This window comes from Lysinibacillus sp. G4S2, from assembly GCF_030348505.1.
Classification (GTDB): Bacteria; Bacillota; Bacilli; order Bacillales_A; family Planococcaceae; genus Lysinibacillus.
On the sequence record NZ_JAUCFJ010000002.1, the window covers coordinates 2,767,991 to 2,825,661 of the forward strand.

Below are 57,671 nucleotides of genomic sequence, written 5' to 3' on the forward strand. Positions count from 1 at the left end.
TTTGAAAATTGCCCAAGAAAAACTTGAAATGTTTGATACCGTAATTCTGGACGGTGATATTTTTCAATAACTAAATTGTAATTGGTATTATGATTTTTACTTTTATAATCATTTTTAAGTCACCTAAAATGTTTCAAACAGGTATACTCTTTATTATTTTTATGATAAACAAAAGGTTTAAACATGTAGTACATTTAATTACCATATGTTATACATTAAAGTGTAATAATGGTATTGTATAAAAAGATAGACTTTTCGCTCAATTTAAAAAAGGAGGGAGTTTTCATTATGATATCTTTTTCTAAACCAGATGTAGAACAGTTTTTACGAACATTTTCGATTGGGGATTTCGCGGTTAGTCCAGATGAAAAACAACTAGTTTTCAGTACCAATATAAGTGGTAAGTATAATTTATGGGCCATGAATTTACCAAATACGTTCCCGACGCCGCTTACTTTTATTGACCAGAGCTGTCAAGGACTCCTCTATGATAAACAAGGACGGTTCATCATTGCCGGTTTTGATCAGAATGGAGACGAAAATACGCAATTTTATGGACTTCCGCTTCAAGGTGGGACAATGAAGAAAATTATTTATGAAGAAGGAACTCGTAATTCCGGGCCAATTTTATCAGAAGATGGGAACAAGCTTTATTATACATCTTCGAAAGGAAATCCAACGTATTTAAATGTATATGTCTATGACTTGGTGACTGGTGAGGAAGAAACAGTTCTTGAGGGAAAAGATGCGCCGACTTTTTTAATCGATTTTAGCCCGAATGAAGAGGTAGCCATCTACTATAAACATTTTGCTAATACGTATACACTCATCTACGCCAAACGAGGAGAGGAACATATTCTCTTAACACCGCCAACAGATCAGCAACATACGGTCAGTGACGCAGTTTTTGTATCCGATGAGCTCATCTATTTATTAACGGATTACGATGCTGATTTTACGTATTTGGCTTCGTATAATTTAGAGACAAATGAGTTTGTAAAAGTGAAAGATTTGGAGAATGAAAGCTTTACTACGTTGAAATATAACAAAGAAAACCAGTGCCTGTATGTAATCAGTGAAAAAGGTGTAGAAGATCATTTATACATGTATGATTTGCTATCGAATAATTGGGAAGAACTAGATTCACCATGTAGTGTCATCGGAAAGCTTATAGTCACAAAATCCGGTAGTTTGTATTTATTAGGAAGAAGTGCTACGAAGCCGCATAATATTTATCAATTTAAGGAAAATGGATGGACATCTTTAACGGAATACACAGTTCCAGGTGTAGATCAAAGCGAATTAGTTGAGCCGGATGTGATTACTTATTCTTCCTTTGACGGACTTGAAATAGAGTCCTTATTTTTCAAAGCTAAAAAGGAAAATGACAATGGTGAAATCATCTTTTGGCCGCATGGTGGTCCGCAAGCTGCAGAGCGTAAATTTTTTAGAGCTTCCTTCCAATTCTTTTTAAATAACGGGTATAGCATCTTTGCTCCGAATTTCCGTGGTTCGACTGGCTATGGATTGGCCTTCACGAAAATGGTAGAAGGTGATTGGGGACACGGTCCACGCCTTGATAATGTAGCTGGACTCGATTGGCTCATTGATAATAACTACGCAGAAAAAGGCAATATTTTATTGATGGGCGGAAGTTACGGAGGATATATGGCCTTATTGCTTCACGGTAGACATGCTGATTATTTCAAAGCTGTAGTGGATATATTTGGTCCATCTGATTTGTTCTCATTTATCAACTCGGTTCCTGAAGACTGGAAGCCAATTATGGATCAATGGGTAGGAAATCCTGAAAGAGACAAGCAAAAACTCATTGATTTCTCACCAATTACGTATTTAGAAACTATGGTGAAACCAATGCTAGTGATCCAAGGAGCGAATGATCCACGTGTTGTGAAAGAGGAATCTGATCAAATCGTCCAAGCTTTAAAAGATAAAGGTCGTGATGTCGAGTACATGCTTCTTGAAGATGAAGGACATGGGTTCTCTAAAAAAGAAAATGAAATTGCTGTTTATCAAAAAATTCTCTCATTTATGAATCAATTCGTTGGATCAAAAGTGAAAGCATAACGATACGTATCAAGAGAAATATTAAAAATTCTTTCTTTACGTAATGGGTGCGTAAGTTGATGGAAATACTGTGATAAGTTAAATGAAAAAGACTAGGTTCTACTTTGGTAGGACCTAGTTAATTACAAACCGACCAACATCCCTTGTGTTGCCACATACACTTCGTTGTAGTGGTGGATCGAAACAGACATTTATCCCACTTGAAGATATTTCAGCAAATCAAATCAAAATGAACCTGATAAATTTCAAATGTTTTATCGGATATTCGGGATGGATTGAGCAGCGTAATAAAATCTGAAACCCCTTTTTCCTTACTCGTATTTTTAATGTAAAATTGCTAAGGAGCGGATTTTAAAAAAATAACGAAAAATGACGCCAATCTGTACAATTTATCCACAACGGAAATAGAAAATTTACAGGTAGTTACATGTAAAAGAAGCTGGGACAAAACTTCATTTTTCTGCAGCGACAAAAAACTATAATGAGCTGCAGTTTTGAAATTTGTCGAGAACTTTTGATTGTTTATCGACCAACTTTATCGATTTATCACCCAACTTTTTTAGTTTATCAACGAACTATTTTAATTTATCACCCAACTTTTGAAAAATATCGACATCCACCTTCATGCAACACTAATTTACTTCGCTTATGACATGAGCATATTTTTTTGCGCAAAATTTAATAACTTAACATCAAAAAACGCGATAAATCAACGTTTCTAAATTGATTTATCGTGCTTTTTAAGGTTTTGACCAGTTTTGTCCCTGCCACTTATTGTAAAGCTGCTTTATACATACGATTATTCTTTCTTTGCTTTAAAATTGTGCTGCTTTCCTCGGCTGAATCCTCATCATTTGGTATAATAACGAATAGATTTTTTTAGAACGGAGCAATTGATATGAATGGAGCACAAAAAGCATTTTTTGAGGACAAGGAGCGTTCACTTGGCGTTCGTCTAAATAATGTGCAGACGCAGGCGGTGTTGCAAACGAATGGCCCGCTGTTACTATTGGCATCTCCCGGTTCAGGAAAAACGACGACGATTATTATGCGTATTGGCTATATGATTGAGGCGCTTGGTGTGAATCCTTCTCGCATAAAGGCTGTCACGTTTAGTAAGGCATCGGCAAATGATATGAAGGCACGTTTTGCAAAGTTTTTTCCGCATTTGCCACCGGTTGATTTTTCGACGATTCATAGTTTAGCATTTCAAGTTGTCCGGCAGACACTTGAACGTCAGGGCATTTCGTACGGTATCATTGAAGAATCGGACAAGCCTGGTGTTGTTTCAAAAAAACGAGTGCTTCGCGAGATTTTTGAACAATTAAATGGCTCAAAAATTACCGAAGATCAGTTAGACGAGCTACTGACGTATATAACGTTTATCAAAAATAAAATGCTGCCAGAACAGGAATGGGCAATTGCAGAAGTAAAGGTGCCAAAAAAAGTTGAGATTTTACAGCGTTATGAGGAATATAAACGCACAGGTAGTGACCGTTTGTTAATTGATTTTGACGATATGCTATTAATGGCGAATGATATTTTCACGAAAAATCGAGAGGTGCTGGCGCAATACCAACGCCGCTACGATTATTATTTAACGGATGAAAGTCAGGATACATCGCCAGTTCAACATGCAATCATCGCGAAGCTCGTCGCAGTCCATCAAAATTTATGCGTCGTTGCAGATGAAGATCAGGCCATTTATAGCTGGCGCGGTGCAGAGCCAGATTATTTGTTGAATTTTCGAAAGATATATCCGGAGGCGCATGTTTTACTTATGACGCAAAATTATCGTTCATCTACAACGATTGTAGAGCCAGCCAATATATTCATTCAGCGAAATAAAAAGCGTTATAACAAACAAATGTTTACGGAAAATCCTGCAGCAGAGCCAATCTCGTTTAAAATCCTAGAAAATTACAATTTACAGGCCAAATATTTAGTGGATCAATTGAAAAAACTGTCTAAGCGCGGCTCAACGGCTATTTTATATCGAAATAATACGTCAGCCATTCCGCTTATGGACGCGTTTGAAAGAGCAGGGTTGCCTTTCTATATGAAAGATTCCACGATTCGCTTTTTCACGCATTGGATCGTGGAGGATATTATGAACTTCATGCGTCTAGCGTACAATACAAAAAATGTCACGGTATTTGAAAAGGTTTACAGAAAAATGAATGCTTATATTACGCCAGCGCAATTGAAGGCGCTACAAAAAGTGCCGGAGGATGGCTGTATATTCACCCGGTTGTTAGAGCATGTTGAATTAAAGGATTATCAGCCTGACTATATTAAGCGGATTCGCAAAACGTATGATAGCATTCAATTTGATAAAACAACGCCAACAGCTATGCTAGAGCATATTCGTTATGACTTTGGTTATGAGCGTAACTTAAAGAAAATGAGTGAGAACCTCGGTTTTAATTATGAAAATTTACTAGATATAGTGGATGTACTTGGTTTAATTGCTCGCCATACGACGACAATGACCGAATTTGCGGGTCGTTTGAAGCGGCTTGAAAATTTAGCACGTTCGTCTCATATGAAAAATGAATTGAATGCAATTACATTGACGACATTGCACAGTTCAAAAGGCTTGGAATTTGACCATGTGTATTTGATTGACTTGATTGAGGGGATTTTACCTAGTGAGGCGGAAGAAGAAATCGAGGAAGAAACGCGACTCTTTTATGTCGGTATCACACGTGCGATTCGCCATTTGGAATTAATTTCGTATAGTAAACGCTTTAAAACCAGTGTGGAGCCATCGATATTCATGAAGGAGTTAAAACAAATCGTTTCACCGCAAGAATTGCCAAAGAAAGCGCCGAAAAGTCCGAAGAAAGCACCGAAGCAATATCGTAATGAGTGGACGATTACAACCGAGTCAGCGTTAATCGTTGGCTCAATTGTAAAGCATGTGATTTTAGGAGAAGGGGAAATATTAGCCGTTACAAGTAGCACAATTGAATTGTCATTTGCTTCGGGGATTAAGAAGTTTTTGACGGATACATGTTTACAGCAAGGCTATTTAGAAACGATGGAAGATTAAATGAAGCGTATTCGGGATTTTTTCGAATACGCTTGAGAATACAGCCTTTATTATTTTCTTCTTGATAACTTCCAAAAATAATGTTCGTGTTTTATTCGATTGATGAAGTATCCAGTCGATGGCTGAATAGCATTTTTAGCACCGAAACACGAACATTTATATATTTTCTGCCTAAAAGAGTTCGATTTTTACCCTCTGTTAGGATTTTTGCAAACTATGATCTTAACTTTATATAACTTCAAAAAGAATTAATTGCGTTCTTTTTCTGTTCAAACTTGAGTATAAACTTGAGTTGATGTAATACTTTCATAACCAAGGAGTTCTTGAAGTGTTCGTAAATCAACGTTTTCTTTATTTTTTTGTAACATCCGTGTTGCAAAAGTATGCCGTAAGGGATGTAACGTGAAGCGGGTAGGTGGGAGGCCTGCCTTTTTCAACACATCTTTAAAGATGACATGCAAACCACTCGGAACTAATGCTTTACGATTTTTATTTAGGAAAACAGGTTCTGATGGATAAATTTGATATGATCTTAAAGAAGCTTTATAGGATGCCAGGAGCGGAATTAAGTGTGGATGAAGGGGCAATATCCATTCTTTTTTCCCGCTCCCATGTAATGAAACAAGTTCAGAACGTCTTAGATCTGTTGTTGCTGAACAATTTAAACATGATCTCATTTCGCATCGAAAAACGTGATTGGTAGGGTTCTATAAAGGCAACTAGCTGCTGCAGATCAGTAAATGTTATAAAAGCAGGGAGATTATCATCGGTCTTGGGTTATTCATAAAATCATATGTCTGGTAGCGTTATTTTAATCACTAATTGGTGAATAATTTTAAAGAAGAAATTTTTCGGTTCACCGAGCGAGGTTTTTGTTTTAATGATCCTAATAGATATTGGTTAAAGCAACGTACTTGGGTCTTGGTAATCTCATTTAAACAGGTTGAACGAGCCTTGATCCGTTAAAAGGGTTAAGAAGAGTTGTAAATCGTATTCATAATTAGTGCCTGTATTAACCAAGTATTTTTTTCAATCTCAATATACAATACAAATTCATCAATAGCTGCATGTAGTTGCAAGTATAAAACCTCCAGATATCGTATTAAATCATCCCATTATCTTTAAAAAGAAGCTTTATCTTTCACATGAAAATTTTAAGGAAATTCACAAGTGCTGTATAAGGACAAGAAAGTCCAGAAAAACTTGTTAAATTTTTTATATAAACCAAAAAGAAATAGTTGTTGATGGATAAGACCAATCTCAGTTGGATAAAATATTTGTGAACTTAAAAAGTTCAAATTTCAAGGATTGGGAGGACTAAATATGTCATCTGAAATGGGAGAAATACATCGTACTGGTCGAGACATTAACAACGTAATAGTACATGTTGGTGGGCAAGCTGAGAGTGTTTTTAGTTCATTGGCTGAACCAGCTCGACTTTCAATACAAAAGAAAGCAGACGAATTAGCTACACAGTATCTTGATAGTAATCCTAATCCAGACTATTATGATTGTGTTAATATTGTAACAGAGGGAGTTTTGACAGCAGGGAAAGAAATAAAGGCTAGCTGTGGTTCTTGGGGAGAATCAGTAGATGCAGCACTTGGTGCAGGTGTTGGAACTCCAGCAGCGAAAATAGCTTGTAAAAGAATAACGATGCATTAATTTTTGAAAAAGCGTAGGCGTATAAAGCTTATGCTTTTTAATATTTATTGATTTCTTTTATTCTTTCCTCAATAGAAATTTTAGTTGTCTTTAGATTCTTGTCCATATACAAAAAATACAGATTACCCACCTTTTTTATAGTCATTTTCCCAAAACGGTTGCATAAATATAACCTCTTTTCTTTATTAACTGTAAATTCTATTAGCAAAGAAATTATAACATGGTAAAATACGGATTGGTATATATATGGTAAATGACTTGATGAATTATATTCAAAAATTTAATGTAAGGAGCGAAATACATATGGCGAGGAAGAGAAAAACGTTACCGAAAAATTTTAATGAACTAATTGAAGCAGGTGATATTGCGGCATTACAAGAGGTATTTACAAAGTGCGAGCTAGATGCATATGGTGGTTATAGTAAAACAACAGCCTTAAGCTTTTTCAATGTACCGGATGAATTGGTTCGCTGGCTCGTGGAACAAGGGGCAAATATAAATGCGAGAGACAATTACAAAAGATCGGCTTTACATAATCAGGCAATAAGTTGGCGGGGGAATATTGAATTGCTTCTTGAGTTAGGTGCAGATATAGAAGCCTTGGATTATCAAAACGAAACACCTTTATTTGCTGCGGCTGCTTTTTTTAAACCAAATGCAGTGCGCACATTGGTTTCTAAAGGCGCAAATATTAACGCGGTAAATATGATGAATGAGACGCCTTTGGACAAAGCTTTAGCGGTATGTAGAAATATAAATATTGTTGATCTAGTGGAAGTTTCTGAGATTTTTCTGAGCGCAAGTATAGCTGTAACGCCAGAAATGAAAAACTCTATCAAGCGAATTGGAAAAGACTTTGAATTTCACAGAGAAGGTTTTAATAAAGAATATTTAAACGAAACGGATGAGGCACTTTCCCGTCTTTATGAGCTATTTGATGTTCCACCAGTAGAGAAGCGAAAAACGCATGATGGTACGTCTCCAATAACAGTATGTACAAAGGGCTGGCAGGCTCAACATAAGGAACTTTGGGATTTACTAATTCCTTCGCAAGGACATGCGCAAACTGTACAAGGAGAGGTTATTCGTATTACTGGTAAAGTCTCATACGAAATTTTAGATAACGGCGGCATCAACTGGGATAATGATTTTCGTAAAATGCTCAAAAGTTTGAACCATTACATTAGCTTAGGTACGCCATTACATCCCGCTGCACTTCAGGAGTCTATCACTTTAGCGAAAGAACTTCACAAAGGTGATGGAGATGAGGAACCTGCGAGACTATGCGAGTTGGCAGTACAATGGGTACTTAACAATCCGAATCCGATTATTTTAGAACAGCCCGAATATAAGCGCTAACATATTTAACGAATCCAATAAGCATTTTTATATACAGTACCATCCCCTTTTCTACGCACTTAACAGCTAAGAAAAGGGGATAGTATGCCGTAAGTGACGCAACGTGAAGTGGGTAGGTGGGAGACCTGCCTTTTTTGATACTATATTTTAACAAAAGATAAAAGTTGATATGGAGTATTTCTCCTTATCAATTTTTTTATTATCATGAAATGATTTTGTGGATGGTTTGGTCAAATTAGTTGGTAGCAATAATTTAAAAACTAAAGGGGTTTCTTTATTTCACAAATAAATGGTAAAATTATTTAAATGTGGAACTTATGATCGTTTCGGGCGTATTAAAAGTAATAGGTTCATTGAAGTTTATTTTAAAGGAGACGATTTGCTTGATAATCTTCGCAGAAGTTTTACGTGCAATTTCTATATGTGCGCTAATTATTAGTTCCTCTTTTTATTTTCGACATCTGGCAAAAACGAAAAAACAAAGAAAACTTTCAACTATTGAATTAACAATGTACACAATAATTTATATTGCGTATGCATTTTTGACAATCAGTATATGGATTTTTATACTCGTTGAGTGAGTGTTACAAAGTGAAACAAGGATTTATAAAGTATACAGAACAAATCTAAAAATCTTTCCCAAACGAGGGTTTGGGAACAATTTAATTACAATTTATGTCTATATGGAAAAAGGGAGGTGTCATTATGTGGTTAATATTAGGTCTTATTGCTATAGTAGCAACTTTTATAAATCTTTATATGTATGCAACAGGCAAAGATTATAAATTGGCAATGGCAATGGGGTTATCATTTACAGCATTGACACTTTGTGCAGAACATAGCCTTGTATCCAATTGGGTAAAAGCAGGAGATTGGGCAGCTTTAGGGGATGTAGTACCTACTATGGAAAAGGTGTTATGGTTGTTGACAATTGTTTCTATCTTACTAAATATAGCACCTATACTTTTAGAACTTAAAAATAAAAAATAATTACTTATTGGAGTCTATACGGCTTTACAACGTTAAGAACAAAATGTCCCCAAATCTCGCTTTGGGAATGTTAAACTTTAATTACACGAGGTGATAAAAAATGGATTATACTAAAATCTATAATGAGGAACTGATTGCCTTAGTAAAAGAGAAAATAAAGTCGGTCGGTGAAATTAAAGCGGTGAAGTTTTTGAGAGAACAAACAGGTATGTCCTTAATACAGGCAAAAAAATTTGTAGATTTTTGTAAAGAATAGACATAAAACTTAGAGTCAATAAACTAACCTGTGTTTTATTGCAACAACGATTTATAAAGCATACACAAATTAACTTAATAACGTTCCCAAATGACACTTTGGTGACTCTACGAGGAAAGCTTTCTACGCTTTGGGTGCATTTTACGGCGCAGGTTTAAAACTATAATAAAGGAGTAATGTAGCATGGGAGTTTCTGTTTATTACACTTGTATGAGAAACCATAACCTTACCAACAGTGAGGAGCAACAGATAACGGCTATCATTGATGAATACAATGCAGGTTTTGAAAGGAAGGATATTGGAGAAACATTTTGTGTTTATGACTATGATCAGGATGAACCAACAGTGATCTTTGCAGGTTCAACAAAGCTGCCACTTTCAGATGATTTTGAAGATACATTGCATGCACTGTTTTATTGGTTGACCTGTTTGACAGATATTAGAAGAAGTATTTCTAATGGGGATTGGCATGTGCATCTAGATGATACGGATGTCATTTGGGATGAGGAAACAGGTTGGCGAATTACGGAATATTAGTACTCATATTCCCAATAAAGTGCTGGAAGGGTGCTTTAGTGAAACAAGGATTTATAAAGTATACAAAACAAACCTAATAAACGTTCCCAAACGAAAGTTTGGAAATAACACCAAGAAGCCACGCATGTTGTTAAATCAACGTTTCGTGGCTTTTCTTATTAATATTGTTTATGCGTTTTTTATGCACTTTTGTTAAAAGTCAGTCATAGCAAAGGTTTTGAAGCATTTGAAGTAATGTTGCAACATCGTCTTTAATGAATAAAATCGTGTATAAAAATTGAAGTCTTATCGTTGTAAATCCGAATAAATCTGACGAGACCCATTATTGTACTAACGGCGTGCTTAACTTCAAGATGGGATTCCCCAGAGATCCCATCTGATCTTCTACAATCGGGCGCAATTCGTGAATTGGAATTGTGCCTTTTTCAGTTCTAGAACCAATATTACTAAATAACATCTTTTTTAAAACTGAATAATGATATAAAAGTATAGGTAAGATTGTGAAAGCAGTTATTCGCCATAAGCAAGTATAGCTAAATTTTATATTTGAAAAATATAATGCAATGGACTCTACTAATCTTTATTGGAATTTAACTCTACATACTTAGAACTAAGTATCTACTGTAATAAAATTAAAATTGTAATATACTATTTTAAATAGGTTAACAATGTTAATTTATGTTTTATTCAAAGATCTCTAGATAGTCCAGTAAAAAAATATTATACGAGGAGTCCTATAATGAAAAAGAAAATAAACTATTTAATCTTACTTTTAACTGCCATCTTTATAGTTGGTTGTACGAACGTAGAAGATGTATCGAATACTGATGGGAAAGCTGATTCACAAGAAGTAACTACAAAAAATAGTGAAAAAGAAAAAACTACGACTGAAAAACAAGTAGTAAAGGAAACATCAACTCAATCAAAAGATCAACTGTTCAAAGGTTACAAACTAATTGAAGTTGATGGTGGTGATTTGTCTGGACATCGCGAACCTAACGTCGTCGTTGACATTGGTTTTGGGGACCGAGAGTATTGGTCCTTTACGAATGAACACGGGCAAATAGTCCGTGTCATTGCTGACGAAATCGTTCTACAAGATGATCGTACCGAACCTGTAACATCGTCTGGCAGATACTACGCTGATGAAGCAAAAGTTCCTGGTGTCGAAAGAGCAGATTTAGATGAAGGACATATTATTGCAGATTCTCTTGGTGGGGTATCAAATGCTTATAATATTACGCCACAAGATAGTACGCTTAACCGACATGGTGATCAAGCATATATGGAAGACGCTATTCGTAAAGCTAGTGGAGCTACTAATTTTGAAGCAATAATCACATATCCTAATACGGAAACGCAGATTCCTTCTCATTACAAGTACACTTACACTTTAAAAGGGAATAAAATTGTAGATGAGTTTGATAACGGCAACCCTGATGAAATAAATAAATCTCTAGGATTAACTGAAAGTAAATCAACTAACTCAAATAAGTCAACAAATTCTAATAAGTCCCATGCTTTGAATGGCACTGAAGATATTTCTAACGTTGATACAGATGGAAATGGTCAAGTAACGATTAAAGAAGCAAAAGCAGCAGGTTATAGCATGCCAATAACGAGGGATCACTGGTTATACCCATATATGCAAGATAATGATAACGACGGTATGGTAGGGGAATAGGCACCTAGTATATTTTGACTGAAGATTTTTATTGTGATGAAGTATTAAGTGTAAAAACACAAGTAAATCAAGCGCACCTTTCTGGTAAGCACGACGAATAGCCATCTATCTGAAATTTTTTCGAATAGATGGCTATTTTGCACATGTAGCTTGGATATTTTTCGACCAAGGCATGTAGTTATTTAAAATCTGGGGTTGCTGAAGGATCGGTAAATTCAGCAGATCCTTCATTAGTTTAACTATATTGATAGAAATCGATGCCATTCGCTTTTGCCGTTTCAGTCTGACTTAAGCAGATTGCATTCGCTCTAGCACCAATCAGCATAATTTAGCCCTCATCTATTTAAGGTGGGGGCTATTTGACGCTTACGAATTAATTGGCGACGGTGTTGCTATTCCGGATCGTTATGCAAAAGAAGATAATAATTGGTTGAATCTATCGCGCTCCTCTAAAAAAGCGCAATGGCCGCTGTATTGGAACGGAACTAGCTTCGAATTTTTGATCAGCTTATTTGTTTCCTCAGCTTGGGTAAACGGAACGACTTTATCATGAATTCCATGAATAATTAATGTGGGTACATCGATCTGACCGAGATCGATGTAAACATTTTCATCTCTAAGCGTGACCATAATGGCGGAAGTCGCCCAATTCGCCGCTTTTAATCCCATTAAAACAAACCAATCGGATTTCGGTTCGGATATATTCTGAAAGAAAAAAATTCTCGTTTGGTCTTGCAGCATTTGCGGTCGGTCATGATTTGTATCTTCGATGATTTTATTTGTAAATTCTTTTGGAACGCTAGAAGGAGAGGCAGCGTCGATCAGGACGAGTTTAGATACCCCATACCCTTTGTAACGAGCCATATAACGAATCGAGATCGCGCCTCCTGTAGAGTGTCCTGCCAGTGTTATGTTTCTTAACTGTAACGTCTCGATGACCATGCGGACATCATCTGCTAATCTATCGAAACTGTACCCGCTAAAAGGTTTATCTGAATTACCATATCCCCTCCAGTCCATTCCGATACAACGATATCCAAGCGTTGGAAGGAAGTTGAACTGATATTCGAACTGGTTATGGTTTAGTGGCCATCCATGAATAAAAAGTATCGTTTTATTTCCCTTCGGATTGATATCCTCTATAAATACGTTGACGCCTGGTTCGACAGTTACAAAGTATCCCAAGTGTATCACCCCAATTATAAAAAGTAATTTCCCGTTAAGTAAGATATTCATCCAAGGCAGAGTGTATGCCTAATTTCGGCGTTAAACTTTGTTGAGATAGTGCGAAGAGGTTTCTGATGAATATATGCTTAAGAAATGCTAACGAAGGTAAGGGGATTTTTCGATTTTTGATGCACGGGCGGAGAGCCTTTCCTCATTGAAATATTCTCATAAGGATGAGACGATGCTGCAAGTGCTACGAGAGCGGAGCAAGCTGGCGGAGACGCCCCTCGTACTTGTGGCTATATCGAATCGGCCGCATGGGATCGCCCATCGTGATATTCGACTACCGACCAATCCAAGGTGGCGATTGTTCAATTAGAGCAGTCGCTTCTTGTGTAACGGGTGCTTAGCAGTACAAGGCTACCTTTAGGGTAGCTTTTTCTTCTCGCACTAACTGGGCAGGATAGTGGAATAACAAAAATTCTTCGTTATAAAAACAAGAAAACCAATATTAGTGTGGAAAGAATGGAAATCCATGATGTGGGAAATAATGTAGTTCTCTTATACAAATAACAATTCAAAATAAAACCAAATCAATACGGAGGTAAAAAAATGAATATCCTTGATTGTATCATTATAGGTGGAGGTCCTTCTGGGTTAAGTGCTAGCTTAACTTTAGGAAGAGCTAGGAGAAACATTGCATTATTTGACGATAGAACGAATAGGAATAGAGTGACACAAGCGTCACATGGATTTATTACTCGTGATGGGATAAAACCACAAGCGTTTAAAGAAATAGCGTTAAAAGAATTGGAGAATTACCCGTCCGTATCATATTATACTGCAACAGTTACTGAAATTATTAAGGATATAGGTAATGAGCTATTTACTGTCAAAACATCTACTAGTCAGGAATTTGTTTCAGAAAAAATAATACTCGCCACCGGTATTCAAGAAATATTTTCTATACCAAGTATAAGAAAGTTTTATGGGAAAAGTCTATTTAGTTGTCCGTATTGTGATGGCTGGGAGCAAAAAGATAAGCCATTAGTGGTTATTGCAGAAAAAGAAGAGCATGTACTGCATTTGACTAAGTTAATTTATAATTGGTCGCAGGATTTGGTTGTCTTAACGAACGGAGTTCAATTATCTAAAGAAGGTAAAATGGAGTTACAAAAACACAATATCAAAATTATATCGGAAAAGATAAAAGACTTAATAGGTAATGACGGTTGCTTACAAAAAATAGAGTTTGAAACAGGAGCAACAATAATAAGATCGGGTGGATTTGTTGCCCCATCTTATGATCGCCCAAATCAATTTACTGAGAAGCTTGGCTGTGAAATTCATGAAAATGGAAAAGTTATAACAGATGGTGTTGGTAGAACAACCCAAAAAAACGTATATATTGCAGGGGAAACCGAAAGATCTAAACCATCCTCTTTAATGATCTCAGCTGCTAAAGGTAATAAAGCTGCGGTTTCAGTAAATACTGATCTAACGATGGAACGCTTTTGATTAGTCATAACACCTTCTGCTTCAACTAAATAGAAACTCAGTTAATATAATTAAACACATCAACGCCAATGTGTTGTCACATATACTTCAAACATTGTATTAGCGTTAGTATAAGAAATTACGAAGAACGGATTTTGATTTTAGAATTCGTTTTTTTCTTGTTGCTTAAAAAGGATTGAAGGTTTTTTTGTTGAAGTTATTGATCTAACGGCACAGCTTTCCTAAAACATAAAAAAATTTAATTTAAAATTAAAAGACGATTTAGATATTGAATATTTGAAATTGTATAATCATACTAAAAAAAGACAGTTACTATTACTAATAACCTAGGTTGTAGGTTGTAAATTATAGTAACAAGGTGGGGCAACAACCAATAAAATAAGCACGGAAACAATTGGGGACTCTATACATTTTCTGTGGAAAAATGGGAGCAGGAAAATCAACTAAATCAAAACAATTGGCTATAGAAAAACATGTGGTACTGTTATCTGAGGATGAATGGCTTTCATCTCTTTATCCCAATCAGATCACATCATTTGTTATGAATAAACATAAATGATTTAAAAACGTTTTTCAATTTTATTGTGCGCTATGAGAGCGATCGAGGTGGGCAACGGTACGTGTTACTGAATTTCGATGCGTTTCACAGCGTTTTCATTATTGTATAATTTAGTAAAAGGAAATTAATAAAGTGAGAAATAAATACTATATTGCAGATTTGCTGAGGATTGCTTATCAATACAAGTTTAGATTAAATAAAGCCAGAATCCCAAATAATATAAGGTAAAGGTGTCAGTCTAAAAAAATGTATAAAGGTTCTTGTCCATATACAAGTCGATAAGTCGAATAGTGTAAAAGGACACCAAAGTTTAAACTATTTATAATATTAAAAATATAATAGATTGCGAAGGAGTGGTTCATATGTATAATCCTATAGTAACGAATATTTCCAATAAATACGGAAATATTCGTTGGAAAACAAAAAACACAAGTGAAAAATTGCAAGCCATCCAAAACAGTTTTGGGGTTCAGTTCAACTTTGTTCAAAATGAGATTAATTAATTAAAGTATAGCTTTTTTGATCAATTTTTTTATTAAACTAATAAAAATACTTGCAACACCTATTATAGTACTGTACAGTACTAATTATAACAAGGAGAAAATTAATGAATCAAAAACGTGTGATTGAAGTAGCTGCAACATTATTTTTAGAAAAAGGGTTTGCTTATACAAGCATGGATGAATTAGTTCGTGTAAGCAAAGTTTCAAAGTCTAATGTGTATTATCACTTCTCTAATAAGGAAGAATTGTTGGAAGGGGTCGTTGATTATTGGATTGAAATGTATCAATCTGCAATTGATGGCTTACTATCTCAAAACCAATTATTAGTTGAAGATCGTATCCAACTGTTTTTAAAGCAATTATCACAAGGAGTTCAGACAAGAGAATATAAGGGGAGCTGTCCATTTATTACGCTTTATATTCAAAGCCCTACAAATGCCACAAAAGTAAAAGAAAAAATAGGTCTTTTTTTTATAGGATTACAAACGAAAGTTTCTCTATTACTTAAACAAGGGGTAGAGAATGGTGAATTTAGAAAGACAATTAATATTGACGAGGTTGCATCTCTTTTTATTACAAATCTTGAAGGAGCGCTATTTATTTCAGAAACACTGAAGGATGCAACTGTAATCATGAAAACAGCAGATCATTTTTTAAACTTGCTTCGATAAAAGAAGCATTTTTTTTACATCAAATTAGTACTGAATAGTACTAAAAGGAGGATTTATATGAGAACAGTATTTTTAACTGGTGGAACAGGTTTTATTGGAAAGCAATTAGTGAAGGAATTAGCCAAAGAGCATGTTACAATTCTTCTATTAGTGAGATCGAAAAGTAAAGCAACACGCATTTATCAAGAAAAAGGCATCTTAAAAGAGGCAGTTATGCACTTTATTGAAGGTGATTTGACGAAAATAGACTTAGGTCTAAGTGCTGAAGATAAGGAGTTGGTATTGAAAACGGATGTGATTATTCACGCAGGTGGCCCCATGGATATTCAAGCGACAAGCAAAGAGGCAGCTTCCGTATTTTTGAATGGTGCCCAACATATTAGTGAATTCGCTAAAAATATTCATCGATTGAAGGGATTGCAACAATTTATTCATGTTGTAGGCTATATGAGTCCCTTTGATGATAAAAATAGCAAGATTGCGATAGATGTGTTTAAAGAAGGAAACAATTTTTTGAAAATAAAAAATCCATATGAGAGAACAAAGTTTTTAGCAGATCTTTATATCCGTCAGCAGGCATCAACAGTAGGTTATCCGCTTTCAGTAATTAATCCACCAACTGTAGTTGGTAGTAGTAAAACAGGGAGTACGGAGCAAACAGGAGGCTTAGGCTTGCTTGTGAAGAGTATGCGAAAGGGGCTCATGCCAGTGATCCCTGGAGGTAAGGAATATAGATTACCACTTATTGCAAACGATGAACTAGCAAAGTTTATTGTGCAGGTTTTCAGATTGGAGCAACCAACTATACAAACATATACACTTGTTGAAGATAAACAACATGATCAGAATATTTCAGAATTATTACATGCTATGTCAGAAAGTATGAATATGACTGCACCTAAAATTTCTGCCCCATTGCCATTTATGAAAGCACTTATGAAAAGTGGCGTAAGCAAAATAACCAAAATTCCTGCTGATGGACTAAACTTTATTACAAATCGAACATTTTCAAATGGTTCAGCGAAAAAGATTATGGGAGAAGATTGGTTTAAGGAGACAAATGTAATGAAATTTTTCCCAGCCGTAATAGCTGATCTGGATTATCGCATGATGTATCAAAATGGCCAGCACAGTCATTTATTTAAACGAACATTATGTAATAATACTACCATTTACCAATCACAAGGAGAGGGTAAACCGTTTATTTTATTACATGGTTTATTAAGTGATGGAGAAGATTTATTTCCTTTAGGGGAAGAGCTTCATGAAAAAACGGGTCGACCTGTATGGATCATGGACCTTCCAGGTTTGGGACGTTCTCCTTTTAAACGAGAGAAAAATCTTTTAAATATCTATTTGAATGTATTGAAAAAGTTATTGGAGAAAGCTACTAATGGTGCCCATCTAATTGGCCATTCATTTGGTGCGTATATTCTTTTGGAAGCATTAGTACAAAAGTACATAGATAAGAAGTATACAATTACTTTACTTCAGCCACCTGTTGCTAAAAAAAATGCTAAATCGATAAATGTTCCTCAATTTATGAACAAATGGACATTGAAATTGGCAACTACTAATTTGATAGAGCGTTATTTATTAAGTAATGGTTTATTTGAAAGTACGGAGAGCATCCCTGAACATTATATTGAAAAAATAAGTAACAGTTTTACTTCTCCTAGAATTTTAAATACTACGGTTCAGCTTAACAGTTTACTATTGAAAAACGTTCAAGGTGATTTCAATGAAGTAACAAAGTATAATCTTCGCATTATTTGGGGGGATTATGACAGAGGCTATTCTGCTCCTTCCCATCTTGGTAAGGTTGATGTTGTTCCATATGGTCATCATTTTCCTCTTAACCATCCGAGTGAAACGGCTAATTTGGTAATAAAAAATAGTAGTACTAGCAGATGAGAGTGTAGGATAAATAAAAAATGGGTAGTAAGATCGTTGTGTCTTTGAAATAAAGTCGTACTGTTTGAAAAAAAAGATTGTCTACATGAACGCTGGATATATTTACTTAAGAATCTAACAGCTAATCAATTACAGCGTACATATCAGTATCCTGAGGTAGTAAAATGCGAATTGAACAAAGTATTGCTATTTACGCATGGCATGTAATCACCTTGTGAAGAAATATACTTAAACTCCCATGAAAGAACGTAATAATCTTTCATAAAACAAACAGATTATTTTATGTTGCATGTAGTCGAGCCATTAAATCCTTAGTACTGATTATTTATACAGCCGACCAGCAAAAAGTAAAAAATTATTTATAAAAAATGAATTTGCAAAAGAAGATGAGATCTTGCTTCTGTAAAAACTAATGTTTAGTATCCTTTCTACAGGTAGAAGTGAAAATTGCTGATATATTACAGTCGAAAAAGTATACACCTAACCAGTTGTCGAAATTTATTTGACGACTGGTTATTTAGTATTGTTCTTCAGAATAAATTATAATGAACTTCCATGTTGTTTATTATAAGTAGTTAATCATACATATGCCACTAGTATAAAAATTAATCAAATTGAAGCTGAAAGTTATAGGTAAACTCAAATGTAATCAAAATTATGCTGTTAATTAAATTTGATATTTAAATCAAGTAAGTTGAAAGAGTTGGTGTTACTGCGTTGGAAATTATATCACTAAGTATTTGGCAAAGATATGCTTAAAATCACATATTCATCATAAAGAGATGTAGGTGAATAATTTATTGAATCAACTTAATTAAAAAACTTGGCTATAGTATTTTATTTGTATAATATTAAAAGTCTGGACATTCTTGTCCTTTTTATTTTTTTGAAATGAGGGTTGTCATGACATTCTTGTCCATATACAAAAAAGTACAGATATTATGGGTAGTTAACTTATTCAAACCCTCCTCCACGCCAAATAATTTTAGTTTACATAATATAAATACCTTGGTCACAACTTTCTTATTATCGAAAGCTTCCTATAATTTATCGTTCAAAAGGGGATTATTCGTTTAAATAATACTAATTATCGTTTAATGTAGATTTGTCCAATATTCTTAAAAATTATTCATAATAGTGATGAACTTAGCTGGTGTTACAGAATCACGATACATGTTCATTGAAGAATAAATATATAATTTAAAACGGGAATACCTCGCTTTTTGTGAAAGCCGAATTACTTTCAAATAAATTTAGCACTAGATTTATTTAACCCGAACAATGGCAAAACACCGTATGAGTGTCTTGCAAATTTGTTCGGGTTTTACTTTTGCTAAAATACTTTTGTCCCAGCCTCTCTTTATAGTGTCGAGAATTTCCATATGTATTCTTCTTAAGTTGTAGCAACCTAATAATTGTCATAAATTATTCACAATAGAAAATATTACATTTATACCTACAAATGTTATTGTATTACTGTATTTATATTTATCAGAAAATTTAAAAAGGAGGTAATTTAAATGGCTATTTTAATTCTAGATAAGGCTCCTTATTATATGTATCCTTCTTAAGTTGTGTAACCTGAAATTGTCATAAATTATTCACAATAGAAATAATTCCCTTTAGAAACTACAAATGTTATTATATTACAGTATTTATATTTATCTAAAAATTCAAAAAGGAGGTAGTTGAAATGGCTGTTTTAATTCTAAATAAAGCTCCTTATTATATGTATCCTTATGAAAAATGGTTAAGGGAAGGGGAGCAGTTACTTTTACTAAATGACGAGGGAACTGTACAAGGATATAAAGACGGTAACTATGCTGAAATATACTCATTTAGTAATTATGAGAAGAACGGTTGTATTGAATTAACTGCTTTAGAATTGTATGAAAAGTATCAGTTTCACTCAATTGTTGCTGCTGGTGAGTATGATTTACTACGTGCTGGTAAGTTACGGGACTTACTTGGTATTCAAGGCCAAACGTGGGAAAGTGCTCTAGCTTATCGTGATAAGGTTACTATGAAAAATATAGCATCAGAACATGGTATCCCAGTTCCAGAATATAAAAGAATACATACTTCTTTTGAATTGATTCGAACAGGGGGAAAAGCTGGCGATAACTTCAAAAGCTTACCTATCTGTATGCATAATGAATAATTTAAAATTTGGTTTAATGTAAATATTAGTTTAAATAAGTTTTTAAATAAACAGGGAGGTTTAAAATGGAAATTCGTTCAGTTAAAGGTTCAGACTACTATGTAATTTCACCTCTAATCAATGAGTGGTGGGGTGGAAGGAATATGTCCGATATGTTACCAAAATTATTCTTCGACCATTTTACACAAACAAGTTTCATTGCAGAAAAGGATGGTAAACATGTGGCTTTTCTAATAGGATTCCTATCTCAAACTCATTCAAACGAGGCGTATATTCATTTCGTTGGAGTCCATCCTGAGTACAGAAAACATAATATTGGAAAACATTTATACAATAAATTTTTTAATGTAGTAAAGCTAAATAATCGAAGTATTGTTCGTTGTGTAACGTCACCTGTCAATAAAGTTTCTATTGCCTATCATACCAAGATGGGTTTTGAAATTGAAGATGGAGATAAAACTATTGATGGTCTATCAATAAATTCAAACTATGACGGTCCAAATCAAGACAGAGTTTTATTTTTCAAAAAATTAAATTAAATTTTATTCTAGCTTACTATCTCTATCGAACTCAGTGTAAGAGTTAAACAAGGTGTTGCAGTGGCAGCATCTTGTTTCTTGTTATGCAAACGAAGCAGCATTCGGACATTCTTACCCAAAACGTCTGTAGATTCTTGTCCATATACAACATATATTATGGGTAGTTGACGTATCCAAGCCCTCCTCCACGCCAAATAATTTTAGTTTACATAATATAAATTATAGGAAGTTATGTTTCATTGAAAAGTATACTAATAATATTGAGACGAAACAGCTGTAAAAAGTGTAAAATCGTATTTCTCTAAGAACTCGCCAAAAGCTTCACTTGTATATTAAAAATCTAAATCCGTTTGTACAATAAGTTCTGGTGTGTATTTTGCGCTGCAACTGCGTTATCAAGTACTTCTAAAATTAGGTCAAACGTTATTTCAAGCCCAAATTTATATTCATCAAATTTTTGTATGATAATCTTATACCGACGCCAAAATATCACCAATCATCCTGTACTGTGTGAAAATACGTACTTTTTTAACGCTCTTTCACTGATCTCTATATTTTGGCGTCGGACTGTATTTTTTGTAATATTTGAACGAATGCCAGCTTTTCTCATAATGCGTAGCCTTAGCATGTATATCTCTTTAAAAGAATTTTTCGATGCACCATAACGGCCATTACTTTCCTTATGAATAACACTAAGTCGATCGGCTTTTATAAATGCCTGATAATACGTACTTTCAGGCACATTTAAAATGCGACACAGCAATTGAATGCGCGATGATCGCTTTCTTTCATAATATGATCAATCAGCTCTTCATCTAACTATTTTTACGCGAATATGGTCATAGCCTTTTTTGAATCTCTACCTCTTATTTTAAACGTAGATTTCCCTCCTGGTTGCCGCTTCAACTACTGTTACCTCCCCATTTCCTTAAATTAACTTATTATAGTAATAATCTTTTGTTGAGCATCTTGGGCTTCAGGGATTGGCATAACAACAAACACATGATTCATTTTAGGATAAACAAAAGTATTGATTTCAATTCCCTGTTCTGTTAGTTCTTCATCAAGTCTTATTGCATCTGGATATAAACATTCGTGCGTTCCAATAAAATGAGTAATCTTCCCAAGTCCTTTAAAGTCACCGTATATTGGACTAATCGATGAGTCTTTTAAATGTTTATCAGCTGCCCAAATCTTTGTAATGACTTCCATTCCTTCACTAGCTAACATCGGATCCTTTTCTTCATATTCAGATATAAGAGGATTTTCTAAACTCAAATCAACACATGCTGATAATAAAATAATATCTTTCGGTTGAGGTAAATTGTTCATTTTTAAAAGCTGAGCCAAAACAAGTGATATATTTCCGCCTGCCGAATCTCCCATGATCGTTAATTGATTGGAACTTTCAACAGTTATAAGAATTTCTTTATATAAGTTTAGGATTTTTGGGTAAGTATCTTTATAGTTAAAATGAGGTACTTTAGGATAAATGGGAGCAATTATTTTTGCATTCAATGATTGCGCTATTTTATCCATGAACCACCAGTGAAAATTTAAAGGTTGATTTGTCCAAGCACCACCATGTAAATATAGAATAATTTTTTGCTTCGAGGATTTTTGATCATTTAATGTGAAAACTTGCATTCCCTCGAATGTCCGCTCCTCAACATCACTTAAAAATTCAACATCATCCCCAATAACATACGGCTTGCTATTTTCAGTTCCCATTTGTTTAACAAACCGTTTTGTGTTTTCAATACTAGAAAAATTCTCTTTATTACTTTCGGAAATTAACAATTTTTCGAATAGAATACTTTCTTCAGAACGTTCTCCGTTATAAATTTCTACACTCATTTTTAATTTTCTCTCCTTTAAACATTTTTATTGTTCATCTTGTTGCTTCATTACATGGTATGATTTGAAATAACTTTGTATCGCTTTATCAAAATTCTTTTACAAGTTGGATAGAATGTCTTAATTGAACGAAGGCGTTTAATATTGCATCGACTTACTTTATTTACAGAAAAAAGGTTGAACTATGCTTCAAGATCAAAATAAAAACCCTTTTTCATCTCATAAAAAAGTCAACATGGGCCTCTATTGCAACTATTATAACAAATATATTCCCCGAATTTTTCCATTCAACACCTGATACCTGTTTCTTTATTGTAGTTACTCCCTCTCTTTACGTTCTTGTATCTACTTGCTATCGGCAAACCAATACGCCTGTCTTCCCGCTTCTAAACCTTCCACCCTATAGTTCCTACGTATACCGAGCATACAATAAAAAAGAGACGAATTTCTTCGCCTCTAACCATCTTCCCAATAGTGATTATCCTTTTATATAAAGGTAGTCATCGATTTGTTGTTTCAATTATGCCCTAACGTCTTTTCTTTCGCTATAAACAAGCAGGAAGATCTTTTTATTTAAAAGTATATGACTGAAATCCTTGTATCATCATTCGGCAAACGGATGCGGTTAGTTCTTCTAAAGTGCATTCAATTTCATGCGAACCAGTCTTAGTATAAAGACAAGATATTGACCAGTTATTAGCCGCTTCGTTATACAGCTAGCAAGAGCTTTTGTAAGCATTAAATTTTCCTTTCGTTTGTGAATTATTTCAAACAAAAAGGAGCATTAAATAAACAATTTATAAATGTTGAAAAAGATGAAGCAATCATGTTAAACGGAATGTATAAATATATGGGAGTAAGTAAAGTTAAATAATGATTGTGAGGTTTAGTCTATAGTAGCATATGGAAAAGTTAATAGGCATAGTTGCTTTCCAAATACAATGTTCGTGTTTTATTCAATCTTCGAAGTATCCAGCTGATGGACAAATAGCACTTTCAATAATAAAACACGAACATTTTGAATTACTCTACGCAAAATAGTTCGTTAAAAAGCTTTCCGGGATTTATTACGAACACTCGCCTCTAACAATATATAGCTTCAATTCCCTTTTTTTAATTGCTATTTCCCATTTTTTCACTTTACTCCCATTTACAAAAATAAAAAACACATATTTGTCTCCCTAAAGGACGAGCATGCGTTGATGATCCGTAGCTCCCAACGTAAGAGACCTTGAAAACTATCAAACTTACCTAAAACATGGTAATCTTAAATGTGAAGACAATACGTTTTCATCGATGCCAAATGGCCGCCATTGGAGAACAAATTCTTATGCCCGTTTCCCTTTCCTCTGATGTTGAAATAGTATGATCGACTAAGGAAACCGCGAAATTTGGGGGTTACATCCGTCAATATAGGCATGGAGCGAACCAACCGCCTACAACATGGAAGAAGTTTTCTATTTCGGTTTATGAATAAAATGATAAAAAATAAAGGAGAAGATACACGATGGGAATCATGGCATGTTACTTATCATTAGAAGATGCTTTAGCGGATGAAATTGCCCAGTTAGACAACTCCCATATCGTCGGGAAGATTGAGGAGCTTATGGAAAAACAATGCTGTCCTATATATGACATGGATAAATTATGGGACGGATTGCATTGTTTGCTAACAGGGATCTCTGCCTCGCAGCCGATTGAGGATCACACATTAAGCGAAGCGATTGTCGGAGTCCACGTGCTGGATACTGAAGAATTCGTCAGCGTCATTGGCTGTGAAGAGCTTCCCTGCATTTTAGAAGCTCTTCATTCTATGGATAGGACCGTCTTACAGCAACAATTCAAGCCAGCCGATTTTAGAGAGAAACAGATTTATCCGGATATTTGGGCGGACAATGAAGCTGAAGAACTTTTCGCAGAACTTATTGCGGAACTCGATCAGTTAATCCATTTTTATGAACAAAGCCTTGCCCAGGGTCATGACATATTAATCAGCATTTATTAAAACCGCATCAACATTAAACTGCACCCTATCAAGAGACTTTTTAAGTGTCTACTCGATAGGCGGTAGGTTCATTTTTTACAAACTTTAATAATCCACTGTTTTTATAGTCTTGAATATAGGCTTCCCATTCTTTTTTAATAGGTGTTTTTCCAATGTAGTATGTAAGAAGATTATCTCATGGAATATTTGACGCTTACTTCCCAGCTCATACATCAGTAACTCATTAAATGCAGATAACGCCTGTACACGTTGCTTATTTCCAACTGTAGTGAATCATTACGCTCAATTAGGAAACTTTCAGCCAGCGATTTCTCTCCTATCAAATTTTCTCTGAAATAATTCGTGTTCATTTCTTTGCTTTAAAATTTCTAAAAATACATTAATTTTGGCATCAAAAAAGCATCGGTTTTCACACCGATGCTTTATCCATTTAACTAATGTTAATCGTTTTTGTTGCAACTGTTTGTTGAAACGCCTGATCATGCTCCACAATAACCATTGTAGGATTAAATTTTTGAATAAGCTCTTCAATCTGCATGCGAGAATAAATATCAATAAAATTTAATGGTTCATCCCAAATATATAAATGCGCTTTTTCACATAAACTTTTGGCGATAAGCAGCTTTTTCTTTTGTCCACCAGAATAATGAGATATATCTTTCTCAAATTGAATTCGGTCAAAATCCATCTTACGTAGGATGGATTTAAATAACGTTTCATCAATCTCATGCTCTTCAATAAAGTCCGATAACTGTCCCTTCAGATGAGAAGTATCTTGTTGGACATAGGAAATAATGAGTCCTGAACTTAAATTTATTGAGCCTGTATGCTGTATCGGATTTCCTAGAATTAGTTTTAGAATACTACTTTTTCCGCTTCCATTCTTTCCGTCCAATACAATTCGGTCACCTTGTTCCACTTTAAAGCTAATTGGTGTATTCACTATTTGATCATCATACTTAATAGAGACATCAGTCAAAGCAATCAATTCATTTGAATGTAATTCCAACGGTTCTAATTTTAATGACTCCGTTTTTTCAACATTTTTTAGCAGTTTTGACTTTTCCTCAATAGCTTTTTGTTGCCTTGATTGAATGTTCTTTGCTCTTTTCATCATCTTGGCCGCTTTATGTCCTACAAAACCCTTATCTAACTTAGAACCTGAATTCGTCGTTCCATTTTTGGAAGCTTCCACTTGATTAGACCAACCAGCTGACCGTTTTGAAGACTGAGTTAATCTTCCAATGTCTTTTTGTAGACGCTCATTAGTTGCCTCTTCGTGTTCCTGTTGTCTATCAAAATTTAATTTCCAAGAAGAATAGTTACCACTTTGAACTTCGATATTTGCCCTATTGATTGATAAAATATGGTCAACGCATCCATCTAAAAAGTTTCTGTCATGTGAAATTAAAATAAACCCTTTTTTCTTCCTTAAATATTCAGAGACAATTTTTCGCGCTTCCGTATCTAGATGGTTGGTTGGTTCATCAATTAATAAAAATTGACCCTCTGTTAAAAAAAGTGCAGCAAGCAAAACCTTTGTTTGTTCTCCATTTGATAATGTTTTAAATGGGCGATACATAACCTCGGCATCAACATTTAAATAGGATATTTCACGAAGATATTCCCAATCTTCGGCTTGAGGACAAATTTCTTCAAAGATTTCATAAGTATACTTATTTTTATCCGAAACGGGATAAGGGAAATAATTAAATTCTACAGAAGAAATGATTTTCCCACTATACTCATAATTCCCTAATAATAAATTAAAGAATGTTGTTTTACCTCGTCCATTTCTACCAATAAATCCGAGTTTCCAATCCGTATCTAGTTGAAAGTTTACACCTTCAAAAATATTATCAAAGCTACCTGGATAAGAAAATGTTAAATCTTGTACTTTTATCATTGACATGATAATTCCTCCTCTGTATATCAACACTTTTTACTTTTTATACAAAGTCGGTACATCCATCTATTCTAAATTTCTCCGTATATGTTTGATGGATATTAACGACTTATACGGAGTATTACATGCGTAACAATAGTGTCTGATTCGCTCATTTCTCTCTCTCCTTTATTTATTAGTTTAAGGTTACTATGAGAGAATAAAAAATCCCCCCAATTTGTAATTGGAAGGATTAGTCTTTCACTTATATGAAATAAGTTCTATTTTGCCATTGGAATCATGACAAAAAAGTATAAACTGATTTATAAAAATGGACAGACTAATCCTATATTTTGTAGTTTGAAGTTATTCATTTCAAATAAAATATAGATTAGTTAATCATTGTCCATCCATCAGTCCTCTCATCGTCGTATTATTATATTAACAAATTTTTCAATAGAATACAATGACAACAAGCAGCATCAATATCAATTCCAAATTTTTAGCGGGACATAAAATCCAAATTACACACGGTAATGGTCCGCAAGCGAGAAAAATATTATGGTTAGCGACGCATTTTGACGTTTTAGCGGCGGTATTCGCTTTGTTAGCGGCGGAACTTGATGTTTTAGCGGCGATATTCGCTTGCTTAGCGGCGCATTTTGACGTTTTAGTGGCGGTATTCGCTTTGTTAGCGGCGGAACTTGACTCTTTAGCGGCGATATTCACTTGCTTAGCGGCGAAACTTGACTCTTTAGCGGCGGTATTCGCTTAGTATGATGATGATGAGTTACCTGTTCTTTCTTTAAATCATCCATAAAAATAAGGAAGCCGCTCCAATAGTGATTAGTCACATCACACGAAGCGGTTGCCTTTGCTTCAATTTGTATAACCATCATAGATGATTTAATCCGTCGAATTTTCACGAAATGTACTCTATCTCCAATGTTTAAATTTTTTGGGTCGTCTTGATAGTTGCAAAAATGCTCATAACCATGCTGATGTATTTATTTATTACTGCCTTCATAAAGAAAAAAGGAAGCACTTAGGCTCCTTAAATAAATTTTCATTTGATTAAAAATCGGTCTAGCTAAACCCAAAACGGCAGTAACCTATTCTAAGCTGTAGCGTGTGACGACGCTATGACTTTTTTAAAGTATAGGAAACCTTAATTTGTACAAATTAATATCGAGTGTATCGCACGCTCTTATTAGGTTATGGTGTTAGTTGGCCGGCATGACTTCCCCATTTGTTACAAGGTCATTCCATCCTAGTGATCCTTTAATAGTTATTTTGTTATTCTTTAACAATTTAATTTACTTATGCTACATATAGAGGTGCTTTAATTGACCACATTCGGAAAATGCTTATTTATCACTTTCTTTGTAACACTGTTTTTATTTGCAACGATTTGGGATTATTTCAAAAATGGTAATTTGGCTTTACTTGAAAACTTTTTCTTTTCCTTTTGGGTAGCAAGTTTTTTATTCATCGCATTGCTACATAGAAGTAAAAAAGATGAAACTGGGAAGAACTAAAAATAAAAGCTTATTTCTAAAAAGCTTTTTTACTGCACATTTCCCTTATATTGTTCAATTTATCTCCATGCTGTAGCGTCTGATTACGCTGCGGCTTTTCTTATGTTAAAATTTACATAACTTACATATTGAGGTGATATTATGGAAAACAATAAATTAATCTGCAAGTCCTGCGGCGGAAATTCATTTGGCGAAGGTAAACTTGATGGTTATGCTGCCTTAAGACCAGTTGATAATTTTTTCTCTACAGGATCTCCACTTATTTATACTGTGTGTCAAAATTGCGGAGAAGTAGCTTCTATTAAAGTTACTAAACCTGAAAAATTCAAATAGTTTCGTACTGAAGCTGTAGCGTCTGCAAACGTTACAGCTTTTTCTTTTCTTCATATTGTTCAGTTACTTAAAAAATAAAACTACAAAATAGAAACCTGAACTAGTAAAAACCCAATACCCATTAACCAACCAATAAAATTACTAAGATTTAAGAAACCTAAAATTTCAATTGTATATACAAAAATTCTTTTATATAATGGCTTATTACTATAATCCGCTAATTCATCTTTTAGTTGGGCAAAGCCAATTGGAATTATAAAAAATCCTATTATTATCAGGAATATTCCTATAAATAAACCTAACATTTCTATAAAAACACCCCTTAATTAATATGTGTGCTTGAACAATTTCCTCAAATAGTGCAGTAACCTGTTTTTTTATATAAATTAATTTTCTATTTCAACCAGACTATCCATGTATGAAAAATGGCGAACAACTAGAAAAGGATGTGTAGTATGAGAATACTCAGTGGAAATCCAAAAGACGAACCATTACACTATGGAGACGTGTTTAGTATCTGAACACATCTCACTGTTAAATATGGTCAGTTCCATACAGCAAAAGCTCAACTAGGCGTCCCCGGTTTAAACTGGGGTTTTTATTTTGTCTTATTCAGAACGAAATTTAATTTTTTTCAAACTCCTTTACATGATTTATTTTAGGATAACAAATTTTCTTTTACATCGTCCCAAGTTTTCCAAGCTAAGATCCCATGATACTCTCAATTGAATAAAATTTGGTTAAAAAATTTACGGATACTAAAGCACCTTCTGTATAAACTAATTTCAGGAGGTGATTTTCAATGGCGAACAACAATCAAAACTTCAGCTCAAAAATTCCCAATGCAACTCAAAATGCAATGAACGTAGAATTTGGAAATGAGACTGATGTTAATCAAATTAGACAACAAATCCAACAAGCAGAAGCTAACAAAAAACAAGCTTCTGGTTCAAAGAACTCGATGAACGTAGAATTCGGAAATGAGACTGATGTTAATCAAATTAGACAACAAATCCAACAGGCAGAAGCTAACAAAAAATTCGCTTCTGGTCGATTTTCAAACGAAAACAATACAAAATAAGTTTAAATTAGTCATCACCCACAACCGGCAACCTTTGCCGGTTTTTTGTTTCCGAATATGAATTCCTTTTAACAAAGGTTTACTCTCAATTAAAAAAGCATAAACCAATTCGAATTGTGTAATTATACTCAAATAAGCTTTTTAATGCACATTTTCCTCAAAATGTTCAGCATTAAAATATGTTCATAGTTTTAAATCACACCTAGCTATGTTATCCTTTCATTAAATAATGCTCCAAATATTGGATGTTTAAAAATCTCTAATAACTCACTTAACAAGTACTGAAAATAACTTAGATGGTGGTGATAATTTTGAAAGGAAAATTTTTCACAGGTTTATCTTTCTTTTGTTTTATGTTGAACTTTCTTATATTTGGATTTGACTTTTTTGATTTTCTTTACGATAAAGTCATATTTACACCATTAATTATTGGAGTATTGGGTATAATAAGTGCTTTACTTGGAATTAAAGGTAATATCCGAATGATTCTTATACTGTTTAATTCGTTCTTTTCTATAGTTTTTCTATTAGCACTATTAATAGGTATATTTGGATTTCAACAACCTTAATGAGTTATTGAAGATGGGAAATCTCATCTTTTTTACTGCACATTTTCCTCATATTGTTCAGTTAATCTCTATGCTGTAGCGTCTAATCACACCGCATTTTTTATGTTATAATTTACATAAATTACATATTGAGGTGATTATTATTTTACTTATTAGAAAGCACAAATATATTTTTTACTTCGTAACAATGTTTTTATTTTCATCTATTTGGGATTATTTCAGAAAAGGTAATTGGGATTTGCTTAATAACCTCTTCTTTTCTTTATGGCTAGCGATTGTTTACGCTTTCGTAAATTGGGCGTGGGATAGTAAAAAATATGAAAAGAAATAGCAAAGTGCTCAGTAAGTCATTTTAAGTTTTCAGCGTTAACTATCTCTTCTTTAACAGATTTCGCTACCTCTGATACCCATAAAAATTATCGACATGAAACTTTTAAAACTCTCATTCGTAAAACTTCTATGGAGGTGCTGTATGAAAGATATTTTTAAAGGGATTCTAGCAGTAATCTTAGCCTTAGCTATATGGGATGGAATTAAATACATATGGAATTTTTTTATTTAAACACCAAGAAAACAGCCAATTTTTTGTTGTTTTTTCTGTTTGAACAAATGTTTTCAATCTTCTGCTGATCATTTTCTTTCCAACACGAACTAATTCAAAACCATCAGTCAATATCCAATCCGTATCAACATTTTCAATCAGCGGCATCTTTCCTAAGCGTTCTATTGCAATTTTTCGCACGCTTTGATCAAAGTCGCCACGCTTCACGATTTTAGCTAAGAATTTTGTAGCAATATCTGGATAGAAGTATGTTCGGCATTTCCAACATTCATCCAAAAAAATAACTCAGAGGTCATTCAAACCTCTGAGTTATTGCTTTTTATTTAGATAACGCCTTCATATCTGCCACAATCGTCTCAACTGGTACTTCTGTGTTACCGGAATAATCCTTCACAACAATCCCATCAGCATTGACTAAGTAAAAACTTCCCATATGTATAACTTGGTCAGAATTAGGGTCATTTCTTACGTGTGAATTAAACGATTTCATTGCAAACTGTTCAATGAATTTTTGATCATAGCCAGTTAAGAGCTGCCATTTACTTGCATCAGGCACTGAATATGATTTTAAGTAATTGGTTAAAACATCTGGTTTATCAACCTCAGGATCAACACTAAAAGCTACGATTTGATAGTCTTCCACGCCTTCATCCTGAAGTGCCTTTTGCACCTCTGTCATGTTAGACGTCATTGGTGGACAAATGGTATTACAGTTAGTGAAGATAAACATTGCTAACCATGGCTTACCTTTAAAAGTATCAAGGCTTACCTTTTCATTTTTTTGATTTGTAACCGAAAAATCTTGTACTTCTATATTCAGTTCTGGTTCAAATTTGTAACTACCACAAGCAGCTAATAGGCTACTTAAAACTAGTATCAAAACGAGCATGACACTTTTCTTTTTCATATCTTTTCCACTTCCCTTCAATTTACCATCGTTTTTAATTGTATAAATTATAGAAACTAAATACAAGATTATGAGCATATACTTCTATTTTTATATGTCGAACCTTTGTATTTTGTATGATTTTGACATATTTATATCCTGTATATTCCAAATAAATCACTCTTTTTTTAAAATTTTTTAAAGCTGTTTTTTACTATTTTGATTATTTCCCAAGACGCTATTCCAGTTGTTGTATAACAACATTTTTTTACACTTTAATATTTTCTGCCATTCAATGCCAGAATAACAATTTCCACAAAATTCTCTTTCATGTTAAAATTTTCTCCTACATTCGATATTATTATCATTAAACTATTTTAATAATATTATTCTTATCGATAAACCCATTCTCTTTTATACGATTTTTTTCTATTAAATCCTTATTATTTCTATGTTATTTCCACAAACTTAAAGAGATTAAAAATTATAAAAACTCAAAATTTAGTATTGCATTATAAGAATCTACCCCATAAAATAAGTGAATATAACGACGACTCAAAAAGAAATATGTCGTTTAAAACAGAAATATAACACTTTAGGGGGAATAATAATGGCTAACATTTCTGGGGACAAAAATATAGAATCAGTTGACTATAATGCAATTGAAGCTATGGAATCGTTCAACAAGTTCGTAAAAAAGAAGAATACCTTCCTTTTCTCGATTACAGCAGCGTTTTTATTACTTTATATTTTGCTACCAATCCTTGCTTTTCAACCTGTACTACAACAAAAAGTCTTCGGAAATATTACGGGTGTTTGGGTTTATTCAGCAGGATTATTCATTATGACGATCGTTCTTTGTACAGTATATGTAAAAAAAGCTGCTTCATTCGATAAAGCTGCAGCGGCAGTGCTTGCAGAGTATCACGCGAAAGGTGGAAAATAAATGAACTTAGTATCCGTTGGTTTCTTTTTAGCAATCGTTAGTTTAACACTTGTTGTAACATTTATCGCAGCAAAGCGTACGTCTTCTGCCGCTGATTTCTATACTGCTGGTGGTGGTCTTAAAGGTTGGCAAAACGGCTTTGCTATCGCTGGTGACTATTTATCCGCGGCCGCATTTCTTGGGGTGTCCGGTGCGATTGCTTTAACTGGTTTTGATGGTTTCTTCTTCTCTGTAGGCTATGTAGTGGCTAACTTAGTTCTTCTTTATATTATTGCAGAGCCTATGCGTAACTTAGGTCGTTATACTTTAGCTGATATGCTTACTTCACGTTTCAACGAAAAACGTATTCGCGGGGTTGCTGCGACAGGAACAATTATCATCGTAATCCTTTATATGATTGCACAATTAGTAGGTGCAGGTGCCCTTATTAAACTATTATTTGGTATTGAGTACTGGATTGCGGTTTTAATCGTAGGTGTTATGATGACTACTTATGTATTATTCGGTGGAATGACAGCTACTTCTTGGGTGCAAATTATTAAAGCTAGTCTTCTATTATTCGGGACAGGCTTATTAGCTACATTAGTATTAATTAAATTTGATTTCTCTCTTATGAAAATGTTTGATACGATCGCTGTGGATCACGGTGAAAAATTCCTTGTACCAGGGATGAAATATACAAGTACAATTGACTCTGTTTCGATGATGATGGCGCTTGTTTTAGGGACATCTGGGTTACCACATATTTTAATGCGTTTCTTTACAGTGAAAGATGCCAAAACTGCTCGTTCTTCTATTTCATGGACAACTTGGATTACAGCTATTTTCTTCTCATTAACTATTTTCTTAGGTTTTGGAGCATTAAACTTTGTAGGTATCGATAAAATCCTTGCTGAAAGTAAAGCTGGTAACACCGCTGCCCCACTTCTTGCTAATTTCTTGGGTGGTGATGTGTTAATGGCATTTATCGGTGCAGTAGCATTCGCAACCATTTTAGCCGTTGTTTCAGGTTTAGTTTTAACAGGTGCTTCTGCTATTTCACATGATATTTATGGTGAAATTATTAAAGGTGGTAAATTAACAGAAAAGCAACAAGTTGTAGCGGCTCGTACTGGCTCTATTTCTATTGCCATTGTTTCTATTATCCTAGCGTTATTTGCACAAAACTTGAATGTATCGTTTTTAGTATCCTTTGCATTTTGTATTGGTGCTTCAGCAAATTTACCTGTTATTCTTTACACAATTTACTGGAAAAAATTCAATTCAACAGGTGCTATAGCAGCAATGGTAACTGGTTTAGTATCATGCTTAGTTTTAGGTGCTATGGGTCCTAATGTATGGAGCCCGGTTGAAGGTGCGGCCATCTTTGTTGGAAATCCTATCGTACCTTTAGCAGTACCAGCAGTTATTACAATTCCACTTGGTTTTATCGCCGGTTACTTAGGCTCTGTTCTATCTTCTAGCAAAGTACCACAGGAAGAAGCAGATCGCATTTATAAAGAAATTCGCGTTAAAGCAAATACAGGGGTATCTGTTTCTGACGTTTCTCATTAATTTCGCGCTTTTCACAATCCATATTATTACAACAATGTCTATCAATATTCCTATCACATTAATAAAAATATCAGGTTAAAAAACTCGATTTCCGATCGAGTTTTTTAATTTTTTATTACAAAAAATTTACCAATTAACTTATTGAACAATACTATTCACTTCTCAAAAAAACGAAAAAAAACAATTTCCACAAAGTAAATAGTGTTTATTTTTTTAGAAAAAAACGACCATTTTTTCAAATTGCAACCCCTTTTTTTGCTCCAAAATCCAGAGTTGACCTAACTCCATTTATATATCCGAATTTTCTATCCCCCTTTTATTTCTATGCTTTGTCACGTATTTTCTCTTTCAAGATCTTTTTTCTGAAAATTATTTTTTTATAATTTTTCTGAAATGTATTGCAATTTTGTGAACTCTTTCATAAAATGAAGATGTGAATTCACTAAACTAGCAAAATTTAGTCTTTAAGCAGGAAAAATAAACACAAAATGGGGAATGTTAATGGCGAACAATCAAGCAAACAAGGGCGTCGTGATTGACTATGATGCAATTGCAAATCAAGAATCATTTAAAGTGCTTGTACGAAAAAAGAATTCATTTCTTTGGTCAATGACTGTAATCTTTTTAGCAGCTTACATGTTGTTACCAATTCTTACTTCGTACACGACAATACTACACCAAAAGGCATTTGGGGAAATTACTTGGGTGTGGGTATATTCAGCAGGATTATTCATCATGACATGGGGGCTATGTCACATATATGTAGCAAAAGCGAATAGCTTTGATAAAGAGGCAAAGGCGATTATCGCTGAATACGAGAATGGAGGTGGCCGCTGATGACTAACGGAATGAGCTTTACAGCGATTTTCTTCTTCGTAGCCATTGTTGGTTTAACATTAGTTATTACATGGTGGGCATCTAAACGAACTTCTTCTGCAAGTGATTTCTACACTGCGGGCGGTGGATTAACAGGCTGGCAAAATGGACTAGCCATCGCTGGTGACTACTTATCTGCAGCTTCTTTCTTAGGGATTGCCGGAGCAGTAGCATTATTTGGATTTGATGGATTCTTCTTCTCTATTGGTTATTTAGTAGCTTACTTAGTGGTATTATACATCGTTGCTGAGCCATTACGTAACCTAGGTAAATTCACATTAGCTGACATGATCACTGCGCGTTTCGACAGCTCTAAAGTTCGTGGTACAGCAGCTTTAAGCACTATTACAATTGTTTTATTCTACATGATTGCACAACTAGTTGGTGCAGGAGCACTTATTCAATTACTTTTAGGAATCGACTATTGGGTTGCAGTGTTAATCGTAGGTGTTATGATGACAACTTACGTATTATTCGGCGGTATGACTGCAACATCTTGGGTACAAATTATCAAAGCTTGTCTTTTAATGTTGGGTACTGTCATTATTTCATTCTTAGTATTAAAAGAGTTTGGCTTTAGCATCACAACGATGTTTAAAGAAATGGAAACTGCTACTGATAGCGGTGCAGCTTATTTGAATCCAGGTCTTAAATATCAAAATGGTATTGATACAATTTCAATGTTAATCGCTTTAGTATTAGGTACAGCTGGTCTTCCACATATCCTAATGCGCTTCTTTACAGTAAAAGATGCGAAAACTGCTCGTTCCTCAGTAATTTGGGCTACTTGGATTGTAGGTATCTTCTACATTCTAACAATCTTCTTAGGCTTCGGTGCAGCTAAATTCGTTGGTAAAGAAGAGATTATTGCTGCAAACGCTGCAGGTAACATGGCTGCTCCTCTTCTTGCAGAAGCGCTTGGCGGAGACATCCTATTCTCATTCGTATGTGCGGTAGCTTTCGCAACAATCTTAGCGGTAGTAGCTGGTCTTGTACTTTCTGGAGCATCTGCCCTTTCACATGATATTTACGGTCAAATCATTAAAAAAGGGAACGTTACAGAGAAAGAGCAAGTACTTGCAGCTCGAATCGGTTCAATCACAATCGCTATTATTTCAATTCTTTTAGCACTTGGTGCACAAACATTAAACGTAGCGTTCTTAGTATCACTTGCGTTCTGTATTGCAGGTTCAGCTAACCTACCTGTAATCATCTATACAATCTATTGGAGACGCTTTAATACAGCTGGTGCTGTAACGGCAATGTTAACTGGTTTAATCTCTGCATTAGTACTTGTTGCAGTTTCACCAAACATCTGGAATCCAGTTGAAGGAAAAGCAATTTTCGTTGGGAATCCGTTAATTAATTTAACGAATCCAGCTATTATCTCTGTACCACTTGGCTTCCTAGGAGGTTTCATCGGAACATTACTTTCTAAAGAATCAGATGCCAAAAAATATCGTGAAGTGGAAGTTAAAGCAAACACAGGTATTTCTGTACAGGATGTATCTCACTAATAATATGACAACGGCCTCGTAAGTTACATACTTACGAGGTTTTACTTTTTCTTGGCTCATCACCAAGTTTGAGATGGGAGTGGAGGCTGAACGACTCCTTAGGGATCAGCGTACAGACTAGCTCAAACGAAGCAGCTTATCAGACGCCCAAGGAAAGCCGCCCAGTCGGAACGGAAATCACCCTTGCTTTGCCTTTTCCTTCCGTTTTCGGTACTATATTTACAAATGACAGTTGGAGGTAAGGTAACATGACACAATCAAAAGCAAAAAAGAAGCGCATGCATGAAAAACGCACCCAAGGGAAAGACGTTGAAAAAAATCGTCAATTCTCCCCTTTCAGCACACATGAGCGTCTAACGAAAACTAAAAAAGAAAGCATCGAACAAAATTTCACAAAGCATAGAAAACCCAACCACTCAGATGATTATTAGTGGTTGGGTTTTGCTTTTAATGAGACATCTAGATGTTTATAAGTACTACGTTCTGGATTGAACTACTCCCACTTCGCTAACTTAGAAGTGGGAGATTCCTAAGAACACCTCCGTAACCGAAAGTTTGGATTAGGATATCCCCGAAGTTCCTGCGGTTAGAAGTCTTATCGCTTCATTTTTAAGAAATTGTCCTGCGTTAATATTTCAAACATGATGTGTTCCACAGGGTGGGCTTTTAGTGATATTACTATTTTTATCAGCGATGTTTGATGCTTTATCAGCGATTTTAACTCTTTTATCAGCGGTTCTGGCTCTTTTATCAGCGATTTTGAGGTTTTTATCAGCGATTTTGAGGTTTTATCAGCGGTCCCAGCTCTTTTATCAGCGATGTTGAGGTTTTATCAGCGGTTCTGGCTTCTTTATCAGCGATGTTCGAGGTTTTATCAGCGATTCCGACTCTTTTATCAGCAATGTTTGAGGTTTTATCAGCGATTCCAGCTCTTTTATCGGCGATGTTGAGGTTTTATCAGCGGTCCCGGCTCTTTTATCAGCGATTCTGGTCCTTAAAAAAACACAGCTGCTCTAAAAAAAGCAGCTGTGTTTTTTGTTATAAATTATAAAATATTGTCGTATTTCTTGTGATGATGCGCGCCGCTTCCTGCGTTGTAATCCCCTTGATTGAAGCGATAACCTCCATGGAATGATTCATCATCCATGGAGACGTCCGTTTATTGTCAAAGGGATCTTCAAATGGCCACGGTCCATCGGTTTCTACCATCATCAGCTCAATTGGGTATTTTTTGATAACCTGTTGAATCTCCGTCTCATACGTACAATCAGGCGTTACAGAAATGAAATACCCATTTTGAATCATTCGTTCAATCACTTCCTCATCGCCTTTAAACCAATGGAAATGTGCTTTCTTTACATGATGCTTTTCCAACAAATCACAAGCAATAGCCGCATCCTCATAAACAGCATGTAAAATAATCGGTTTATTTAGTTCCTTCGCCAGCAAAATAAACCGTTCTAACAATTCCATATACGGGCGATCATCAACTGCCTTCTCTTGTTTCAAATAATAAGGTAACCCTACCTCACCAATAGCTACCGTATCATGAGCATGTTGGCGGATCCAATCGAATAATGCCTCTTCTTCCATAGCACTTGGTAACGCTTGTTCAGGATGAAAACCAAACGCCGCCTTTACCTTTGCAAAGGTTTTCGACAACTTCAACGTTTTTTCACACGATTCAATATTCATGCTAACAGCAATGACATGTTCAGCTTCCTCTAGCAAAGTTGGTACTTCATTCTCCAAATACTGATCTAAATGAATATGCGCATCAATCAACATTCGCGTCATCCTTTTCTTCTTTTAAGTAAGTAAATAACTGTTGCTTTAATGCTGTAAATGTTGCGGAATGGCGGATTTCCTCTTGTCGTGGCCTCGCAAAAGGTACAATAATTTCCTTTTTAATCGTAGCTGGTCGTTTCGTTAAGACAATGATGCGATCCGCTAAAAAAAGTGCTTCCTCGATACTATGAGTAACAAATACAATAGATTTTCGATATTCCTCCCATATCGATAAAAGCCACGCCTGCATTTCAAGCCTTGTAAACTCATCAAGTGCAGAGAACGGCTCATCTAAGCATAAAATGGGCTTGTCACTGACAATTGCACGGATAAATGATACCCGTTGTTGCATACCGCCAGACAGCTCATTTGGATACGCATTTTTAAACGATGCGAGTCCTACTTTGTCTAGCCATTCCTTGGCACGTTCAATATTCGGTTTTTGCTGAAGCTCCTCAACGATCGTGACATTTTCTACTATCGTACGCCAAGGCAGTAAACATGGTTGCTGAGGCATATAGCCAATCGTTCCTCTTTTTTGCTGGATATCGGTACCGTTTAATAAGATAGCTCCCTTATCAATAGAAGTCACACCACCAATTAATTGAAAGAGTGTGCTTTTTCCACTTCCTGACGGACCAATAATCGCCACAAATTCCCCGTCCTTCACTTCAAAAGATAAATTACGAATGACTGGAAGGGAATCAAAGGATTTATCAATGTTTTGAATGCTGAGCATGTAGGCCTCTCCCCTTCACAACGAGCTTTTCTAATAATCGAATAGCACTAAATAATAATAAACTTAAAATTACAATGGCAAAAATCGCTACAAACACACGATCTGTTCGAAATGAAGATTGTGCCAATGTCATATAGACACCAATCCCCTTTTTCGCACCTAGCCATTCTGCAATGACCGCTCCCATAACGCTATAGGTTGCCGCGATCTTAATGCCTGAAAAAATCGCTGGATACGCATACGGCCATTCAAGTTTCCAAAAGGTTTGTGCTTTCGTTGCACCGACCATCTCAAAATAATGTTTCAGCTCTGGTGAGGTTTGACGAAAGCCATCCATTGCCGAGATCACAATTGGAAAAAAGCACACGAGACAAATAATAATAAGCTTTGGCAATAAACCAAATCCAAACCAAATGATTAATAGCGGTGCTAGGACGAGCACAGGAACATTCTGTGACATAATGAGAATAGGATAAAATAGCTCCCGAATAAACGTAAAACGATGTAATAACACGGCAACCGTTAGCCCGCACAATATCCCGATAGCAAGACCTAGAAGTGCTAATTGAACAGTTGCAAACGCATGCGGCAAGAACGTTTCATACGATTGAAAGCCTTCTTTCAAAATGGCACTTGGTGCAGGCAATAGCCAATGTGGAACATCTGCCAAACGGACAATTAGTTCCCATATGAATAAGAGGAAGGCGATAAAAATTATCGTCCTTCCTTGTTTGATTACCGACTTCATCACTGATATTTCTCCGTTAACGTACCCATTGTAATACCTGATGGCTGATATAAAATTTTCACTTGAGTAATGACATTAATAGCACCAAGTTCTATCATCTTATCATTCATTTTTTCGATGATTTGTAATAAAGTCGATAGCTCACCCTCCATTGTCGTTTCTAATGGATGAACTTCATATTTCACCCCTGATGCGTCTATAACGGCAATCGCTGCATCGACAAATGGAATAACATCTTCATATTTTTCAGTTTTCGGGATAATTTGTACACTAATTAATGAGTTTGCCATGTTATTTTGTCTCCTTTTTCGGTAAAAAGTCATTTGTAAATGCTTGTTCTGCGTTAAATTCGCCCTCTAAAACTTTGTTGTCGGCCATCCATTTTGCGTAGTTCTCCCAGACAGTTAGCTTTTGCTCGCCCCAGTGCGCCGCATCGTCTTGATACTTATCTGCTAGCCATTCCTGACTTTTATGCACGAGGTCTTTATCTAAGTCAGGTACCGCTTCTAATAAAATATCAGCCGCCTCACTCGGATGACTTATCGCATATTCATAGCCCTTTGCTGCAGCAGCGACAAATGCTTTGACTGTATCCGGATCATCCTTAATCATTTTTTCATTTGTAGCAAGTACAGGTGTGTAATAATCTAACTGATCACTATAATCTGTTAAATAAAGCATGTTCAATTTTTCACCACGAAGTTCTGCTTCAATCCCTGTCCATGCATAATAAATCCAGGCAAAATCAATATCTTTTTTCATCATTGTGAAGAAATCCAAATCACCTGCATTGACAATATCTAACTTATTAATATCCGCATTTTCTGTTTGCATAAGTGATTGTAGGACAGCCTTTTCAAGTGGTGCACCCCAGCCACCATATGTTTTACCTTCAAAATCCTTCGGTGACGTAATCCCTTTAGATGCAGTGGATGCAAAGCCAGAAGTATTATGTTGAATAATCGCTGCAATCGATACTAAAGGTACATCCTGCACACGTGCCTGTGTAATCCCTTCTTGGTAGCTTACGCCAAACTGAGCCTTACCAGACGCCACTAGTTGATCTGCACCCGTTTCGCCAGGTAATAAAATTTCAACATCTAAGCCCTGTTCTTTAAAGTAGCCAAGTTTTTCCGCTACATATAAACCTGTATGATTTGTATTCGGTGTCCAATCTAGCACGACCGATACCTTTTTTAATGCATTCGCATCGTTTTTATCCTTTGTCTCCTCTTTTTTGCTACAACCCACTAATGTTAAAAGTGTAGCCATCAGAATCAATAACCATTTTTTCATGTTTAATCCTCCCAGTAAGTAATGTGAAAGTGTTCATGAATGAATGTTTCCACCAGAAGAAAGCGTATTCACAATTAGTATGTACCCAAGGCTTGCACATACAACAAAAACATAAAAAAACGCCCAGGATTCCTCCCAGACGTTTTACAATCAGTATCAAAAACTTTCTTTTTTTTGAATAGATGTTCCCTACGCTGGTACGAGCCAAATCAGGTTCAAAGGGTCAGCGTCTATCGGACACAATCTCAGCTGGCAACTACCAGTCCCCCTACATTCTTTCCATATGAACTTTTCGTGATTATTATACCCATATCTATCTGTAAATGACAAGGGTCTCTTTACTAAAAGCGCTGTAAATATAATTTAACAGCCCCATCTCTCTCTTCAAGAGTTCCATCTTCTAAAATATATTTTTCATTTACCCCAAATAACTGCAATGTCCCTTCTTTTGTAAAACGTGGATTAAAGAGAACTAGTTGAACATCTTTAAAGTCGGGAAGCGATGATAAAGAGCCATCTTCTACTTTGTATAACTTAAATCGAGATTTATCCTCATTTGGTACAAACTCATTTAGAGCAAGTTTATTCTTGTAGACAGCTAAAGAAAAAGCCTTTTTACCATCAATCTTATGGTAAGATCCATCTACTAAATCAACATAACCTGTCTCTAAGCTTTTTCCATTTTTAAAGGAAGCATAAATTTTTTGGTCGGTAAGTGCAATGTCCAACGTTCCTTTAAAAGGTAATTCGTATTGCTTCTCTTTTTCTGTTCCAACATCATAGAGCGTAAAGCGCACCACTTCTTCACCATCTTTTTTAACGACTTCTGGTATAAGCAACTGATTATCCTGGTAAATCGGCTGACTTACTGAACTATTATCAAAGAATTGTTTATATTGTTTTACCTCGTTTGTACGTAAATTCGTCAAGCTATAAATAGTTTGACCTTTTTTTGTATCATTTTTATCTGTCAATAGTATATCATCATCTAAATCTATAAAAGAACTAGTAGAAAATTCTTTGACCTCTAACGTCTCCCTATTTTTAACGAAAACATCCTCCTCTTTACCATCACCCATCCAAACAAGCCAGTTTTCATTCACGAGAATCTTTGAAATAGGCGATTCACCCTTCATCTCAACTTTTTCAATTTGTGTATCGATTGCATAAGAATAAATGTTACCTCCTTCGTAGTAAAAGAAAGAGTTTGTTGCATCATCAAATATAGCTGTGAATAACGTTTCAGTAGAACGACCTGGTATACTAATTTCTTCATAAGTTCGATCAGTTACTTGCGAAACAATCAATTGTTCTATACCGTCTTCTATAAATGGATAACTTAGCAAGATTGTAAGAGCCAAGGCTGAAACTCCAACTACTACAGGCTTCCACCCATGTTTTTTTACAGGCTGTTGCTGCTGGACAAATCTATCATGCGCCGCCGATAAGATTCCTTCTTTTTTCTGGGTGGTTAATTCTATATTGTCGGGTATTATATCCTTCAATCGTTCATGTAAATTCGTTTCCATTATAAAACCCCTCCTTTTCCAATTGAATGCCTACCCGTTTTCTCCCCCTTGCTAGCCTTGTCTTCACTGTGTTAACGGAACATTGTAAAACTAATGCAATGTCGTTCACCGAAAGTTCATCATAATAATAAAGCCAAAGTACTTCTCGATATTTTGTTTCTAATGTAGTAATAGTGTCAGCAATAACATCTATCTCTTCTTTCTTTAAAATTTCTGATTCCGCTGAAATTGAGGTATCACGCTTTTTAAAAAAACTTGTCAATTCAGTTTTTCTATACGCCCAACTTTTAAAGTAATTATGACATTCGTTCACGACCATACGATATAAGTATGTTTTTACACTAGAACGCCCTTCAAATTGCTCCATTTGAATGTAATATCGAATAAACACTTCTTGCACAATATCCTCTGCTTTCTCTTTACTTTTTACATATGTATAAGCTAGTCGTAGTAAGTAATTACCGTATAAATCCATAGCTTCACGTAGCTGTGCATCTCTTTGTTGTTTTTCCAACGTATATCCTCCCTTCATTCGATTGTATAAGTTAGACAAAGCACAAAGCTTGTTGGTTTCAATTTACATAAAAAAACCCAGCTCTCAAAAAGAGCATGGGCTAGAAAATTACTTTTATTTTTCTTCTTTTTTGGATGTTAATACGTGTGAAATGGCACCGTCTGTCGCGATATCTACTTTAAAGGAGCCGTTTGAATGGCGGTCTGCTCGAGTCAATGCTTGTACATCGAGGATTTCTTGCCCACCTTTTTCGGTTTCGATGATTAGCTGTTCCTCATCAGTAGCCTTCACTACAGCCACGATACGATGTGGGTTCGCTTTTAACTCTGTTAACACTTTTAAGCCGCGTTTAGCACGACTTGTCATTTCTACCTCAGCTACATTCATTTTCTTCACAGCACCACGTTGTGTCACAATCACAACGTATTCAGTGTCATTTGGCTGTAATACATTGACACCGACTAACGCTTCTCCCTCTTTCAGTGTAATCCCTTTGACGCCACCTGTTTTTACGCCTGTTACTGGTAATTCCTCAATTGGGAAGCGGATTGAATAGGCTGTATCAGTCGTTAATAATAATTCCACCTCGTCTGACACGAAATCTACAAAAATCATTTCATCGCCTGTTTTAACATTCATCGTTTTAATTGGCTTTGAATAACGAGTTACCGCATAATCTGCTAAAGGTGAACGTTTAATTTGTCCATCTTTCGTTGCCGTTAAGACATACGTATTGGCCTGTTCAAATGTCTCAAATCCGTATACAGCAATAATGGATTCATCTTCTCCAGTCGGCACAATACTTGAAATATGCTGACCAAGATCCTTCCAACGTATATCTGGTAGCTCATGGACAGGCTGATAAATGTAATTACCTCGATTTGTGAACAGCAGTAGATGATGCTGTGTATTTAAATTTGCTTCATACAATAAATAATCGGAATCCTTCATCGCAAAATCCTGACCGTTCGAGGCGGCATGTGAACGTGTAGATGTACGCTTAATATAGCCATCCTTTGTGACAGTCACTACGACCTCTTCACTTGGGACAAGAACATCTAAAGTAATTTTAATTTCTTCAATTTCTTGTTCAATTTTTGAACGACGTGGTTCTGCAAAACGCTTTTTAATATCAAGTAATTCTTGTTTAATAACGCGTATAAGCTTAGCTTCACTATTAAGAATACCTTCAAGCTTGGCAATAAGTTTATTTAATTCATCCTGTTCATTGCGAAGCTCCGTTATATCTGTATTTGTTAAACGGTATAATTGCAAGCTCACGATTGCCTCTGATTGCACTTCTGTAAAGTCGAACTTCACCTGTAAATTCGTTTTCGCATCTCGTTTATCATTTGAGGAACGAATTGTTGCAATGACTTCATCTAAAATGGACAGTGCCTTAATCAAACCTTCAACGATATGCGAACGATCTTTAGCCTTTTGCAAATCATAAATAGAGCGGTTCGTCACAACTTCCTTTTGATGGGCAATATAAGAATCCAGTAACAATGGCAATGTCATCATTGTCGGTCGACGATTATGAATTGCGATCATATTAAAATTATAGGCTACTTGTAAATCAGTTGTTTTGAACAAGTATTGTAAAATCCCTTGTCCTGGAACATCTTTTTTCAGCTCAATGACAACGCGTAGGCCTGTACGATCTGATTCATCGCGAATTTCTGCAATTCCTTCAAGTCGTTTATCCACGCGCTGCTCATCGATTTTCTTCACAAGATTTGCTTTATTGACATCATACGGTAATTCCGTAATAACGATTTGCTCTTTGCCACCTTTAATTGGCTCCACGACTGCTTGAGCGCGCACAATTATTTTACCGCGGCCAGTTTCATATGCCTTTTTAATGCCATCGACACCTTGAATAATACCACCAGTTGGGAAATCAGGTCCTTTAATCACCGTCATTAATTCATCAACCGAGGTATTTGGGTTATCTAAACGCATTAGAACCCCGTCTAGCACCTCATCTAATGCATGAGGAGGGATGTCTGTCGCATAACCGGCTGAAATCCCCGTTGAGCCGTTAACTAGTAAATTCGGGAAACGAGCTGGTAAAACAGTTGGCTCCATATCCTGATCATCAAAGTTTGGCACAAATTCAACGGTCTTCTTGCCAATATCACGTAGCATCTCCGCTGCAATAGCAGAAAGTCTTGCCTCTGTATAACGCATCGCTGCCGGAGGGTCACCATCAACAGAGCCGTTATTACCATGCATTTCAATGAGCATATGACGCGCCTTCCAATCCTGACTCATACGCACCATTGCTTCATATACGGAGCTGTCACCGTGTGGATGATAGTTACCAATAACATTACCGACTGTTTTTGCTGATTTACGGAATGGTTTATCGTTCGTATTGCCCTCTGTAAACATTGCATATAAAATACGACGTTGCACAGGCTTAAGACCGTCACGTGCATCAGGCAACGCGCGGTCTTGAATAATATATTTACTATAGCGACCAAAGCGGTCACCCATTACTTCTTCTAAAGGTAAATCTTGAAACTTTTCTGTACTACTCATGCTTGGTCCTCCTCTTGTTGGATGAATTCATTATCTAAAATATTCGAATCATCCTCCATACCGAAGTCTACATTCGCTTCGATCCATTTACGACGCGGCTCTACTTTATCGCCCATTAATGTTGTGACACGTCTTTCAGCACGTGCACCATCCTCAATCGTTACACGAATTAATGTACGCGTTTCTGGGTTCATCGTCGTATCCCACAGCTGGTCAGCATTCATCTCACCAAGACCTTTATAACGCTGTAATATGTAACCCTTTCCAACTTTTTTAATGGCCGCTTGTAAATCATTTTCGGTCCAAGCATATTCAATGACTTCTTTTTTACCTGTGCCTCTAGATATTTTATAAAGTGGTGGTAATGCGATAAATACCTTTCCTGCTTCAATTAATGGTCGCATATAACGATAGAAGAACGTTAGTAGCAACACTTGAATATGCGCTCCGTCAGTATCCGCATCGGTCATAATAACGACTTTATCATAGGAAGAATCCTCGACAGAGAAATCTGTTCCAACGCCTGCACCAATGGCATGAATGATCGTTGAAATCTCTTCATTTTTCATAATGTCCTGAAGCTTTGCCTTTTCCGTATTAATAACTTTACCACGCAATGGTAAAATCGCTTGGAACGTACGATCTCGCCCTTGTTTAGCAGAGCCTCCTGCAGAATCACCTTCGACTAAATACAGCTCGTTTTTCGCAGCATTTCGAGATTGTGCTGGTGTTAGTTTTCCAGAAAGAATCGTACTGCCTTTTTTGCTTTTCTTGCCGTTTCGAGCATCTTCACGAGCTTTACGAGCCGCTTCACGCACTTGCTGCGCACGAATAGCTTTACGCACAAGAGATGCAGACAATTCAGCATTTTCCTCCAGCACATATAAAATTTGCTCCGAAACAACACTATCTACCGCCGAACGAGCCTCACTCGTCCCGAGCTTACCCTTCGTTTGGCCTTCGAATTGTAGTAAATGCTCTGGAATACGAACAGAAACAATCGCCGCTAAGCCTTCTCGAATGTCTGTTCCTTCTAAATTTTTATCTTTATCTTTTAACAGACCAATTTTTCGTGCATATTCATTGAAAACACGTGTTAACGCTGCTTTGGCGCCTGTTTCATGTGTTCCACCATCGCGCGTACGTACATTGTTAACGAATGAAAGAATTGTTTCTGAATAGCCGTCGTTGTACTGGAAGACGAATTCTACTTCAATTTCGTCTTGAATCCCTTCCACATACTTTACAGGATGAAGTACATCTTTTTCTTCATTCAAATACGCAACGAAAGCTTCAATGCCGTTCTCGTAAAAGAAAACATCACCTTTGCCTTCCTCGCGTTCATCGATTAACTCAATTTTTAAGCCTTTTAATAAAAATGCTGACTCACGTAAACGTTCTGCAAGCGTATCATAATTGTATTTTGTTACAGAGAAAATCGTGTCATCTGGTAGAAAATGGACAAGTGTTCCTGTTTGTTTCGTTTTTCCAATTTGTTCAAGCGTTGTAACTGGATGACCACCGTTTTCAAAACGTTGTCGATACTTATTGCCGTCGCGGTGAATCGTTACTTCTAAAAAAGTTGATAAAGCATTTACAACTGAAGAACCTACACCATGTAAGCCACCGCTCGTTTTATAGCCGCCTTGTCCGAATTTACCACCAGCATGTAAGACCGTAAAGATAATTTCAGGAGTTGGTTTACCCATCTTATGCATCCCTGTAGGCATTCCACGGCCGAAGTCTCGAACGCTGATACTTTGATCTTTATGAATAGTGACAATGATATGAGAACCAAAGCCAGCCAGTGCTTCATCCACCGCATTATCTACGATTTCATAAACTAGGTGATGAAGTCCACGGCCATCTGTAGAACCGATATACATGCCGGGTCGTTTCCGTACCGCTTCTAATCCTTCTAATACTTGAATGGCGTCATCATTATAGACGCTTGGTGACTGTTTATTCGCCAAAAAATTCCCCTCCAAAAAACAAACGCATGTTCTATTTATGTTCTCTTCCTAATAATAATAGCATTTCCTGTCAATAGCTAGTGACAGGCCCAAAAAAATTTTAAAATTCCCTCACAGCTTGGTCGTTTTGATCTGTTTACCAGAAGGAAAAAGAGTTGTCCTTTTCCTTAACGCATGGCACTATGCTTTAGTTGCATAAATACAACGACATATAGCTCCTTCTAGTCATTACTCTTATTCAAAATGATAACAGAAGCATTTGAATATCCACTGAAAAATATACAAGTACATAAATATAAGAATGGGTTTCTTCTGTCTAAAGAAGATTTATACTACTAGCTTATTCTAGAAATTAAAGATAGACTTCTATTCTACCAAATGAATGGATGATTGACAAAATTGCCTTTTTACCTATATTTTTAGAAAGGACTTCGGGCTGACTTGTCGAATCGTGTCAAAAAGCCTAACCTCAACTCAATATGCATATAAAAACCCTTAAAAATTATTATCTTTTGTATTGAATTCAAGATACACTAGGAAATCTCCTTCATGACATTGTAGATTAACGAGAAAAAGTGTAAAATACTTGTTACATATTATTAGTACCAAGTGATAATTAAATGAAAGGAGTCCAGCTATGTTAAATGGACTTATTATTTTATGTGCTTATCTAATCGGCTCTATACCTTCAGGATTATGGATAGGCAAAATTTTTTATAAAACAGATATTCGTGAACATGGTAGCGGGAATTTAGGGGCGACGAATACATTCCGTATTTTAGGGAAAAAAGCAGGAATAGTTGTTACAGTTATGGATGTTTTAAAAGGTACAGCAGCAGTATTACTCGTTGCACTGCCAGTATTTTCGGATGTATCAATTCACGCATTAATCCTTGGACTTGTAGCGGTTGTTGGTCATATGTTCCCTATCTTTGCGAGTTTCCGCGGTGGAAAAGCTGTGGCAACATCAGCAGGAGTCCTCTTAGGATATACATGGCCCCTATTTGTCTTACTATTTATTACTTTTTTCGTTACATTAAAACTAACGAAAATTGTCAGCTTAACTTCTATGATTGCCGCTTTAGTAGCACTAATTTATTCAATCGTTTATTATTTTGTTACAGGTGATATTGCGTTAGGTTTTTTAGTAGCATGTTTATTTAGCTTTATCATTTATCGTCACCGAGCGAATATTGGCCGCATTAAAAATGGGACCGAACCAAAGGTGAAATGGCTGTAGCAAAGAGAGGAGCATTCTATTGAATATTTTACTAACAGATGAAGCCCTGCAATGGTTTAAACGAGAGATGGAAGTAGAAACAGGAGATACGATTCGTTTTTATGCAAGATATGGTGGTTCCAGTCCTTTTCACGAAGGCTTTTCTCTTGGTATGACACGTGAAGAACCAATCGAAATCGGTGTAAAGACCGTAATAGATGGTATCACCTACTACATCGATGAAAAAGATTTATGGTTTTTCAATGATCACAATTTACATGTAGATATTGATGCTACAATAGACGAATTAAAGTATGATTATCGTAAATAAAGCAGTGTTTCCTTCGTTTACTCGGGGGAAATACTGCTTTTCTTTTTAATCCAAAGATTTATATGAATTCAATTCCATACTTGGTTTATCTCTTCTGAAAGTTGTGCATTCTAGAGGTGTGAACACAAACTTGAGGAGGAAAGAAAAATGTCAATTTCTAAAGCAACGAATACCTCCCAATCAACTTCAAACAATGACCTACTGTCTAGCTCACTTTCTCAAAATATGAAGGTGATTAAAAATACACTGGGGAATAGTAATGACATTATTATACGAGAAATTACGCTTGGTACAGCTGAAAAAAATACACAAACAAGTGAAATTATGATTGGTAAAGCTGAACAACATGCAATGGTCATTATCAATATTGATGGTTTATCCGATAAAACAATCATTTCTGATTCTGTGATTGATAAGCTGATGCAAGAAGTTGAAGAAGCTCAAGACACAGACGTAGAGACCATAAAAGAGTATGTAAAAGAATCTTGTTTAACAGTCGGCGATGTCAATGAAATTTTGAATTTCACAACACTGTACGATTCTATTTTGAATGGAGATACCGTCATCTTATTAGATGGTGTTACAACTGGCATAGCCACTAGTACAAAAAGTGCAAAAGATAGAGCTATTACTGAACCATCAACAGAATCCGTTATTAGAGGTCCACGCGAGTCCTTTACAGAAACTTTACGTACTAACACGGCTCTTATCCGTCGAAAAATTAAAAGTCCAAATCTCTGGATAAAGTCCCGTGTTATCGGAGAGGTCACTAAAACGGATGTTGCTGTTATGTATTTAAACGGCATTGCCAATGACAAAATCGTGGCCGAGGTTCTTTCTCGATTAGATCGCATTAATATAGACGGAATTTTGGAAGGTGGCTATATCGAAGATTTTATTCAAGATTCTAAATTCTCTATATTCCCAACTGTCTATAATACTGAACGACCCGATGTCATTGCGGGAGAATTATTAGATGGTAAAGTTGCTATTTTAGTGGACGGTACACCATTTGTCTTAGCTGTACCTGCACTTTTTACAACCTTTTTACAATCTGCTGAAGATTACTATCAAAATTGGTTCATTAGTTCTTTAGTGCGCATATTAAGATTTTTTGGTGTTGGCCTTGCGTTAATGGCACCTTCTCTCTATGTGGCCATCACAACTTTCCATCAAGAAATGCTACCAACACCGATGCTCATCAGTATTGCGTCTCAACGAGAAGGAGTCCCCTTCCCCGCAGTTGTCGAAGCACTCATGATGGAGATTGCCTTTGAGATATTACGAGAAGCGGGTCTTCGAATGCCAAGAACTATTGGACCAGCAGTATCTATTGTAGGAACTTTAGTCATCGGTCAAGCCGCTGTAGAAGCAGGGATTGTATCAGCTGTAATGGTCATTATTGTAGCACTAACAGCTATTTGTAGTTTCTTGTTCCCCGCTTACGGCTTATCTAATACCATTCGTCTTTTACGTTTCCCATTAATGATATTAGCAGCGATGTTAGGCTTATTCGGAGTGATGTTTGGTATGATGATCATCATTATTCACTTATGTAGCATACGAACTTTTGGTGTTCCTTATTTAAGTCCATTTGGGCCATTAATCTTAAAGGATCAAAAAGATGCCTTAGTCTTGTTTCCTCGCAGAGCTCTATTGACTCGACCGCGTTTAATTAGTCAAAAAAACAATGTAAGAGGGCATAAATATTTTAGTGTTAAAAAAAGGAATTAAAGAATGTGTAAGCGAGGAATAGACCATGTCAAAATTTAAAACTATATGCTTACTTTTGATTGTTTCTTTATTTTTAAGTGGTTGCTGGAGTAAACGAGAACTCAATGAATTAGCAATTGTCTCGGCACTAGGAATAGATAAAGTAGATGATGAATTCGATGTAACTGTTCAAATAGTGGTTCCTGGTGAAATTTCATCTAAAGCTCCTACTAGTGGGCGATCACCTGTTATTACCCATCATGCAAAGGGCAAAACTATCTTCGAAGCTATCCGAAAAATGACAACATTATCGACAAGGAAGATTTATTTTGCCCATACACAAGTAGTTATTTTGGGGGATGATTTGGCGAAAGAAGGAATTGGCGAGGCATTAGATTTAATTTCTAGAGATCATGAATTCAGAAATGATTTCGATGTTATCATTGCTCACGAGGCAACTGCAAAAGACGTCTTAAATATATTAACACCCGTTGAAAAAGTACCTGCTAATAAAATTATTAATTCACTTAGGACATCTCAAAAAGCTTGGGGTTCTACGATTTCCATTAATATTGATGAATTAGTAAGTACTTTAAGTAGTAACGAAAAAAGTCCACTCATCCCTGCCATTGAAATACAAGGGGATGCAGCATTAGGAATGAGTAAAGCCAATATTAATAAAGTAGAAACGCCAGTGATATTAAAGTATGCCGGATTAGCAGTATTCAAAGGAGATAAATACGTTGGGCTTTTAACAGATAAAGAAAGTCAAAGTGTAAGTTTTTTAAGTGACAAAATACAAAGTACAATTGAAATTATTGCTTGTCCTAAGGGAGGTACAATAGCAACAGAAATTACGAAATCAAAAACAAAAATAAAGGGTAAGTTTGAAAAAGATGCGCCCAAAATTAATGTTCATATAGAAGTTGAGCAAAATGTTGGAGAAGTAGAATGTAAAATCAACCTTACTTCCCATAAAAATATTGATTACGTAAATAAAAAAACGGAAGAACTTATTAAAAAACGAATCGAAAAAACAATCACTACAATTCAGCAAACTTATCGAGCCGATATTTTTGGATTTGGTGAAGAACTACACCGGGCAGATCCTGAAAAATGGAAAAAAATTAAAAATGACTGGCCAACCATATTCCAAGATCTACCGGTTAATGTTGAAGTACATGTCAGAACAAAAGGACTAGGAACAATGCAAAATTCATTTTTGAATAAGAAAAAGAAGGAATAAGATATGGTTGTAACAATATTCATAGTCATTATTTCAATTGTTCTTGCCTATGCTTTTATTCCTAAACTTCAAAAAAATAACGAAACGAAAACAATTGTTATTTTTTCGATTTTTTTATTGATCGGTACTGCATTAAATATCGGCATTGCTTTAAATCTTAAAATTCCAAGCCCAATAGACTTGATTACCTTTATCTTTACTCCAATTAAAGAGTTCATCGTTTCACTGTCAAAATAAATGAAGTAACTTTAAAAAGAAAGGGTAGTGCATGATGAAAAAACAAATCATTAGTTCAAGACAATTTACTATCATTACCCTTCTTTTTACAGTTGGTACAGCCATTTTAATTATCCCTTCAAGTGTAACAAATGTAGCAAAGCAAGATGCCTGGATAGCAACAAGTATCGGTGTCGGTTTAAGTTTTCTCTTAGTGAAGCTATACGTTACTTTAGGAAATCTGAATCCCACACTTACATTTACAGAGGCGAATGAAAAAATACTAGGTCGTTTTTTCGGAAAACTGACCGCAATTGGTTTTACCATTCTTACCTTTTTTGGTGCAGGTCAGTTATTATATTTTATTGGTAATTTCATGTCAACGGAAGTGATGCCAGAGACGCCTCCTATGGCTTTTTCGTTGCTGTTTGGCATTATCATCATTTTTGCTGCATTCCAAGGGATCGAAGTCTTTGCACGTTCAACAGAAATACTTTTTCCAATATTTATGTTGGTTTTTATAATTTTTGTAGGTTTTATATCACCATTAATCCATTTTGAAAATTTACAGCCCATATTGGAAACTTCAAAAAAATCATTATTTATAGGCGTTATTCGATTTATGAGTATTTGTTCATTCCCTCTTGCCGCGCTATTAATACTTTACCCATCTACTGTCAACGTTCATAAGTCCGCACACATAGGATTTTATATTGGGACAGCTATTGGAGGTATTGTTTTAATTATCATCGTCTCACTTTGTCTCCTTGTCATAGGTCCATCAAATACTGCTAATCGGACATTTCCTAGCTATGCATTAGCGCAAAGAATTTCAATCGGGCATTTTTTGCAACGTGTTGAAATTATTATGGCAGCCATGTGGATCATATCTATTTATATTAAAACGTTTATGTATTTTTATGCCTCCGTAATCGGCATAGCACAAATATGTAAAATCAAAGATCATCGTCCGCTCATTGTGCCACTCGGAATGATTAGTATTGGCTTTTCGCAAATTATTCATCCTGATATCGTCCATTCCAATACTTATAATAACGAAATTTGGCCTTTGTTTTGTGGTACCTTTGCAATTTTGTTACCGATAGTTTTACTAATCGCTGCAAAAATTCGCAATATTAATGGTAATCAAGGGAATACAAACTGTAATTGTAATACACAGAATGCAAGTAATAGCAATAACGGAAATGCTGCTAATAATGCAAGTGATAACAACTGCCAAAATACTGCAATGAATGGAAGTAATTGCAATTGCGGTAATGCTTCTAATAATGCAAGTGATAACAACAGCCTAAATGCTACACAGAATGAAACTAATAGCAATAGTGGAAGTGCTACTAATAATCCAAACGATAGCAACGGTCAAAACGCTGTACAGAGTGGAAGTAATTGCAATAGCGGAAATACTGCTAATAATGCAAGTAATAACAATAGCCAAAATGCTGAAATGAATGGAAGTAATGGCAATAGCGGTAATGCTTCTAATAATGCAAGCAATAACAATAGCCAAAACGCAATGAATGGAAGTAATGGCAATAGCGGTAATGCTTCTAATAATGCAAGCAATAACAATAGCCAAAACGCAATGAATGGAAGTAATGGCAATAGCGGTAATGCTTCTAATAATGCAAGCAATAACAACAGCCAAAACGCTGCTACTAATACAAACAATAACAACTGCCAAAATGCTGCTCCTAATGCAAACAATAACAACAGCCAAAATTCTGCTACTAATTCAAGCAATAACAACAGCCAAAACGCTGCTACTAATACAAACAATAACAACAGCCAAAATGCTACTATAAATACAAGCAATAACAACAGTCAAAATGCTACTGATAATGCTAGCAACAGCCAAAACGCTACTACTAATACAAACAATAGCAACAGCCAAAATGCTACTACAAATACAAGCAATAACAACAGTCAAAACGCTGCAAATAATGCAAGCGATAAAAACAGTCAAAATGCTGCAATGAATGGAAGTAATTGCAATAGCGGAAATACTGCTAATAATGCAAGCAATAACCTTAGCCAAAATTCTGCTACTAACACTAGCAATAACAACAGCCAAAATTCTGCTACTAATACTAGCAATAACAACAATCAAAGTGCTGCTGCTAATGCAAGCGATAAAAACAGTCAAAATGCTGCTACTAATACAAACAATAACAACAGCCAAAATTCTGCTACTAATACAAACAATAACAACAGCCAAAATTCTGCTACTAACTCTAGCAATAACAACAATCAAAATGCTGCTACTAATACAAACAATAACAACAGCCAAAATTCTGCTACTAATGCGAGCGATAAAAACAGTCAAAATGCGGCTACTAATACTAGCAATAATAACAATCAAAATGCTACTACTAATGCGAGCGATAAAAACAGTCAAAATGCGGCTACTAATACAAACAATAACAACAGCCAAAATGCTACTACTAATACAAACAATAACAACAGTCAAAATGCTGCTACTAATGCGAGCGATAAAAACAGTCAAAATGCGGCTACTAATACTAGCAATAATAACAATCAAAATGCTGCTACTAATGCGAGCGATAAAAACAGTCAAAATGCGGCTACTAATACTAGCAATAACAACAGCCAAAATGCGGCTACTAATACTAGCAATAACAGCCAAAATGGTACGACTAATATAGCAATAACAATAGCCAAAATGCGGAACTACTAATACTAGCAATAACAACAGCAAAATACAGCTACTAATACTAGCAATAACAACAGCCAAAATGCGGCTACATAATACTAGCAATAACAACAGCCAAAATGCGGCTACTAATACTAGCAATAACAATAATCAAAATGCTGCTACTAATGCGAGCGATAAAAACAGTCAAAATGCTGCTACTAATACTAGCAATAACAACAATCAAAATACTGCTACTAATGCGAGCGATAAAAACAGCCAAAATGCTGCAAAGAACGAAAGTAATACAAAAAATCAAAATGTATCTATCAATGAACATCCGCCAAAAAATTAGCAACATATTCGGATAAAAAAATGATGACCACGAAATAATCAAGGTCATCATTTTACTTTACAATCGAGAGTTTATAAAAACCATGCGCTTATATATGATATTCAATTTCATCAACGAAATCCCATTCATATGGTGTTTCTTGGTAAACATAGTAGTTCAACCAGTTTGAGAATAATAAATGTGTATGGGCACGCCATGTATTATTCGGTTCTTTTGATGGATCATCATTTGGGAAGTAATTCACTGGAACTGCAATATCCAATCCTTTTGCAACATCACGACTATATTCATCTGCTAATGTTGTTGCATCATATTCAAGGTGGCCTGTAATCATAATGTTTTTATTATCCTTCGATTGCACAATAAAGACACCCGCATCTTCTGAATACGATAATAAACGTAGATCAGGATGGTTGCGGACTTCCTCAATGGAGACTGATGTATAACGTGAATGTGGAGCCGTAAATAAATCACTGAAGCCACGTACTAAATCCACTGTTAAATCCGTAATGACATGGGAATAAACACCTGAACATTTAGCAGGAAGCTCAATTTTGCCAATACCGTAATGATGGTATAACGCTGCTTGTGCACCCCAACATATATGAAGGATCGATGTTACGTTCTTTTTGGACCAATCCATGATTTCTGATATTTCCTGCCAGTAGTTCACATCTTCAAATGCCATTTTTTCTACTGGTGCTCCCGTAATAATCATGCCATCATAGCGGCGATGGCGAATTTGATGAAAGGTCGTGTAAAATAACTGTAAATGTGATTTACTAACATTTTTTGATTCATGCGTAGCAGTATTTAAAAATGTAATATTGACTTGTAATGGTGTGTTACCTAATAAACGTAGTAATTGTAGCTCTGTTTTTTCTTTTTCTGGCATTAAATTTAAAATTAATATATTTAACGGACGAATTTGTTGGGTTTTCGCTCTATCCTCTTCCATTACGAAGATTTTTTCCTCACGTAAATGTTCTCCAGCTGGTAAGTTTTTCGGAATATTAATTGGCATCTTGCATTCCCCTCTCTTTTATTTCTCTCTTTCTAACATCAATTAGTGCCTTAGTATCCATGCACAAAGCTCATAAAATCTTTTATCGAATTAAATTAAAAAATCCCCCTCATTCCATTTGAGATAGAATGAGAAGGATTTTTTACCACGTTCACTCTTATCTCTCAAAGGATCAATCCTTCGCTGGAATTAGCACCTTTCTAACTTTTTTTGTTAGAGGTTGCTGAAGCGTCATCGGGCCAAATCCCTCAGCTTCTCTTGATAAGATTATTTAATTAAAATGAATTGTAACATGAACAATTAGGAATTTCAATAATACATAGAATATTTTGTTATTAACATGCATGTTCTACTATGAATTGATGAACACTATTCTTGATGCAAACCTTATTTACACGATGAAATATTATGAGATTCCTAATAGCTTTAATTTGGGAGTAATACATTTACTATTGGGATTTAGATCGCATTTATGTAGAAATGGAAAATCAAAGTTATTGCGTTTGCATGTGGAACATTGATGAATATGAAATTCGATGGACGTTATTTATTGATATTCCAGATGAGGACGGTGGAACTCATAGTGAACCAATTAATGAAGGTATAACTGACTTTGATTCTTCTGAAGATGAACGCGAGATGAAATTTAATCTATCCGAATGGGAAGAAGAAATGAAGGAAAGCAATTTGTTTCATTGGTACTGAATTTTCTAAAGGATGAAATTAATGAATGTGATGGTGCAAGTGAAGACAGTGGAGTACACGTTGATTTAAGAAATTGTAACTATTATGTTTTAGGTCGTAAATGGACAGAAGTAATTGAAGAATTCCTAAAAAAATGGCTATGGATTCTACTTTACAGGTGCAGACGGACATTGGACTAATATCTATAAATATAAAAGTTTAGTACCACAAATTTAAGTGAAAGTCGTCATAGCAACTATAAACCGCGTTGACTGAAGATGAGATCAATGAGCTATTGAAATAAAACAATCTACATGTTCCTTTGAGAATGATGAGACGGTTACTTATTTATTTGATAAGTTTAAAGATGACTTTATAGGCTTATCTAATATGATCGAGGAAGTTGAAAATAAATTATCAATTTACACTGTAAAGTTTACGGATTTGATATTTTTAAAAAATTTATTTAGATAATATCTATCTTAATTCCTCCAATAATATGTTTACTAGTGTAATTTTCTTATTCTCATTTCACACGTGTTGATTAACCAAAATTATACAGTAGTTGAATGATTTATGTTCCAATGAAACACCAGGATTTCTTTCACCCTGATTCGCCATTCTATTGGCAGGGCAGCACAAAGAAACATCCGTGTAAAACCTACGAATGATAAGGGTTTGATATTATTTTTCTTATTCCCTTGTGTATGAAGAAATTTCAAACAAACATAGGCAATAAGGGCTACGAATAGCTGATTGAATACAGCATTTTTTGTTGTTCCGAATAGAACAGGTACGTTCAA

General features: G+C 35.4%; 51 protein-coding genes, 2 pseudogenes and 2 riboswitches (1 of these 55 cut by a window edge). Of the genes and pseudogenes, 34 read left to right on the top strand and 19 right to left on the bottom strand.

Annotated elements, in window-relative coordinates:
• Window positions 1-288: 288 nt before the first annotated feature.
• Window positions 289-2,088, top strand: coding sequence for a S9 family peptidase (locus tag QUF91_RS14275; RefSeq protein ID WP_289418187.1), 1,800 nt, complete (start codon window positions 289-291; stop codon window positions 2,086-2,088).
• An 898-nt stretch (window positions 2,089-2,986) separates the two neighbouring features.
• Entirely contained in the window at window positions 2,987-5,143 is a 2,157-nt protein-coding gene (locus QUF91_RS14280; RefSeq protein ID WP_289418188.1) for an ATP-dependent helicase, read from the top strand.
• 269 nt (window positions 5,144-5,412) lie between these two features.
• On the opposite strand, the gene QUF91_RS14285 is transcribed toward QUF91_RS14280, so the two are convergent.
• Window positions 5,413-5,820: a tyrosine-type recombinase/integrase gene (locus tag QUF91_RS14285; RefSeq protein ID WP_289418189.1), complete on the bottom strand. Its 408-nt coding sequence runs from the start codon at window positions 5,818-5,820 to the stop codon at window positions 5,413-5,415.
• A gap of 646 nt (window positions 5,821-6,466) precedes the next feature.
• On the opposite strand from QUF91_RS14285, the gene QUF91_RS14290 reads away from it, so the two are divergent.
• The 6 genes from QUF91_RS14290 to QUF91_RS14315 all read left to right on the top strand — a co-directional run bounded on the left by QUF91_RS14290 (window position 6,467) and on the right by QUF91_RS14315 (window position 11,634).
• A complete protein-coding gene (locus QUF91_RS14290) occupies window positions 6,467-6,808 on the top strand; it encodes a hypothetical protein (protein ID WP_289418190.1) in 342 nt (113 codons plus the stop codon).
• Between the two features lie 303 nt (window positions 6,809-7,111).
• Window positions 7,112-8,167, top strand: coding sequence for an ankyrin repeat domain-containing protein (locus QUF91_RS14295; RefSeq protein WP_289418191.1), 1,056 nt, complete (start codon window positions 7,112-7,114; stop codon window positions 8,165-8,167).
• A 705-nt stretch (window positions 8,168-8,872) separates the two neighbouring features.
• Window positions 8,873-9,157, top strand: coding sequence for a hypothetical protein (locus QUF91_RS14300; RefSeq protein WP_289418192.1), 285 nt, complete (start codon window positions 8,873-8,875; stop codon window positions 9,155-9,157).
• A 100-nt stretch (window positions 9,158-9,257) separates the two neighbouring features.
• The gene (locus tag QUF91_RS14305; RefSeq protein WP_169786300.1) at window positions 9,258-9,413 is read left to right on the top strand and encodes a hypothetical protein; all 156 of its coding nucleotides are present in this window, start codon (window positions 9,258-9,260) and stop codon (window positions 9,411-9,413) included.
• A 183-nt stretch (window positions 9,414-9,596) separates the two neighbouring features.
• On the top strand, window positions 9,597-9,950 hold the full coding sequence (locus QUF91_RS14310) for a hypothetical protein (protein ID WP_289418193.1): 354 nt from the start codon (window positions 9,597-9,599) through the stop codon (window positions 9,948-9,950).
• Window positions 9,951-10,689: 739 nt separating this feature from the next.
• Window positions 10,690-11,634: a DNA/RNA non-specific endonuclease gene (locus QUF91_RS14315; protein ID WP_289418194.1), complete on the top strand. Its 945-nt coding sequence runs from the start codon at window positions 10,690-10,692 to the stop codon at window positions 11,632-11,634.
• Between the two features lie 132 nt (window positions 11,635-11,766).
• Here QUF91_RS14315 and QUF91_RS28320 read toward each other — a convergent pair.
• Window positions 11,767-11,950 (bottom strand): annotated as a pseudogene (locus QUF91_RS28320) (IS66 family transposase); the annotation flags it as partial.
• A gap of 89 nt (window positions 11,951-12,039) precedes the next feature.
• Entirely contained in the window at window positions 12,040-12,819 is a 780-nt protein-coding gene (locus QUF91_RS14320) for an alpha/beta fold hydrolase (protein ID WP_289418195.1), read from the bottom strand.
• Window positions 12,820-13,413: 594 nt separating this feature from the next.
• On the opposite strand from QUF91_RS14320, the gene QUF91_RS14325 reads away from it, so the two are divergent.
• From QUF91_RS14325 to QUF91_RS14355, 7 genes and pseudogenes are all read left to right on the top strand, one after another.
• Entirely contained in the window at window positions 13,414-14,319 is a 906-nt protein-coding gene (locus QUF91_RS14325; RefSeq protein ID WP_289418196.1) for an NAD(P)/FAD-dependent oxidoreductase, read from the top strand.
• Between the two features lie 424 nt (window positions 14,320-14,743).
• Window positions 14,744-14,857, top strand: a pseudogene (locus tag QUF91_RS14330) (AAA family ATPase); the annotation flags it as partial.
• A 383-nt stretch (window positions 14,858-15,240) separates the two neighbouring features.
• Complete coding sequence (locus QUF91_RS14335; RefSeq protein WP_285395227.1) at window positions 15,241-15,381, top strand: hypothetical protein; 141 nt, start codon at window positions 15,241-15,243, stop codon at window positions 15,379-15,381.
• Between the two features lie 104 nt (window positions 15,382-15,485).
• Window positions 15,486-16,052: a TetR/AcrR family transcriptional regulator gene (locus tag QUF91_RS14340; RefSeq protein ID WP_289418197.1), complete on the top strand. Its 567-nt coding sequence runs from the start codon at window positions 15,486-15,488 to the stop codon at window positions 16,050-16,052.
• A gap of 57 nt (window positions 16,053-16,109) precedes the next feature.
• Window positions 16,110-17,966, top strand: coding sequence for an alpha/beta fold hydrolase (locus QUF91_RS14345; protein ID WP_289418198.1), 1,857 nt, complete (start codon window positions 16,110-16,112; stop codon window positions 17,964-17,966).
• 1,693 nt (window positions 17,967-19,659) lie between these two features.
• Window positions 19,660-20,127 (top strand): ATP-grasp domain-containing protein, encoded by a 468-nt coding sequence (locus QUF91_RS14350; protein WP_289418199.1) that lies wholly within the window; start codon window positions 19,660-19,662, stop codon window positions 20,125-20,127.
• A gap of 65 nt (window positions 20,128-20,192) precedes the next feature.
• On the top strand, window positions 20,193-20,666 hold the full coding sequence (locus tag QUF91_RS14355) for a GNAT family N-acetyltransferase (protein WP_285395231.1): 474 nt from the start codon (window positions 20,193-20,195) through the stop codon (window positions 20,664-20,666).
• 933 nt (window positions 20,667-21,599) lie between these two features.
• Here QUF91_RS14355 and QUF91_RS14360 read toward each other — a convergent pair.
• On the bottom strand, window positions 21,600-22,523 hold the full coding sequence (locus QUF91_RS14360) for an alpha/beta hydrolase fold domain-containing protein (protein WP_289418200.1): 924 nt from the start codon (window positions 22,521-22,523) through the stop codon (window positions 21,600-21,602).
• Window positions 22,524-24,030: 1,507 nt separating this feature from the next.
• Between QUF91_RS14360 and QUF91_RS14365 the strand changes: the two genes are divergently transcribed.
• On the top strand, window positions 24,031-24,528 hold the full coding sequence (locus tag QUF91_RS14365) for a YfbM family protein (protein WP_289418201.1): 498 nt from the start codon (window positions 24,031-24,033) through the stop codon (window positions 24,526-24,528).
• 430 nt (window positions 24,529-24,958) lie between these two features.
• Here QUF91_RS14365 and QUF91_RS14370 read toward each other — a convergent pair whose 3' ends face one another.
• The gene (locus QUF91_RS14370) at window positions 24,959-26,440 is read right to left on the bottom strand and encodes an Lsa family ABC-F type ribosomal protection protein (RefSeq protein ID WP_289418202.1); all 1,482 of its coding nucleotides are present in this window, start codon (window positions 26,438-26,440) and stop codon (window positions 24,959-24,961) included.
• Window positions 26,441-26,879: 439 nt separating this feature from the next.
• Between QUF91_RS14370 and QUF91_RS14375 the strand changes: the two genes are divergently transcribed.
• The 3 genes from QUF91_RS14375 to QUF91_RS14385 all read left to right on the top strand — a co-directional run bounded on the left by QUF91_RS14375 (window position 26,880) and on the right by QUF91_RS14385 (window position 28,284).
• The gene (locus tag QUF91_RS14375) at window positions 26,880-27,188 is read left to right on the top strand and encodes a hypothetical protein (protein WP_289418203.1); all 309 of its coding nucleotides are present in this window, start codon (window positions 26,880-26,882) and stop codon (window positions 27,186-27,188) included.
• A 571-nt stretch (window positions 27,189-27,759) separates the two neighbouring features.
• Window positions 27,760-27,951: an RNA polymerase subunit sigma gene (locus QUF91_RS14380; protein WP_285395236.1), complete on the top strand. Its 192-nt coding sequence runs from the start codon at window positions 27,760-27,762 to the stop codon at window positions 27,949-27,951.
• A gap of 141 nt (window positions 27,952-28,092) precedes the next feature.
• Window positions 28,093-28,284 (top strand): hypothetical protein, encoded by a 192-nt coding sequence (locus tag QUF91_RS14385; RefSeq protein ID WP_285395237.1) that lies wholly within the window; start codon window positions 28,093-28,095, stop codon window positions 28,282-28,284.
• 80 nt (window positions 28,285-28,364) lie between these two features.
• On the opposite strand, the gene QUF91_RS14390 is transcribed toward QUF91_RS14385, so the two are convergent.
• A complete protein-coding gene (locus QUF91_RS14390) occupies window positions 28,365-28,589 on the bottom strand; it encodes a hypothetical protein (protein WP_289418205.1) in 225 nt (74 codons plus the stop codon).
• A 497-nt stretch (window positions 28,590-29,086) separates the two neighbouring features.
• Here QUF91_RS14390 and QUF91_RS14395 point away from each other — a divergent pair, with 497 nt between their 5' ends.
• Window positions 29,087-29,365: a gamma-type small acid-soluble spore protein gene (locus tag QUF91_RS14395; protein WP_285395239.1), complete on the top strand. Its 279-nt coding sequence runs from the start codon at window positions 29,087-29,089 to the stop codon at window positions 29,363-29,365.
• 1,083 nt (window positions 29,366-30,448) lie between these two features.
• Here the strand turns inward: QUF91_RS14395 and QUF91_RS14400 are convergent.
• Both QUF91_RS14400 and QUF91_RS14405 read right to left on the bottom strand, forming a co-directional pair.
• On the bottom strand, window positions 30,449-30,772 hold the full coding sequence (locus QUF91_RS14400; RefSeq protein ID WP_285395240.1) for a hypothetical protein: 324 nt from the start codon (window positions 30,770-30,772) through the stop codon (window positions 30,449-30,451).
• Window positions 30,773-30,815: 43 nt separating this feature from the next.
• Window positions 30,816-31,403: an SCO family protein gene (locus QUF91_RS14405; protein WP_285395241.1), complete on the bottom strand. Its 588-nt coding sequence runs from the start codon at window positions 31,401-31,403 to the stop codon at window positions 30,816-30,818.
• Between the two features lie 589 nt (window positions 31,404-31,992).
• On the opposite strand from QUF91_RS14405, the gene QUF91_RS14410 reads away from it, so the two are divergent.
• The 6 genes from QUF91_RS14410 to QUF91_RS14435 all read left to right on the top strand — a co-directional run bounded on the left by QUF91_RS14410 (window position 31,993) and on the right by QUF91_RS14435 (window position 37,100).
• Entirely contained in the window at window positions 31,993-32,328 is a 336-nt protein-coding gene (locus tag QUF91_RS14410) for a DUF485 domain-containing protein (protein ID WP_289418206.1), read from the top strand.
• Window positions 32,329-33,882, top strand: a complete 1,554-nt coding sequence (locus QUF91_RS14415) for a solute symporter family protein (RefSeq protein WP_285395243.1) — start codon at window positions 32,329-32,331, stop codon at window positions 33,880-33,882. It begins immediately after the preceding gene.
• Window positions 33,883-34,383: 501 nt separating this feature from the next.
• Window positions 34,384-34,719, top strand: a complete 336-nt coding sequence (locus tag QUF91_RS14420) for a DUF485 domain-containing protein (protein WP_285395244.1) — start codon at window positions 34,384-34,386, stop codon at window positions 34,717-34,719.
• An 11-nt stretch (window positions 34,720-34,730) separates the two neighbouring features.
• Window positions 34,731-36,275, top strand: coding sequence for a solute symporter family protein (locus tag QUF91_RS14425; protein ID WP_289420077.1), 1,545 nt, complete (start codon window positions 34,731-34,733; stop codon window positions 36,273-36,275).
• Window positions 36,276-36,523: 248 nt separating this feature from the next.
• Window positions 36,524-36,706, top strand: coding sequence for a hypothetical protein (locus QUF91_RS14430; RefSeq protein WP_289418207.1), 183 nt, complete (start codon window positions 36,524-36,526; stop codon window positions 36,704-36,706).
• A 238-nt stretch (window positions 36,707-36,944) separates the two neighbouring features.
• Complete coding sequence (locus tag QUF91_RS14435; protein ID WP_289418208.1) at window positions 36,945-37,100, top strand: hypothetical protein; 156 nt, start codon at window positions 36,945-36,947, stop codon at window positions 37,098-37,100.
• Window positions 37,101-37,313: 213 nt separating this feature from the next.
• On the opposite strand, the gene QUF91_RS14440 is transcribed toward QUF91_RS14435, so the two are convergent.
• The 9 genes from QUF91_RS14440 to parE form a co-directional block, all read right to left on the bottom strand.
• The gene (locus QUF91_RS14440; RefSeq protein WP_289418209.1) at window positions 37,314-38,063 is read right to left on the bottom strand and encodes a TatD family hydrolase; all 750 of its coding nucleotides are present in this window, start codon (window positions 38,061-38,063) and stop codon (window positions 37,314-37,316) included.
• Window positions 38,053-38,802 (bottom strand): ABC transporter ATP-binding protein, encoded by a 750-nt coding sequence (locus tag QUF91_RS14445; RefSeq protein WP_289418210.1) that lies wholly within the window; start codon window positions 38,800-38,802, stop codon window positions 38,053-38,055. Before QUF91_RS14445 ends, QUF91_RS14440 begins: the two co-directional genes overlap by 11 nt.
• Window positions 38,780-39,550: an ABC transporter permease gene (locus QUF91_RS14450; protein WP_289420079.1), complete on the bottom strand. Its 771-nt coding sequence runs from the start codon at window positions 39,548-39,550 to the stop codon at window positions 38,780-38,782. The genes QUF91_RS14445 and QUF91_RS14450 overlap by 23 nt, the downstream gene beginning before the upstream one ends.
• Window positions 39,550-39,840, bottom strand: a complete 291-nt coding sequence (locus tag QUF91_RS14455) for a thiamine-binding protein (RefSeq protein WP_285395245.1) — start codon at window positions 39,838-39,840, stop codon at window positions 39,550-39,552. Before QUF91_RS14455 ends, QUF91_RS14450 begins: the two co-directional genes overlap by 1 nt.
• A 1-nt stretch (window position 39,841) precedes the next feature.
• Complete coding sequence (locus QUF91_RS14460; RefSeq protein ID WP_289418211.1) at window positions 39,842-40,846, bottom strand: ABC transporter substrate-binding protein; 1,005 nt, start codon at window positions 40,844-40,846, stop codon at window positions 39,842-39,844.
• 169 nt (window positions 40,847-41,015) lie between these two features.
• Window positions 41,016-41,126: riboswitch (TPP riboswitch) on the bottom strand.
• A gap of 61 nt (window positions 41,127-41,187) precedes the next feature.
• A complete protein-coding gene (locus QUF91_RS14465) occupies window positions 41,188-42,375 on the bottom strand; it encodes a hypothetical protein (protein WP_289418212.1) in 1,188 nt (395 codons plus the stop codon).
• A complete protein-coding gene (locus QUF91_RS14470) occupies window positions 42,356-42,889 on the bottom strand; it encodes a sigma-70 family RNA polymerase sigma factor (protein WP_289418213.1) in 534 nt (177 codons plus the stop codon). Before QUF91_RS14470 ends, QUF91_RS14465 begins: the two co-directional genes overlap by 20 nt.
• A gap of 114 nt (window positions 42,890-43,003) precedes the next feature.
• Complete coding sequence (gene parC, locus QUF91_RS14475) at window positions 43,004-45,436, bottom strand: DNA topoisomerase IV subunit A (RefSeq protein WP_289418214.1); 2,433 nt, start codon at window positions 45,434-45,436, stop codon at window positions 43,004-43,006.
• Window positions 45,433-47,409: a DNA topoisomerase IV subunit B gene (gene parE / locus QUF91_RS14480; RefSeq protein ID WP_289418215.1), complete on the bottom strand. Its 1,977-nt coding sequence runs from the start codon at window positions 47,407-47,409 to the stop codon at window positions 45,433-45,435. The genes parC and parE overlap by 4 nt, the downstream gene beginning before the upstream one ends.
• Window positions 47,410-48,046: 637 nt before the next feature.
• On the opposite strand from parE, the gene plsY reads away from it, so the two are divergent.
• The 7 genes from plsY to QUF91_RS14515 all read left to right on the top strand — a co-directional run bounded on the left by plsY (window position 48,047) and on the right by QUF91_RS14515 (window position 55,160).
• A complete protein-coding gene (gene plsY, locus QUF91_RS14485; RefSeq protein WP_285395252.1) occupies window positions 48,047-48,649 on the top strand; it encodes a glycerol-3-phosphate 1-O-acyltransferase PlsY in 603 nt (200 codons plus the stop codon).
• Window positions 48,650-48,668: 19 nt separating this feature from the next.
• Window positions 48,669-48,959 (top strand): HesB/YadR/YfhF family protein, encoded by a 291-nt coding sequence (locus tag QUF91_RS14490; protein WP_285395253.1) that lies wholly within the window; start codon window positions 48,669-48,671, stop codon window positions 48,957-48,959.
• A gap of 147 nt (window positions 48,960-49,106) precedes the next feature.
• Window positions 49,107-50,693: a spore germination protein gene (locus QUF91_RS14495; RefSeq protein WP_285395254.1), complete on the top strand. Its 1,587-nt coding sequence runs from the start codon at window positions 49,107-49,109 to the stop codon at window positions 50,691-50,693.
• A gap of 25 nt (window positions 50,694-50,718) precedes the next feature.
• Window positions 50,719-51,918, top strand: coding sequence for a Ger(x)C family spore germination protein (locus QUF91_RS14500; protein ID WP_289418216.1), 1,200 nt, complete (start codon window positions 50,719-50,721; stop codon window positions 51,916-51,918).
• A 3-nt stretch (window positions 51,919-51,921) separates the two neighbouring features.
• Window positions 51,922-52,155, top strand: coding sequence for a hypothetical protein (locus QUF91_RS14505; protein ID WP_289418217.1), 234 nt, complete (start codon window positions 51,922-51,924; stop codon window positions 52,153-52,155).
• A gap of 34 nt (window positions 52,156-52,189) precedes the next feature.
• The gene (locus QUF91_RS14510) at window positions 52,190-54,850 is read left to right on the top strand and encodes a GerAB/ArcD/ProY family transporter (RefSeq protein WP_289418218.1); all 2,661 of its coding nucleotides are present in this window, start codon (window positions 52,190-52,192) and stop codon (window positions 54,848-54,850) included.
• Between the two features lie 58 nt (window positions 54,851-54,908).
• Entirely contained in the window at window positions 54,909-55,160 is a 252-nt protein-coding gene (locus tag QUF91_RS14515) for a hypothetical protein (RefSeq protein ID WP_289418219.1), read from the top strand.
• 88 nt (window positions 55,161-55,248) lie between these two features.
• Here the strand turns inward: QUF91_RS14515 and metA are convergent, their stop codons facing one another.
• Window positions 55,249-56,184, bottom strand: a complete 936-nt coding sequence (gene metA / locus QUF91_RS14520) for a homoserine O-acetyltransferase MetA (protein ID WP_285395258.1) — start codon at window positions 56,182-56,184, stop codon at window positions 55,249-55,251.
• Window positions 56,185-56,338: 154 nt separating this feature from the next.
• Window positions 56,339-56,452: riboswitch (SAM riboswitch) on the bottom strand.
• 239 nt (window positions 56,453-56,691) lie between these two features.
• Here metA and QUF91_RS14525 point away from each other — a divergent pair.
• Window positions 56,692-56,889 (top strand): hypothetical protein, encoded by a 198-nt coding sequence (locus QUF91_RS14525; protein WP_285395259.1) that lies wholly within the window; start codon window positions 56,692-56,694, stop codon window positions 56,887-56,889.
• A 533-nt stretch (window positions 56,890-57,422) separates the two neighbouring features.
• Here QUF91_RS14525 and QUF91_RS14530 read toward each other — a convergent pair.
• Window positions 57,423-57,671, bottom strand: partial view of an IS4 family transposase gene (locus QUF91_RS14530; protein ID WP_289417678.1) — the 3' end only. It continues 879 nt past the right edge of the window; only the last 249 of its 1,128 coding nucleotides appear in the window; its start codon lies beyond the right edge, outside the window — the gene reads right to left on this strand; its stop codon occupies window positions 57,423-57,425.

What these genes read in the sequence shown, in the direction of transcription:
- QUF91_RS14275 (WP_289418187.1), top strand. Translation starts at nt 289, where the DNA reads ATGATATCTTTTTCTAAACCAGATGTAGAACAGTTTTTACGAACATTT.
- QUF91_RS14280 (WP_289418188.1), top strand. Translation starts at nt 2,987, where the DNA reads ATGAATGGAGCACAAAAAGCATTTTTTGAGGACAAGGAGCGTTCACTT.
- QUF91_RS14285 (WP_289418189.1), bottom strand. Translation starts at nt 5,820, where the DNA reads ATGAGATCATGTTTAAATTGTTCAGCAACAACAGATCTAAGACGTTCT.
- QUF91_RS14290 (WP_289418190.1), top strand. Translation starts at nt 6,467, where the DNA reads ATGTCATCTGAAATGGGAGAAATACATCGTACTGGTCGAGACATTAAC.
- QUF91_RS14295 (WP_289418191.1), top strand. Translation starts at nt 7,112, where the DNA reads ATGGCGAGGAAGAGAAAAACGTTACCGAAAAATTTTAATGAACTAATT.
- QUF91_RS14300 (WP_289418192.1), top strand. Translation starts at nt 8,873, where the DNA reads ATGTGGTTAATATTAGGTCTTATTGCTATAGTAGCAACTTTTATAAAT.
- QUF91_RS14305 (WP_169786300.1), top strand. Translation starts at nt 9,258, where the DNA reads ATGGATTATACTAAAATCTATAATGAGGAACTGATTGCCTTAGTAAAA.
- QUF91_RS14310 (WP_289418193.1), top strand. Translation starts at nt 9,597, where the DNA reads ATGGGAGTTTCTGTTTATTACACTTGTATGAGAAACCATAACCTTACC.
- QUF91_RS14315 (WP_289418194.1), top strand. Translation starts at nt 10,690, where the DNA reads ATGAAAAAGAAAATAAACTATTTAATCTTACTTTTAACTGCCATCTTT.
- QUF91_RS14325 (WP_289418196.1), top strand. Translation starts at nt 13,414, where the DNA reads ATGAATATCCTTGATTGTATCATTATAGGTGGAGGTCCTTCTGGGTTA.
- QUF91_RS14335 (WP_285395227.1), top strand. Translation starts at nt 15,241, where the DNA reads ATGTATAATCCTATAGTAACGAATATTTCCAATAAATACGGAAATATT.
- QUF91_RS14340 (WP_289418197.1), top strand. Translation starts at nt 15,486, where the DNA reads ATGAATCAAAAACGTGTGATTGAAGTAGCTGCAACATTATTTTTAGAA.
- QUF91_RS14345 (WP_289418198.1), top strand. Translation starts at nt 16,110, where the DNA reads ATGAGAACAGTATTTTTAACTGGTGGAACAGGTTTTATTGGAAAGCAA.
- QUF91_RS14350 (WP_289418199.1), top strand. Translation starts at nt 19,660, where the DNA reads ATGGCTGTTTTAATTCTAAATAAAGCTCCTTATTATATGTATCCTTAT.
- QUF91_RS14355 (WP_285395231.1), top strand. Translation starts at nt 20,193, where the DNA reads ATGGAAATTCGTTCAGTTAAAGGTTCAGACTACTATGTAATTTCACCT.
- QUF91_RS14360 (WP_289418200.1), bottom strand. Translation starts at nt 22,523, where the DNA reads ATGAGTGTAGAAATTTATAACGGAGAACGTTCTGAAGAAAGTATTCTA.
- QUF91_RS14365 (WP_289418201.1), top strand. Translation starts at nt 24,031, where the DNA reads ATGGGAATCATGGCATGTTACTTATCATTAGAAGATGCTTTAGCGGAT.
- QUF91_RS14370 (WP_289418202.1), bottom strand. Translation starts at nt 26,440, where the DNA reads ATGTCAATGATAAAAGTACAAGATTTAACATTTTCTTATCCAGGTAGC.
- QUF91_RS14375 (WP_289418203.1), top strand. Translation starts at nt 26,880, where the DNA reads ATGACAACAAGCAGCATCAATATCAATTCCAAATTTTTAGCGGGACAT.
- QUF91_RS14385 (WP_285395237.1), top strand. Translation starts at nt 28,093, where the DNA reads ATGGAAAACAATAAATTAATCTGCAAGTCCTGCGGCGGAAATTCATTT.
- QUF91_RS14390 (WP_289418205.1), bottom strand. Translation starts at nt 28,589, where the DNA reads ATGTTAGGTTTATTTATAGGAATATTCCTGATAATAATAGGATTTTTT.
- QUF91_RS14395 (WP_285395239.1), top strand. Translation starts at nt 29,087, where the DNA reads ATGGCGAACAACAATCAAAACTTCAGCTCAAAAATTCCCAATGCAACT.
- QUF91_RS14405 (WP_285395241.1), bottom strand. Translation starts at nt 31,403, where the DNA reads ATGAAAAAGAAAAGTGTCATGCTCGTTTTGATACTAGTTTTAAGTAGC.
- QUF91_RS14410 (WP_289418206.1), top strand. Translation starts at nt 31,993, where the DNA reads ATGGCTAACATTTCTGGGGACAAAAATATAGAATCAGTTGACTATAAT.
- QUF91_RS14415 (WP_285395243.1), top strand. Translation starts at nt 32,329, where the DNA reads ATGAACTTAGTATCCGTTGGTTTCTTTTTAGCAATCGTTAGTTTAACA.
- QUF91_RS14420 (WP_285395244.1), top strand. Translation starts at nt 34,384, where the DNA reads ATGGCGAACAATCAAGCAAACAAGGGCGTCGTGATTGACTATGATGCA.
- QUF91_RS14425 (WP_289420077.1), top strand. Translation starts at nt 34,731, where the DNA reads ATGAGCTTTACAGCGATTTTCTTCTTCGTAGCCATTGTTGGTTTAACA.
- QUF91_RS14430 (WP_289418207.1), top strand. Translation starts at nt 36,524, where the DNA reads ATGACACAATCAAAAGCAAAAAAGAAGCGCATGCATGAAAAACGCACC.
- QUF91_RS14440 (WP_289418209.1), bottom strand. Translation starts at nt 38,063, where the DNA reads ATGTTGATTGATGCGCATATTCATTTAGATCAGTATTTGGAGAATGAA.
- QUF91_RS14445 (WP_289418210.1), bottom strand. Translation starts at nt 38,802, where the DNA reads ATGCTCAGCATTCAAAACATTGATAAATCCTTTGATTCCCTTCCAGTC.
- QUF91_RS14450 (WP_289420079.1), bottom strand. Translation starts at nt 39,550, where the DNA reads ATGAAGTCGGTAATCAAACAAGGAAGGACGATAATTTTTATCGCCTTC.
- QUF91_RS14455 (WP_285395245.1), bottom strand. Translation starts at nt 39,840, where the DNA reads ATGGCAAACTCATTAATTAGTGTACAAATTATCCCGAAAACTGAAAAA.
- QUF91_RS14460 (WP_289418211.1), bottom strand. Translation starts at nt 40,846, where the DNA reads ATGAAAAAATGGTTATTGATTCTGATGGCTACACTTTTAACATTAGTG.
- QUF91_RS14465 (WP_289418212.1), bottom strand. Translation starts at nt 42,375, where the DNA reads ATGGAAACGAATTTACATGAACGATTGAAGGATATAATACCCGACAAT.
- parC (WP_289418214.1), bottom strand. Translation starts at nt 45,436, where the DNA reads ATGAGTAGTACAGAAAAGTTTCAAGATTTACCTTTAGAAGAAGTAATG.
- plsY (WP_285395252.1), top strand. Translation starts at nt 48,047, where the DNA reads ATGTTAAATGGACTTATTATTTTATGTGCTTATCTAATCGGCTCTATA.
- QUF91_RS14495 (WP_285395254.1), top strand. Translation starts at nt 49,107, where the DNA reads ATGTCAATTTCTAAAGCAACGAATACCTCCCAATCAACTTCAAACAAT.
- QUF91_RS14500 (WP_289418216.1), top strand. Translation starts at nt 50,719, where the DNA reads ATGTCAAAATTTAAAACTATATGCTTACTTTTGATTGTTTCTTTATTT.
- QUF91_RS14505 (WP_289418217.1), top strand. Translation starts at nt 51,922, where the DNA reads ATGGTTGTAACAATATTCATAGTCATTATTTCAATTGTTCTTGCCTAT.
- QUF91_RS14510 (WP_289418218.1), top strand. Translation starts at nt 52,190, where the DNA reads ATGAAAAAACAAATCATTAGTTCAAGACAATTTACTATCATTACCCTT.
- QUF91_RS14515 (WP_289418219.1), top strand. Translation starts at nt 54,909, where the DNA reads ATGCGGCTACATAATACTAGCAATAACAACAGCCAAAATGCGGCTACT.
- metA (WP_285395258.1), bottom strand. Translation starts at nt 56,184, where the DNA reads ATGCCAATTAATATTCCGAAAAACTTACCAGCTGGAGAACATTTACGT.
- QUF91_RS14525 (WP_285395259.1), top strand. Translation starts at nt 56,692, where the DNA reads ATGTGGAACATTGATGAATATGAAATTCGATGGACGTTATTTATTGAT.